47 protein-coding genes and 2 pseudogenes (2 of these 49 only partly in view) are annotated in these 57,106 nt (G+C 72.2%); 24 read left to right on the top strand and 25 right to left on the bottom strand.

Annotated features, from left to right (window positions below; translation table 11 throughout):
• Positions 1–1,657 carry the 5' portion of an endopeptidase La gene (lon, locus tag ACZ7LY_RS06580; RefSeq protein ID WP_471623401.1) on the bottom strand. It extends 758 nt beyond the left edge of the window, so only the first 1,657 of its 2,415 coding nucleotides appear in the window; its start codon is at positions 1,655–1,657; the stop codon falls past the left edge of the window.
• Between the two features lie 191 nt (positions 1,658–1,848).
• Here lon and ACZ7LY_RS06575 point away from each other — a divergent pair, with 191 nt between their 5' ends.
• Complete coding sequence (locus ACZ7LY_RS06575) at positions 1,849–2,535, top strand: GNAT family N-acetyltransferase (protein WP_471623400.1); 687 nt, start codon at positions 1,849–1,851, stop codon at positions 2,533–2,535.
• 500 nt (positions 2,536–3,035) lie between these two features.
• Here the strand turns inward: ACZ7LY_RS06575 and ACZ7LY_RS06570 are convergent, their stop codons facing one another.
• Positions 3,036–3,794 (bottom strand): rhomboid-like protein, encoded by a 759-nt coding sequence (locus ACZ7LY_RS06570; protein ID WP_471623399.1) that lies wholly within the window; start codon positions 3,792–3,794, stop codon positions 3,036–3,038.
• Positions 3,795–4,108: 314 nt separating this feature from the next.
• On the opposite strand from ACZ7LY_RS06570, the gene ACZ7LY_RS06565 reads away from it, so the two are divergent.
• The 4 genes from ACZ7LY_RS06565 (at position 4,109) to ACZ7LY_RS06550 (ending at position 10,819) form a co-directional block, all read left to right on the top strand.
• Positions 4,109–4,801, top strand: a complete 693-nt coding sequence (locus tag ACZ7LY_RS06565; protein WP_471623398.1) for a spermidine synthase family protein — start codon at positions 4,109–4,111, stop codon at positions 4,799–4,801.
• Positions 4,802–4,895: 94 nt separating this feature from the next.
• Positions 4,896–5,633: a response regulator transcription factor gene (locus tag ACZ7LY_RS06560; protein WP_471623397.1), complete on the top strand. Its 738-nt coding sequence runs from the start codon at positions 4,896–4,898 to the stop codon at positions 5,631–5,633.
• Complete coding sequence (locus ACZ7LY_RS06555; RefSeq protein ID WP_471623396.1) at positions 5,630–6,772, top strand: sensor histidine kinase; 1,143 nt, start codon at positions 5,630–5,632, stop codon at positions 6,770–6,772. The genes ACZ7LY_RS06560 and ACZ7LY_RS06555 overlap by 4 nt, the downstream gene beginning before the upstream one ends.
• A gap of 240 nt (positions 6,773–7,012) precedes the next feature.
• The gene (locus tag ACZ7LY_RS06550) at positions 7,013–10,819 is read left to right on the top strand and encodes a multifunctional oxoglutarate decarboxylase/oxoglutarate dehydrogenase thiamine pyrophosphate-binding subunit/dihydrolipoyllysine-residue succinyltransferase subunit (RefSeq protein ID WP_471623395.1); all 3,807 of its coding nucleotides are present in this window, start codon (positions 7,013–7,015) and stop codon (positions 10,817–10,819) included.
• A gap of 99 nt (positions 10,820–10,918) precedes the next feature.
• Here ACZ7LY_RS06550 and fxsT read toward each other — a convergent pair whose 3' ends face one another.
• From fxsT to ACZ7LY_RS06515, 7 genes are all read right to left on the bottom strand, one after another.
• On the bottom strand, positions 10,919–13,879 hold the full coding sequence (gene fxsT / locus ACZ7LY_RS06545) for an FxSxx-COOH system tetratricopeptide repeat protein (RefSeq protein ID WP_471623394.1): 2,961 nt from the start codon (positions 13,877–13,879) through the stop codon (positions 10,919–10,921).
• A gap of 276 nt (positions 13,880–14,155) precedes the next feature.
• A complete protein-coding gene (locus ACZ7LY_RS06540) occupies positions 14,156–15,409 on the bottom strand; it encodes an FxsB family cyclophane-forming radical SAM/SPASM peptide maturase (RefSeq protein ID WP_471623393.1) in 1,254 nt (417 codons plus the stop codon).
• Positions 15,406–15,597 (bottom strand): YxD-tail cyclophane-containing RiPP peptide, encoded by a 192-nt coding sequence (locus ACZ7LY_RS06535; RefSeq protein ID WP_471623392.1) that lies wholly within the window; start codon positions 15,595–15,597, stop codon positions 15,406–15,408. Before ACZ7LY_RS06535 ends, ACZ7LY_RS06540 begins: the two co-directional genes overlap by 4 nt.
• Before the next feature lie 67 nt (positions 15,598–15,664).
• Positions 15,665–19,048 (bottom strand): SAV_2336 N-terminal domain-related protein, encoded by a 3,384-nt coding sequence (locus ACZ7LY_RS06530; RefSeq protein ID WP_471623391.1) that lies wholly within the window; start codon positions 19,046–19,048, stop codon positions 15,665–15,667.
• 29 nt (positions 19,049–19,077) lie between these two features.
• A complete protein-coding gene (locus ACZ7LY_RS06525) occupies positions 19,078–20,094 on the bottom strand; it encodes an AAA family ATPase (protein WP_471623390.1) in 1,017 nt (338 codons plus the stop codon).
• A gap of 211 nt (positions 20,095–20,305) precedes the next feature.
• Complete coding sequence (locus tag ACZ7LY_RS06520; RefSeq protein WP_471623389.1) at positions 20,306–22,741, bottom strand: VMAP-C domain-containing protein; 2,436 nt, start codon at positions 22,739–22,741, stop codon at positions 20,306–20,308.
• A gap of 347 nt (positions 22,742–23,088) precedes the next feature.
• Positions 23,089–23,577 carry a CU044_2847 family protein gene (locus tag ACZ7LY_RS06515; protein ID WP_471623388.1) on the bottom strand — a complete coding sequence of 163 codons (489 nt, stop codon included), beginning with the start codon at positions 23,575–23,577 and terminating at the stop codon, positions 23,089–23,091.
• A 179-nt stretch (positions 23,578–23,756) separates the two neighbouring features.
• Between ACZ7LY_RS06515 and ACZ7LY_RS06510 the strand changes: the two genes are divergently transcribed.
• Positions 23,757–23,939 (top strand): DUF6104 family protein, encoded by a 183-nt coding sequence (locus ACZ7LY_RS06510; protein ID WP_005312030.1) that lies wholly within the window; start codon positions 23,757–23,759, stop codon positions 23,937–23,939.
• 102 nt (positions 23,940–24,041) lie between these two features.
• Here the strand turns inward: ACZ7LY_RS06510 and ACZ7LY_RS06505 are convergent, their stop codons facing one another.
• On the bottom strand, positions 24,042–24,947 hold the full coding sequence (locus ACZ7LY_RS06505) for a hypothetical protein (protein ID WP_471623387.1): 906 nt from the start codon (positions 24,945–24,947) through the stop codon (positions 24,042–24,044).
• A 222-nt stretch (positions 24,948–25,169) separates the two neighbouring features.
• Here ACZ7LY_RS06505 and ACZ7LY_RS06500 point away from each other — a divergent pair, with 222 nt between their 5' ends.
• Positions 25,170–26,042: a DUF4097 family beta strand repeat-containing protein gene (locus tag ACZ7LY_RS06500; RefSeq protein WP_471623386.1), complete on the top strand. Its 873-nt coding sequence runs from the start codon at positions 25,170–25,172 to the stop codon at positions 26,040–26,042.
• Between the two features lies 1 nt (position 26,043).
• Positions 26,044–27,054 (top strand): PadR family transcriptional regulator, encoded by a 1,011-nt coding sequence (locus ACZ7LY_RS06495; RefSeq protein WP_471623385.1) that lies wholly within the window; start codon positions 26,044–26,046, stop codon positions 27,052–27,054.
• Positions 27,055–27,625: 571 nt separating this feature from the next.
• Here ACZ7LY_RS06495 and ACZ7LY_RS06490 read toward each other — a convergent pair.
• Together ACZ7LY_RS06490 and ACZ7LY_RS06485 are read right to left on the bottom strand one after the other, a co-directional pair.
• Positions 27,626–28,588 carry a zinc-binding dehydrogenase gene (locus ACZ7LY_RS06490; RefSeq protein WP_471623384.1) on the bottom strand — a complete coding sequence of 321 codons (963 nt, stop codon included), beginning with the start codon at positions 28,586–28,588 and terminating at the stop codon, positions 27,626–27,628.
• Positions 28,589–28,807: 219 nt separating this feature from the next.
• Positions 28,808–30,022 (bottom strand): NAD(P)-dependent malic enzyme, encoded by a 1,215-nt coding sequence (locus tag ACZ7LY_RS06485; RefSeq protein ID WP_471623383.1) that lies wholly within the window; start codon positions 30,020–30,022, stop codon positions 28,808–28,810.
• Between the two features lie 565 nt (positions 30,023–30,587).
• On the opposite strand from ACZ7LY_RS06485, the gene ACZ7LY_RS06480 reads away from it, so the two are divergent.
• From ACZ7LY_RS06480 to ACZ7LY_RS06470, 3 genes are read left to right on the top strand one after another with little or no spacing between them, the layout of a single operon-like run.
• Positions 30,588–31,553: an ABC transporter substrate-binding protein gene (locus tag ACZ7LY_RS06480; RefSeq protein WP_471623382.1), complete on the top strand. Its 966-nt coding sequence runs from the start codon at positions 30,588–30,590 to the stop codon at positions 31,551–31,553.
• 42 nt (positions 31,554–31,595) lie between these two features.
• Complete coding sequence (locus ACZ7LY_RS06475; RefSeq protein WP_471623381.1) at positions 31,596–32,549, top strand: amino acid ABC transporter permease; 954 nt, start codon at positions 31,596–31,598, stop codon at positions 32,547–32,549.
• An 11-nt stretch (positions 32,550–32,560) separates the two neighbouring features.
• Positions 32,561–33,313, top strand: a complete 753-nt coding sequence (locus ACZ7LY_RS06470; protein WP_471623508.1) for an amino acid ABC transporter ATP-binding protein — start codon at positions 32,561–32,563, stop codon at positions 33,311–33,313.
• A gap of 59 nt (positions 33,314–33,372) precedes the next feature.
• On the opposite strand, the gene ACZ7LY_RS06465 is transcribed toward ACZ7LY_RS06470, so the two are convergent.
• Positions 33,373–34,143 carry a class I SAM-dependent methyltransferase gene (locus ACZ7LY_RS06465; protein ID WP_471623380.1) on the bottom strand — a complete coding sequence of 257 codons (771 nt, stop codon included), beginning with the start codon at positions 34,141–34,143 and terminating at the stop codon, positions 33,373–33,375.
• A 99-nt stretch (positions 34,144–34,242) separates the two neighbouring features.
• Between ACZ7LY_RS06465 and ACZ7LY_RS06460 the strand changes: the two genes are divergently transcribed.
• On the top strand, positions 34,243–34,872 hold the full coding sequence (locus ACZ7LY_RS06460; RefSeq protein WP_471623379.1) for a CGNR zinc finger domain-containing protein: 630 nt from the start codon (positions 34,243–34,245) through the stop codon (positions 34,870–34,872).
• Here ACZ7LY_RS06460 and sodX read toward each other — a convergent pair.
• Positions 34,776–35,219: a nickel-type superoxide dismutase maturation protease gene (gene sodX / locus ACZ7LY_RS06455; protein ID WP_471623378.1), complete on the bottom strand. Its 444-nt coding sequence runs from the start codon at positions 35,217–35,219 to the stop codon at positions 34,776–34,778. The genes ACZ7LY_RS06460 and sodX overlap by 97 nt on opposite strands.
• Positions 35,220–35,381: 162 nt before the next feature.
• Between sodX and sodN the strand changes: the two genes are divergently transcribed.
• Positions 35,382–35,777, top strand: a complete 396-nt coding sequence (gene sodN, locus ACZ7LY_RS06450) for a superoxide dismutase, Ni (RefSeq protein WP_365511445.1) — start codon at positions 35,382–35,384, stop codon at positions 35,775–35,777.
• A gap of 195 nt (positions 35,778–35,972) precedes the next feature.
• Positions 35,973–36,827 (top strand): ATP-grasp domain-containing protein, encoded by an 855-nt coding sequence (locus tag ACZ7LY_RS06445; protein ID WP_471623377.1) that lies wholly within the window; start codon positions 35,973–35,975, stop codon positions 36,825–36,827.
• Here the strand turns inward: ACZ7LY_RS06445 and ACZ7LY_RS06440 are convergent.
• The 6 genes and pseudogenes from ACZ7LY_RS06440 to ACZ7LY_RS06415 form a co-directional block, all read right to left on the bottom strand.
• A complete protein-coding gene (locus tag ACZ7LY_RS06440) occupies positions 36,824–37,393 on the bottom strand; it encodes a sugar O-acetyltransferase (protein WP_471623507.1) in 570 nt (189 codons plus the stop codon). The genes ACZ7LY_RS06445 and ACZ7LY_RS06440 overlap by 4 nt on opposite strands.
• Positions 37,394–37,447: 54 nt before the next feature.
• Positions 37,448–37,744 (bottom strand): annotated as a pseudogene (locus ACZ7LY_RS06435) (DUF952 domain-containing protein); the annotation flags it as partial.
• A 43-nt stretch (positions 37,745–37,787) separates the two neighbouring features.
• Positions 37,788–38,375 (bottom strand): dihydrofolate reductase family protein, encoded by a 588-nt coding sequence (locus ACZ7LY_RS06430; protein ID WP_471623376.1) that lies wholly within the window; start codon positions 38,373–38,375, stop codon positions 37,788–37,790.
• 507 nt (positions 38,376–38,882) lie between these two features.
• Positions 38,883–39,507: pseudogene (locus ACZ7LY_RS06425) on the bottom strand (GNAT family N-acetyltransferase).
• 308 nt (positions 39,508–39,815) lie between these two features.
• A complete protein-coding gene (locus ACZ7LY_RS06420; RefSeq protein WP_471623375.1) occupies positions 39,816–41,063 on the bottom strand; it encodes a family 2 encapsulin nanocompartment cargo protein polyprenyl transferase in 1,248 nt (415 codons plus the stop codon).
• Positions 41,064–41,175: 112 nt separating this feature from the next.
• Positions 41,176–42,582 carry a family 2B encapsulin nanocompartment shell protein gene (locus tag ACZ7LY_RS06415; RefSeq protein ID WP_471623374.1) on the bottom strand — a complete coding sequence of 469 codons (1,407 nt, stop codon included), beginning with the start codon at positions 42,580–42,582 and terminating at the stop codon, positions 41,176–41,178.
• A gap of 240 nt (positions 42,583–42,822) precedes the next feature.
• Between ACZ7LY_RS06415 and ACZ7LY_RS06410 the strand changes: the two genes are divergently transcribed.
• The 3 genes from ACZ7LY_RS06410 to ACZ7LY_RS06400 all read left to right on the top strand — a co-directional run bounded on the left by ACZ7LY_RS06410 (position 42,823) and on the right by ACZ7LY_RS06400 (position 44,854).
• Positions 42,823–43,056 carry a hypothetical protein gene (locus ACZ7LY_RS06410; protein ID WP_471623373.1) on the top strand — a complete coding sequence of 78 codons (234 nt, stop codon included), beginning with the start codon at positions 42,823–42,825 and terminating at the stop codon, positions 43,054–43,056.
• 236 nt (positions 43,057–43,292) lie between these two features.
• Complete coding sequence (locus tag ACZ7LY_RS06405; RefSeq protein WP_471623372.1) at positions 43,293–43,883, top strand: N-acetylmuramoyl-L-alanine amidase; 591 nt, start codon at positions 43,293–43,295, stop codon at positions 43,881–43,883.
• Between the two features lie 47 nt (positions 43,884–43,930).
• Positions 43,931–44,854, top strand: coding sequence for a 1-aminocyclopropane-1-carboxylate deaminase/D-cysteine desulfhydrase (locus ACZ7LY_RS06400; protein ID WP_471623371.1), 924 nt, complete (start codon positions 43,931–43,933; stop codon positions 44,852–44,854).
• On the opposite strand, the gene ACZ7LY_RS06395 is transcribed toward ACZ7LY_RS06400, so the two are convergent.
• Positions 44,833–46,431 (bottom strand): Na+/H+ antiporter, encoded by a 1,599-nt coding sequence (locus ACZ7LY_RS06395; RefSeq protein WP_471623370.1) that lies wholly within the window; start codon positions 46,429–46,431, stop codon positions 44,833–44,835. The two genes, ACZ7LY_RS06400 and ACZ7LY_RS06395, sit on opposite strands and share 22 nt — an antisense overlap.
• Before the next feature lie 52 nt (positions 46,432–46,483).
• On the opposite strand from ACZ7LY_RS06395, the gene ACZ7LY_RS06390 reads away from it, so the two are divergent.
• The 3 genes from ACZ7LY_RS06390 to ACZ7LY_RS06380 all read left to right on the top strand — a co-directional run bounded on the left by ACZ7LY_RS06390 (position 46,484) and on the right by ACZ7LY_RS06380 (position 48,440).
• Complete coding sequence (locus ACZ7LY_RS06390) at positions 46,484–46,744, top strand: UBP-type zinc finger domain-containing protein (RefSeq protein WP_471623369.1); 261 nt, start codon at positions 46,484–46,486, stop codon at positions 46,742–46,744.
• Positions 46,745–47,007: 263 nt separating this feature from the next.
• Positions 47,008–47,421, top strand: a complete 414-nt coding sequence (locus ACZ7LY_RS06385) for an ATP-binding protein (protein ID WP_471623368.1) — start codon at positions 47,008–47,010, stop codon at positions 47,419–47,421.
• Positions 47,418–48,440, top strand: coding sequence for an RNA polymerase sigma factor SigF (locus tag ACZ7LY_RS06380; protein ID WP_471623367.1), 1,023 nt, complete (start codon positions 47,418–47,420; stop codon positions 48,438–48,440). Before ACZ7LY_RS06385 ends, ACZ7LY_RS06380 begins: the two co-directional genes overlap by 4 nt.
• A gap of 144 nt (positions 48,441–48,584) precedes the next feature.
• Here the strand turns inward: ACZ7LY_RS06380 and ACZ7LY_RS06375 are convergent, their stop codons facing one another.
• On the bottom strand, positions 48,585–49,031 hold the full coding sequence (locus tag ACZ7LY_RS06375; protein WP_471623366.1) for a hypothetical protein: 447 nt from the start codon (positions 49,029–49,031) through the stop codon (positions 48,585–48,587).
• Positions 49,032–49,160: 129 nt separating this feature from the next.
• Between ACZ7LY_RS06375 and ACZ7LY_RS06370 the strand changes: the two genes are divergently transcribed.
• Both ACZ7LY_RS06370 and ACZ7LY_RS06365 read left to right on the top strand, forming a co-directional pair.
• Positions 49,161–50,129, top strand: a complete 969-nt coding sequence (locus ACZ7LY_RS06370) for a diacylglycerol/lipid kinase family protein (RefSeq protein ID WP_471623365.1) — start codon at positions 49,161–49,163, stop codon at positions 50,127–50,129.
• A 320-nt stretch (positions 50,130–50,449) separates the two neighbouring features.
• Entirely contained in the window at positions 50,450–50,707 is a 258-nt protein-coding gene (locus tag ACZ7LY_RS06365; RefSeq protein ID WP_016639615.1) for a WhiB family transcriptional regulator, read from the top strand.
• Positions 50,708–50,989: 282 nt separating this feature from the next.
• On the opposite strand, the gene ACZ7LY_RS06360 is transcribed toward ACZ7LY_RS06365, so the two are convergent.
• Together ACZ7LY_RS06360 and ACZ7LY_RS06355 are read right to left on the bottom strand one after the other, a co-directional pair.
• Positions 50,990–52,456, bottom strand: a complete 1,467-nt coding sequence (locus ACZ7LY_RS06360) for a histidine kinase N-terminal domain-containing protein (protein WP_471623506.1) — start codon at positions 52,454–52,456, stop codon at positions 50,990–50,992.
• A gap of 537 nt (positions 52,457–52,993) precedes the next feature.
• Entirely contained in the window at positions 52,994–53,602 is a 609-nt protein-coding gene (locus ACZ7LY_RS06355) for a TetR/AcrR family transcriptional regulator (RefSeq protein ID WP_471623364.1), read from the bottom strand.
• 94 nt (positions 53,603–53,696) lie between these two features.
• On the opposite strand from ACZ7LY_RS06355, the gene ACZ7LY_RS06350 reads away from it, so the two are divergent.
• Complete coding sequence (locus ACZ7LY_RS06350; protein ID WP_471623363.1) at positions 53,697–54,452, top strand: SDR family oxidoreductase; 756 nt, start codon at positions 53,697–53,699, stop codon at positions 54,450–54,452.
• A gap of 420 nt (positions 54,453–54,872) precedes the next feature.
• Positions 54,873–55,658, top strand: coding sequence for a glucosamine-6-phosphate deaminase (gene nagB / locus ACZ7LY_RS06345; RefSeq protein ID WP_471623362.1), 786 nt, complete (start codon positions 54,873–54,875; stop codon positions 55,656–55,658).
• Between the two features lie 304 nt (positions 55,659–55,962).
• Here nagB and ACZ7LY_RS06340 read toward each other — a convergent pair whose 3' ends face one another.
• Positions 55,963–57,106, bottom strand: the 3' portion of a protein-coding gene (locus tag ACZ7LY_RS06340; protein WP_471623361.1) for a glycoside hydrolase family 3 protein. 437 nt of this gene lie beyond the right edge of the window; only the last 1,144 of its 1,581 coding nucleotides appear in the window; its start codon lies beyond the right edge, outside the window — the gene reads right to left on this strand; its stop codon occupies positions 55,963–55,965.

Below are 57,106 nucleotides of genomic sequence, written 5' to 3'. Positions count from 1 at the left end.
TGCGCACGCCGGCCTCGCGGGTGTACTCGCCGGCCAGCTTGCGCAGGGCGTCGTCGCCGATGACGACCTCGTCCTTGTCGAGCCCCGCGCGGTCCAGCTGGCGTGGGACCAGGTGGTCGCGGGCGATGACGATCTTCTCGTCCTCGGTGTAGCCGTCGAGGCGGACCAGCTCCATGCGGTCGAGCAGCGCCTCGGGGATGGACTCCAGGACGTTGGCCGTGGCGAGGAAGACGACGTCGCTCAGGTCGAGTTCGACCTCCAGGTAGTGGTCGCGGAACGTGTGGTTCTGCGCGGGGTCGAGGACTTCGAGGAGGGCGGCGGCCGGGTCGCCCCGGAAGTCGGAGCCGACCTTGTCGATCTCGTCGAGCAGGACCACCGGGTTCATCGACCCGGCCTCCTTGATCGCCCGCACGATACGGCCGGGCAGGGCACCGACGTACGTACGGCGGTGGCCGCGGATCTCGGCCTCGTCGCGCACGCCGCCGAGGGCGACGCGGACGAACTTGCGGCCCATCGCGTGCGCCACACTCTCGCCGAGCGAGGTCTTGCCGACGCCAGGGGGGCCGACCAGGGCGAGCACGGCGCCGCCGCGGCGGCCGCCGACCACGCCGAGGCCGCGGTCCTCGCGGCGCTTGCGCACGGCCAGGTACTCGGTGATGCGCTCCTTCACGTCGTCCAGGCCGAAGTGCTCGGCGTCGAGGACCTCGCGGGCGCCGCGGATGTCGTACGCGTCCTCGGTCCGCTCGCTCCACGGCAGCTCCAGGACGGTGTCGAGCCAGGTGCGGATCCAGGAGCCCTCGGGGGACTGGTCGCTGGCCCGCTCCAGCTTGTCGACCTCCTTGAGGGCGGCCTCGCGGACCTTCTCGGGCAGGTCGGCGGCCTCGACGCGGGCGCGGTAGTCGTCGGACTCCTCGCCCTCCTGCTCGCCGTTCAGCTCGCGCAGCTCCTTGCGTACGGCTTCGAGCTGGCGGCGCAGGAGGAACTCGCGCTGCTGCTTGTCGACGCCTTCCTGCACGTCCTTGGCGATGCTCTCGGCGACGTCCTGCTCGGCGAGGTGCTCGCGGAGCTGGGCGGTGGCGAGCTTGAGGCGGGCGACCGGGTCGGCGGTCTCCAGGAGCTCGACCTTCTGGGCGGTGGTGAGGAACGGCGAGTAGCCGGAGTTGTCGGCGAGCGCGGAGACGGTGTCGATGGCCTGCACGCGGTCCACGACCTGCCAGGCGCCGCGCTTCTTCAGCCAGTTCGTGGCGAGGGCCTTGTACTCCTTGACCAGCTCGGTCACGGCCCCGGGCAGCGGCTCGGGCACGGTCTCCTCGACCGTGGTGCCCTCGACCCACAGGGCGGCGCCGGGGCCGGTGGTGCCCGCGCCGATACGGACCCGGCCCACGCCCCTGATGAGCGCGCCGGGGTCGCCGTCGGCGAGGCGGCCGACCTGCTCGACGGTGCCGAGCACGCCGGTGTTGGCGTAAGTGCCGTCGATGCGCGGAACAAGCAGCACCTTCGGCTTGCTGGTGGTGGTGCGGGCGGCGGCCTGCGCGGCCTCCACCGCGGCGCGGACGTCCGCGTCGTTCAGGTCCAGCGGGACCACCATGCCGGGCAGCACGACCTCGTCGTCGAGCGGCAGCACGGGCAGGGTGAGCGGTGTGGACGTCGAAGCCATGATCTCCCCTTCGGCAGTCAAGTTGAGCTATGTGGACTCAATGCTCGGGCGCCCCCGAATGTTCCTGAACCCCTGTTCGCTCTGAGCGATCACCCCTGTGGCGACGCCGACCCCGCCCACTACTGTCGACTCACGTAAGGGACGCGATGCAATTTCACCTATTACGGAGAGATGGCCGGGGAGGGGTACGGATGCTGAATGACCTGCGCTTTTCGGGCGCCACGCTCGTACGGGACTGGGTCGACGGGTGGGTCCTCTCCCGCGGGGCCGCTCCCCCGCGGGTCGAACCCTGGGGCTACACGATCCAGGTCGGCCTGGAGCAGCACGTCGGACGGCACGTCGTCGGGGCGGTCGGGGACGATGTACGCGAGGAGGACGTGCGGGCGGTGGCGGGGGCGACGCGGGCGCTGACGACGCAGCTCAAGGTGTTCGCCGAGCCGGAGCGGGTCGTGCCGTGGCTCGGGGCGGGGTGGGAGCCCTTCGGGAGCGGCGACTACCTGATGCGGACCCGGCTCGGGCCCGGGCCGGTGCCGGAGGTTCCCGCGGGGTACGGGCTGCGGGTCTGGACCCGGGGTGGCGTGACGCGGGTGCTCGTCACCGACGCGGAGGGGTCGTTCGCGGCGCGGGGGCAGGTGGCGGTGGTCGGGGCGAGTGCGGTGGTCGATCAGATCGAGACGGCGCGGGGGCATCGGCGGCGGGGGCTGGGGGCGGTGGTCATGCGGACGTTGCACGCGGGGGCGTGGGAGCGGGGGTGCGTGTCCGGGGTTCTTGCGTGTACGCCTGAGGGGCGGTTGCTTTATGAGGCGCTGGGGTGGGGGGTGGTGGCGCCGCTGACCAATGCGCGCTTCGTGGGCGGGTTCGGGGTCACCCGGGGTTGATCAGCTCCCCGCGCCCCTAGGTGAGTGGGCCTGCCCGTGGTCTTTCGTCCTCGACTCTCGTCGTGGCTGGCCGCGCAGTTCCCCGCGCCCCTGGGTGAGTGGGACCGCCCGTAGATTTTCGTCCTCGACTCTCGTCGTGGCTGGGCGCGCAGTTCCCCGCGCCCCTGGAGGGGCGACTGCGTCGCCACCTCCCCCTGGGGCAGCGGGAGGGGCGACTTCGTCGCCCGCCCCCACTGGGAAGCTGGGGCGAAGCCCTGCTCCCCCCAAGGGGAAGCTGCACGAAGTGCATGCTTCAGGGGCGCGGGGAACTGCGCGAGAAGCCCCACCCACCCGCAGAAAACAACGCACGGTCGTGCCCCGAAGGGGCGCGGGGAACTGCGCGACCAGCCCCCACCGGGCCGCAGGTGATCACGCACGAGGTGTGCCCCGACAGGGGCGCGGGGAACTGCGCAGAACGGTGACTTCAGCTGGCGCCCGCTGAAAGGTTCCCTCAGTCGTGGCTAGCCCCTCGGAGAGCGTCGGCGGATCAAGGGCCACGTCGCCACCCCGATGGCCAGCGCCAGCAGATGCCCCCAGTTCGTCATGGGGTCGGTGAAGGCCAGCAGGTCTTCGAAGAGCATCGCCCCGAACACCCCGAGCACGACCCACCGCAACCACGGCGTGAGCAACCCCGCCAGCGCCCCCACACTCGCCGCGACCCCGAAACTGATCCCGTAGTCGAGCCGGTGCAGGGAGCTGTCCGGCAACTGCCCCGCCATGACGGACAGCCCCACGGGCACCTCCGTGGCGAGGGTGGCGAGGACATGCCCGAGCAGGAAGACCGCCGCGGTCCGCAGCCCCCCGATACGCCGTTCGAGCCCCGTCAGCACGACGACGAAGGCGATGACGAACGGGGACGTGATCCCGCCCGCGATCCACAGCGCGCTCGCGCCGAGAACGATCAGCGGCGCCCGCACCAGATGGGCGACATCGGTGCTGGACGCGTGCAGCACGGCCGACACGGTGCGCGGATCGCCGAACTCCGTGAACAGGGACGTGCCGATGAGCACGAGCGCGTAGAGGAAGGTGAAGGGCGTGCCGAGCGGCGTCGGCAGCGGCAGCCACGCGCGCGGGCGCGACGACCGGTGCTCGGGGGGCGCGCAGTCCGGTGCTACGCCGGCGACGGCCTCCGCCGCGGCGACCGGCTCCCGTACGGGGAGCGAGGGCTGCGCGGGGATGCCATCGAGCAGGGCGGCGGCGGGAGCGGACGCGGAGGACACGGAAGGCACGACAGACGCGGCAGGCACAGCAGGCACGGCAGGCACGGAGGCGGCGTCGGTGTCGCCCGTCACACCTCGTTCCACGCGTGGCACCTCTTTCGTCCGCATCGCGCCCACCCTTCGCCCTCCTGCCCCGCGCTGTCTATGACCATCGCCACGTGAGACGCGATCCACAGCAACCTCTGAGCCCCCGGCGGCGTCCGCCACCGTCTCACACGCCTTCCGTATCGTGCCCGCCGAAGGCCCGCTCCCACCCCGTACGCGACCGGCGAAACCCCGGTTCCGGCGGGCGGCCCGCTGCCAAAATGGCCCGCATGACCACGCCGAACGCCACCGAAGAAGACCGCCCCGTCGTCCTCGACCGCCGCACCGGCCCGCACGGGGAAGTGGTCCTGCGCCGCCATGGCGCCCTCCTCCAGATCATCGCCAACGGCACGTTCCTGATGGACACCTCCGACGGCCGTTCCGAGCGGCTACTGATGGACGCGGCGCTCGACGCGCTCGGCCCGCGCGCGGAGCGGCCGGCCGTGCTGGTGGGCGGGCTCGGCGTCGGGTTCTCCCTCGCGCACGCCGCCGCGGACCCGCGCTGGGGGCCCATCACGGTCGTCGAGCGGGAGCGCGCGATCATCGACTGGCATCTGGCGGGCACGCTGCGGGAGCTGTCCGCCGAGGCGGTCGCCGACCCGCGTACGGAGATCGTCGAGGCGGACCTCGTGACGTACGTACAGGAGAGCGGACGCATGTTCGACGCGCTGTGTCTGGACATCGACAACGGACCGGAGTGGACGGTCACGGAGGGCAACGGCGGGCTGTACTCACCGGCCGGTCTCGCGGCCTGTGCGGCACGCCTGCGACCCGGCGGTGTGCTGGCGGTATGGTCCGCACAGCCGTCAGCAAATTTCGAAGGAACCTTGCGGAATGCCGGATTCCGGGCGGTCCGTACGCAAGAGATCCCGGTTGTCCGAGGCGTACCCGACGTGGTGCACCTCGCAGTACGGCCCGCGTAGCCGACCGGCGGTAACTCCCCGTACGCTGACGTCCGAAACCCAGATCATTCAAGCGTCAAGCGCGTCACGACGGCGCGCATTCAGGGGCGGGGCGATGGAGCAGACACACACCTCCCACAACGGCAGCACGGCGACCCCGGGCGCCCAGCGGCGGGTCCTGGTCGTCGAGGACGACCCCACGATCGTGGAGGCCATCGCCGCCCGGCTGCGGGCCGAGGGATTCCTGGTGCAAACCGCGACGGACGGCCCGGCGGCGGTCGACACGGCCGAGGCATGGCAGCCCGACCTGCTGATCCTCGACATCATGCTGCCCGGCTTCGACGGCCTGGAGGTCTGCCGCCGCGTGCAGGCCGCGCGCCCGGTGCCGGTCCTCATGCTCACCGCGCGCGACGACGAGACGGACATGCTCGTCGGGCTCGGGGTCGGCGCGGACGACTACATGACCAAGCCGTTCTCCATGCGGGAGCTGGCCGCGCGCGTGCACGTGCTGCTGCGCCGGGTCGAGCGGGCCGCGCTGGCCGCCGCCACGCCCCGCAGCGGCATTTTGCGCCTGGGCGAACTGGAGATCGACCACGCGCAGCGCCGCGTCCGGGTGCGCAGCGAGGACGTGCATCTGACGCCGACCGAGTTCGACCTGCTGGTCTGCCTGGCGAACACGCCGCGCGCCGTCCTCTCCCGTGAGCAGCTGCTCGCCGAGGTGTGGGACTGGGCCGACGCCTCGGGCACCAGGACCGTCGACAGCCACATCAAGGCGCTGCGCCGGAAGATCGGCGCGGAGCGCATCCGCACCGTGCACGGCGTGGGCTACGCGCTGGAGACGCCGACCCCGTGAGCGCCGGAGACCGGACACCGCAGTCGGCTCCCCGCGCGCCGGGAAGACCGCTGCACCCGTACTGGGCGACCGGCGGACTGCGTCCGTTCTCGATCAAGGCGAAGCTCGGCACGCTCGTCGTCGTCTCGGTGTTCATCACCACGGGTCTGCTCATGGTGGCGATGTACACGGCGACCGAGCTGCGCTTCATCACGGTCTTCTCGATCATCGCCACGCTGCTGATCACGCAGTTCGTGGCGCACTCCCTGACCGCGCCGCTGGACGAGATGAACACGGTCGCGCGCTCCATCTCCCACGGCGACTACACGCGGCGCGTCAGTGGCGCCGACCGCCGCGACGAGCTGGGCGACCTCGCCGTCACCATCAACCGCATGGCGGACGAGCTGGCCGCGCAGGACCAGCAGCGCAAGGAGCTCGTGGCGAATGTCTCGCACGAGCTGCGCACCCCCATCGCGGGCCTGCGGGCGGTCCTGGAGAACGTCGTGGACGGCGTGATGAGCGCCGATCCCGAGACCATGCGGACCGCGCTCAAGCAGACCGAGCGGCTCGGCCGGCTGGTGGAGACCCTGCTCGACCTGTCCCGTCTGGACAACGGCGTGGTGCCGCTCAAGGCCCGCCGCTTCGAGGTCTGGCCGTATCTCTCGGGCGTGCTCAAGGAGGCCAACATGGCCGTCTCGCAGCGCGCGGGGCTCGCCTCGGGCTCCGGCACCCACACCCGTACGGACGTTCATCTGCACCTCGACGTCTCGCCGCCGGAGCTGACCGCGCACGCCGACCCGGAGCGCATCCACCAGGTCGTGGCGAATCTCATCGACAACGCCGTCAAGCACTCGCCGCCGCACGGCCGCGTCACCGTACGGGCCCGGCGCGGCCCCTATCCGGAGTCGCTGGACCTCGAAGTGCTGGACGAGGGGCCGGGCATCCCGAAGTCGGAGTGGCACCGCGTCTTCGAGCGGTTCAACCGCGGGGACGCGGGGAACGCGGCACAGGGCTCCGGCGGCGACGGCGGCACCGGCCTCGGCCTCGCCATCGCGCGCTGGGCCGTGGAGCTGCACGGCGGCCGGATCGGCGTGGCCGAATCGACGCGCGGATGCAGGATCAAGGTCACTCTTCCGGGAGAGCCCCGAACGCAAAGTTGACGTAGGGTTTCGGTCAGGCAGAGGTCAAGCCGCGCCGAGGCGTACCCGGGCACGCCAGGCGCGTACCCGGTCGTACCGAAACCCCGGTTGTTTCCCGCCATTTCCCGGCCCGAAACACGACTTCCGATGTGACTTACGTGACGGAAGCCCTGCCCCGCCTGCACGCGACCGCCGGGGAGGCGTAGCCTTTATTCCCGCTGTCCATCACCTTGTGAGAAGCGGAAGAGGGCGGTTCACGCCGTGTCGCCACAGTCCCCCAGTAACTCGAGCATCTCCACCGAGACCGACCAAGCCGGGCAGGGCAAAAACCCTGCTGCCGCCTTCGGCCCCAACGAGTGGCTCGTCGACGAGATCTATCAGCAGTACCTCCAGGACCCGAATTCGGTCGACCGCGCCTGGTGGGACTTCTTCGCCGACTACAAGCCCGGTGCCGCGGCCGCGGGGGCCGCGCCGACCGCCTCGTCGGCGCCGAAGCCCGCGTCCCCCGCCCCGGAGCGGACGGAACAGACCACTCCCGCGCAGGCCGCCCCGGCCGCGAAGCCCGCTGCCGCAGCTCCCGCACAGGCTGCCGCCGCGCCCGCTTCCGCGTCCCCGGCCGCGCCCGCCGCGCCGAAGCCGGCCGCCGCACCTGCCACTCCCGCACCGAAGAAGGCTGAACCCGTGACGACCGAGGCCCCTGCCGGCCCCGAGTTCGTGACGCTGCGCGGTCCCGCCGCCGCCGTCGCGAAGAACATGAACGCCTCCATCGAGGTCCCCACCGCCACGTCGGTGCGCGCCGTCCCGGTGAAGCTGCTGTTCGACAACCGCATCGTCATCAACAACCACCTCAAGCGCGCCCGCGGCGGGAAGATCTCCTTCACGCACCTCATCGGGTACGCGATGGTGCAGGCCATCAAGGCCATGCCGTCGATGAACCACTCCTTCGCGGAGAAGGACGGCAAGCCGACCCTGGTCAAGCCGGACCACGTCAACTTCGGTCTGGCCATCGACCTCGTGAAGCCGAACGGCGACCGCCAGCTCGTCGTCGCCGGCATCAAGAAGGCCGAGACGCTCAACTTCTTCGAGTTCTGGCAGGCGTACGAGGACATCGTCCGCCGCGCCCGCGACGGCAAGCTGACGATGGACGACTTCTCCGGGGTCACGGTCTCCCTGACCAACCCCGGCGGCCTCGGCACCGTCCACTCCGTGCCGCGTCTGATGCCCGGCCAGTCGGTCATCATGGGCGTCGGCTCGATGGACTACCCGGCGGAGTTCCAGGGCACCTCCCAGGACACGCTGAACAAGCTGGGCATCTCGAAGGTCATGACGCTCACGTCGACCTACGACCACCGCGTCATCCAGGGCGCCGCCTCCGGCGAGTTCCTGCGCATCGTGGCGAACCTGCTGCTCGGCGAGAACGAGTTCTACGACGAGATCTTCAAGGCCCTGCGCATCCCCTACGAGCCGGTCCGCTGGCTCAAGGACATCGACGCGAGCCACGACGACGACGTCACGAAGGCCGCCCGCGTCTTCGAGCTGATCCACTCCTACCGGGTCCGCGGCCACGTCATGGCCGACACCGACCCGCTGGAGTACCGCCAGCGCAAGCACCCCGACCTCGACATCAACGAGCACGGGCTCACTCTGTGGGACCTGGAGCGCGAGTTCGCGGTCGGCGGCTTCGCCGGCAAGTCCATGATGAAGCTGCGCGACATCCTCGGGGTGCTGCGCGACTCGTACGTCCGCACCGTCGGCATCGAGTTCATGCACATCCAGGACCCCAAGCAGCGCAAGTGGATCCAGGACCGCGTCGAGCGCCCGCACTCCAAGCCGGAGCGTGAGGAGCAGCTGCGCATCCTGCGCCGGCTCAACGCGGCCGAGGCGTTCGAGACCTTCCTGCAGACCAAGTACGTCGGCCAGAAGCGGTTCTCCCTGGAGGGCGGCGAGTCCGTCATCCCGCTGCTCGACGCGGTCATCGACTCCGCCGCCGAGGCCCGCCTCGACGAGGTCGTCATCGGCATGGCCCACCGCGGCCGGCTCAACGTGCTGGCCAACATCGTCGGCAAGTCGTACGCGCAGATCTTCCGCGAGTTCGAGGGCAACCTCGACCCGAAGTCGATGCACGGCTCCGGCGACGTGAAGTACCACCTCGGCGCCGAGGGCACCTTCACCGGCCTGGACGGCGAGCAGATCAAGGTCTCGCTGGCCGCGAACCCCTCCCACCTGGAGACGGTCGACCCGGTCATCGAGGGCATCACCCGCGCCAAGCAGGACATCATCAACAAGGGCGGTACGGACTTCACGGTCCTGCCCGTCGCCCTGCACGGTGACGCGGCCTTCGCGGGCCAGGGCGTCGTCGCCGAGACGCTGAACATGTCGCAGCTGCGCGGCTACCGCACCGGCGGCACGGTCCACATCGTCATCAACAACCAGGTCGGCTTCACGGCGGCGCCCGAGTCCTCGCGCTCCTCCATGTACGCCACCGACGTGGCCCGCATGATCGAGGCCCCGATCTTCCACGTGAACGGCGACGACCCGGAGGCCGTGGTGCGTGTCGCGCGCCTCGCCTTCGAGTTCCGCCAGGCGTTCAACAAGGACGTGGTGATCGACCTCATCTGCTACCGCCGCCGCGGTCACAACGAGTCGGACAACCCGGCGTTCACGCAGCCGCTGATGTACGACCTGATCGACAAGAAGCGCTCGGTGCGCAAGCTGTACACCGAGTCCCTCATCGGTCGCGGCGACATCACGCTCGAAGAGGCCGAGCAGGCGCTCCAGGACTTCCAGGGGCAGCTGGAGAAGGTCTTCACCGAGGTCCGCGAGGCCGTCTCGCACCCCGGCGAGGCGCAGGTCCCCGACCCGCAGGCCGAGTTCCCCGTGCCGGTGCAGACGGCGATCTCCCAGGAGGTCGTCAAGCGCATCGCGGAGTCCCAGGTCAACATCCCGGACCACTTCCACGTCCACCCGCGTCTGCTGCCGCAGCTCCAGCGCCGCGCCTCGATGATCGAGGACGGCACGATCGACTGGGGCATGGGCGAGACCCTCGCCATCGGCTCGCTGCTCCTCGAGGGCACCCCGGTCCGGCTGTCGGGCCAGGACTCGCGGCGCGGCACGTTCGGCCAGCGCCACGCGGTGCTGATCGACCGGGAGACCGGCGAGGACTACACGCCGCTGCTGTACCTCTCCCCCGAGCAGGCCCGCTACAACGTCTACGACTCGCTGCTGTCCGAGTACGCGGTCATGGGCTTCGAGTACGGCTACTCGCTGGCGCGTCCCGAGTCCCTCGTGATGTGGGAGGCCCAGTTCGGCGACTTCGTCAACGGCGCGCAGTCCGTCGTCGACGAGTACATCTCGGCCGCCGAGCAGAAGTGGGGCCAGACCTCCGGCGTCACGCTGCTGCTGCCGCACGGCTACGAGGGCCAGGGCCCGGACCACTCCTCGGCCCGCGTCGAGCGCTTCCTCCAGCTCTGCGCGCAGAACAACATGACGGTCGCCATGCCGACGCTCCCGTCGAACTACTTCCACCTCCTGCGCTGGCAGGTGCACAACCCGCACCACAAGCCGCTGGTGGTCTTCACCCCGAAGTCGATGCTGCGCCTGAAGGCCGCCGCGTCGAAGGTGGAGGAGTTCACGACGGGCGGCTTCCGCCCGGTCATCGGCGACGAGTCCGTCGACCCGAACGCGGTCCGCAAGGTCGTCTTCGTCGCGGGCAAGCTGTACTACGACCTGGAGGCGGCCCGCCAGAAGAACGGCGTGACCGACACGGCGATCATCCGCGTCGAGCGGCTGTACCCGCTGCCGGGCGCCGAACTGCAGGCGGAGATCGCCAAGTTCCCGAACGCCGAGAAGTACCTCTGGGCGCAGGAGGAGCCGGCGAACCAGGGTGCGTGGCCGTTCATCGCGCTGAACCTGATCGACCACCTGGACCTGGCGGTCGGCGCCGACGTCCCGCACGGCGAGCGGCTGCGGCGCATCTCGCGTCCGCACTCCTCGTCCCCCGCGGTCGGCTCGGCCAAGCGCCACCAGGCGGAGCAGGAGCAGTTGGTGCGCGAGGTCTTCGAGGCATAAGCCTCACGGCCCCGGCATGACGAAGGGCCCGGCACTCCTCGGGGGTGCCGGGCCCTTCGGCGTACCCGCCCGCGCACGGCGGTGGGGCGGGCGCGCGGGTCAGACGGGCTGCGGCTCGAAGTCCCAGTACGGGCGGAACCGGCGCCGCACGCTCACCGTGTGCGGGTGCTGGTCGCCCAGGGTCTCGGCGAGGCCCCGGATGACCTCCTGCTCCTTCTCGCCGGCCTCCTTGCCGCGCCGCAGCAGCCGCAGGTCGGTGGCGTGGGCGGCGCCGGCGGACAGGGCGAGGGGGTGCCGGACGCCCAGTACGTCGGCGGCGGTCTCGGCGGTGGCGAGGCTGAGTTCGGCGGCGCCTTCGACGTCCCCGGCGAGCGCGCGGGCGCCCGAGGTGTTCAGGGCGACGCCGAGCGTCCAGGGGTGGCGGTCGCCGACGGCGGCCCGCATCCTCGACAGGGCCCGCTCGGAGGTGTGCAGGGACTGGTCGCGGTCGTCGGACTCGGCCTGGACGAGCGCCAGGTTGCCGAGGACACCGGCGGAGAACGGGTGCCCGTCGCCGAGCAGCGCGGAGTGCCCGGCCGACGCCCGCTCGGCCAGCTCCTTGGCGCGTACGGGGTCGCCGTGGGAGCGCTGGAGGGTGGCGTAGTCGGCGAGCACGGCGAGGGTGTCGGGGTGGCTGGGCCCGTGCACCTGCTCGGAGCGGGTGAGCACGCTCTGCATCAGCGACTCGGCGCCCTGGTAGTCGCCGGAGCGGCGCAGGCACAGGGCGAGGTTGTGCTCGGCGCGCAGGGTCTGGGGGTGGTGGGCGTCCATGATCTGGCGGTGGACGCGGACGTTCTTCTCCTGCCGGGAGAGGGCTTCGGCGTAGCGGCCGAGCCAGCGCAGGAGGCTCGCGCAGACCGTGCCGCTCTCCAGGGTCGCCGGGTGGCGGGACTTGAGCACGCGCTCACGGCTCTGGAGGACGGCGAGGTCGATGGCGAGCGCCTCCTCGTAGTGGCCGAGCTGGGAGAGCACGGCCGCGTAGTTGTGCTGCTGGTCGAGGGTGCGCGGGTGCTGGTCGCCGAGCAGGCCGCGGTAGGCCTCCCAGACCTCCTGGAAGAGGTCGCGGGCCTCCTCGTACTGGGCGAGGGCCCACAGGGAGCCGCCGAGGCCCTGCTTGGCGAGGAGCAGGTCGTTGCTCGCGGGGGCGTGTTCCTCCAGGACGGCGACCGCGTTGCGTCCGGCGGCCTCGGCCTCGCGGTAGCGGCCGACGCGGCGGAGCATGATCTGGTGGTAGTAGTCGAGCCGCAGGAGGTTGCGGTCGGTGGCGGTCAGGCGCTGCTGCCAGCGGGGCAGGGCGCGCTGGATCAGTTCGAGGCCGGCCGCGTACTCGCCCCGTACGCGCAGGTAGTCGATGCAGTCCAGGAGCAGGCCCTGCACGTCGGGGTCCGCGCTGTCGAAGACGCCCGCGTGGTCGAGGTGCGGGATGATCTGCGCGTACCGCTCCCACAGGCGGGTGTCGTCGGGGTTGCGCGGGGAGGCGCTGACGAGGACGCGGCAGGCGGCCGCGGAGGCCTGTTCGCGCTCGGCCTCGGGCATGCCGGTGCGCAGATAGCTGTGGTACAGGTGGTGCATCTGGACGCTCTCGACGCCCTGGTCGGGGCGGGTGTCGGCGAGCGGGTAGTCCATGCGCATGACGGCGGTCGCCTCGTTGAGGCGGCGCAGGTTGCTGTGCCAGCCGATGGGGTCGGTGGCGAGCGATTCGAGGTAGGCGGGCAGGTCGCCGGGGCGGGCAGCCTGGATGAGCCCGACGGGGATCGCGTCGGGTGAGAAGAAGCCGAACAGCTTGAGGAGTTCAGCGGCGTCGGGGTGCTTCTCGCGGAGCATGTTCTGGGTGAGCGACCAGCTCGTCCACACGCTCTTCTTGTAGTCGTCGTCGGCGAAGCTGAGCCCGAACTCGTTGGGCCGGCCGCTGCGGATGCTCTCGATGTACGTCTCGACGGGCATCGTCTCGTTGATGGCGAGCCAGGCGGCTGTCTGGTTGACGAGGAGCGGGAGGTCCTGGACGGCTTCGGCGAGCGCGTCGGCCTGCCCGGGCGTGAGCCGGGGCGCGCGCCGGAGGGCGAAGGCGACGCTCTCGCGCCGGGTGAAGGAGTGGACCTCGATCTCGCGGGTGCGGCTGAACGCGGCCCAGTCCCGGGTGAGCGTGGTGATCAGGACGTGCCCTGGGCCGTCGGGCAGCAGGTTCTCGATGCCTTCGACGTTGTCGGCGCCGTCGAAGATCAGCAGCCAGTTGCGGTGCGGGCGGCCGTTGCGCAGGGTGCCCTGGACGGCGCGGATGCGGTCACCGGTCTCGCGTCCTGCGGGCAGTTCGAGGCGGGTGGCGAGTTCGGCGAGCTGCTCGCGGGCGGTGCCGGGGTAGCCGGAGTTGATCTGCCAGACGATGTCGTACTCGTTGCGGAAGCGGTACGCGTACTCGCGGGCGATCTGGGTCTTGCCGACGCCGGAGATGCCGCGCAGGACGCAGCGTTCGCCCTCGGCGCTGTCGGCGAAGACGGAGTGGATCTTCTCCAGGATCTCGTCGCGGCCGGTGAACCGCTCGTTGCGCGGCGGTACGTTCCACTGCGCCTGGTCGTCGTTGGGGAACCGGGGGCCTTCCTCGCCGTCGTCGGCGGGGCGGGGCCGCTCGACGCCGATACGGCGCAGCAGGCGGCGGCCGGCCTCGCGGGCGTCGAGGCCGAGGAGGCTGACGGGGGCGAGGGCGGCGGAGGCGGCGGGCAGGGCGCCGGTGGCGACGTTGACGGCGACGAAGCGGTCGGCGTGGTCGGCCATGACGGCGCGCAGGGCCTCGGCCCATTCGGTCATCGGGCGCGGGCCGAGGCCGAAGTACCAGTCGTCGAGGACGAGCAGGATGCGGCCGGGCGCTTCGAGCAGCCCGGTGAGGGCGTCGACCAGCGAGGTCTCCATCGCGGGGTCCCAGCGCAGCATGGCGGTGGAGATGCCCTGCTGTTCGAGCTGGTGCGCGATCCACGCGGCCCAGGGGCGGCTGGAACCCGCGTGACTGATGGTGATGAACTCGGCCATGCGACCGTCTCCCTGTCCTGACGCTCTGTTCTGTGAGCGAGCTGTCCTGCGAGCTGTTGCTCCGAGCTTGTGCTGCGAGCCGTGCTGCGAGCGGGTGCTGCGAGCTGTGCTGCTGCGGTGCCGGCCGCCGGGCCCGGGGCGCGGTGTGCGGCGGGCGGGGCGGGCGGCGGGTGTGCGGTGGATCGGGGGTGGACGGCACGGTAGTTGATGCGGGGGCCGTACCACCGGGGGCGCGTCGGTCACCGGCCGGTTTCGGCCGCGGCGCGACGGGGGCGGTCAGGGCGAGGCGCCTATCTCGGCGCGCAGCCGGCCGGCGATGTGGCGTATGAGGCGGGCCATGTCGGCGCAGTAGACGGTGGGGTGGCGGAAGCCGCTGTGGGCGAGGTAGCGGTGGGCGTAGTTGCCGCCGCCGCACACGTCCACGAGGGGGCAGTCGTGGCACTCGGTGCCGAGCGCGTCGCGGCCGAGGTGGCGGGCGGCTATGCCCGGGTGGTCGAGGGCCTCGTCGAGGCTGTTGCGGTGGACGTCGAGTCCGGTGCGCGGGGCGCCCTCGTAGGCCGTCTTGAGCGAGTCGACCTGTTCGATGGCGCCGTCGGTGTCGATGACGACGGCGGCGACCGGGGAGAGGCCGACGCCCTCGACGGCGCTGGGCCGGCCGAGGAGCAGGGCGATGATCTCCGCGAACATCCGGATGCTGACGGCCTCTTCGCGCTGCTCCCACCAGGCGTCGAAGGCGGCGGCGAGCCAGTCCCCGTACGGGGTGGGGCGGCTGTGCGGGAAGGGCAGGGCGCGGGGGTCGGCGGGGGCGACGCCGGGCGGCGGGTTGGTCCAGTTGTGGTGCGGGAGGAGCAGGTCGAGGCCGGGCGGGCGCAGCGCGAGGAGGCTGGTGACCACGGAGCGGGGGTCGTGTGCGAGGTCGATGGTGCACAGGATGCCCGCCCAGGTGCCGGGCCGGGCGGCGAGGAGGCCGACGGCGCGGGCGGCGGCGGGCCAGGAGGAGCGTCCGGCGTGGTCGGTGCGGCCGTCGTTGAGCTGCGCGGTGCCGCCGTCGAGGCTGAGGCCGACGCGGATGCCGGCGGCGGTGAGCGCGTCGAGGGCGTCGTCGGTGAGGAGCGTGCCGTTGGTCTGGACGCCGGCTTCGACCGCGCAGCCGGGCGGCAGTGCGGCGCGGACGGCTTCGACGTAGCGCAGGAGCGGTCCTTCGCCGGAGAGCAGGGGTTCGCCGCCGTGCAGGTCGACGCGGACCGAGCGCAGCCGGTGGGCGCGGACGTGCTCGGCGATGCGGTGGGCGGCGCGGCGCACGACGGTGTCGGGGACGCGGACGGGACGCTCGCGCCAACTGCCGTCGGCGCCCTCGTAGATGTAGCAGTAGGAGCAGGCGAGGTTGCAGCGGCTGTGCACCTTCAGGACGAACTGGCTGAACGGCACCGCCGCGACGCCGGAGCGGCGCAGCCCGGCGACGTCCAGGTCGCGCAGCGGCCACGCGGCGAGGGCGTCGGTGGGCAGGGCGCCGGGTCCGGCGGAACTCACCTGGGGTCCTGGGGGATCCCGTCCCCGTACATCGCCGTGGTCTCCTCCGCCCTGCGCGGGCGCGCGATGAGGGAGTCGAGGACCGCCCCGAGCACGGGGTGGTCGCTCCGGCCCCTCAGCTCCGCCAGATCGAGCCCCGCGAAGTCGGGCAGGGCGTCGCTGGGCGCGCTCACGGCCGGGGTCTGCACATCGCCTCCTCGGGACAATCGGCTAACCGGGCATGCCCCTTCGGCGCGGCCGGGAAACCCCGGCGCGTCACCGCGTGCCGCCCAGCCGCCGGATTCGGTCATCCGTGCGACGGACCTCGTCGGGGTCGGCGGCGGGGGTGCGGCCCCAGCGCTCGCGGGCGGCCCGGTACAGGGCGAGGGCGCGGGCGGGGCCCGCCAGATACTCCAGGACCTCGCCGCGGCCGTGCAGGGCGCGGGCGGCGGTGCGCGGGTCGCGGGCCTCGTCGGCCTCGCGGGCGGCGCGGGCGTAGGCGTCGTCGGAGCGGACCCACTCCTCGCGCTCCTGGGTGCGCTGGGCCAGCAGGTGGTGCAGCGCCCCGAGTTCGAGCAGGGCGGCGCTGCGCGGCGCGGGGTCGTCGCTGTCGCGCAGCCCCTGTTCCAGGGTCCAGCACGCTTCGTAGAGGTCGGCGATCATCGCCTCCGCTCCGTAGCGCCTGCGCAGCGCGCCCGCGAGGAGCAGCCTGCGCTCGATCGCGCCGGGGTGGCTCGGCGCGGTCTCGCCGACCGCTTCGCGCAGGCTGTGGACGGCTTCGGACACCGTGTTGGTGTCCTCGGCGCCTGCCGGCTCGCGCTGCGACTGGAGCAGCATCTGACCGTAGGACACCAGGAGTTCGGCCCGCTGTGGATCGCCTGGTCGCAACAGACTCAATGCCCGCTTCATCTCCGCCTCGGCCGTCTCGAATGCCGCTGGGTCTCGTTTCCAAAGCCACACGGACAGCCGTCCGCGCGCCGCGGCCTCCAGCTCCGGTGCGCCCTCGGCCCGCGCCGCGTCGGCGGCCCGCTTCAAGACTGCCCCCTCAGCGGCGGAACCGAACGGCTCCGCGCCCAGCGCATGTGCTTCGGCAAGATCAAAGAGCGCACGCGCGGGGGGTACGCCCGTGCCGCTCGCGCCCCCTTCGCCCGGTATCCCCGCGCCGAGCGCCGATGCCGCTTCCCGTGCCGTCTCGCGTTGTACGCGGGAGCCGGGGGGCGCGTGCCGGGCGGCGCGCAGCAGGGCGCCGCCGAGGGCGGACCAGAGTTCGGCGGGCGGGGCGCCGGGGCCCGGCCAGTGGGCGGTGAGCCTGCGCAGCACGTCGAGGGAGCGCTGGAGCGGGGCGAGGTCGCCGGCCGGTGAGCGGTCGAGGCGGCGGTCGACGACGGCGGTGTGCAGGGCGGCGCAGTCCAGGCGCAGGGGGGCGCTCAGCCGCGCCTGGTCGAGCGCGAGTTCGAGGGTGGCGAGGGCTTCGTCGACGAGGAGTTCGCCGTGGGCGCGGCGGGCGGCGTCCTCGGGCGGCCGTTGCCGTACGGCGTCCTCGACGAGGTGTTCGCCGCGGGTGCGCAGGACGTGGGCGAGGGTGAGGCGGGCGGCGCCGAGCGCGTCGGGGTCGGCGGCGGGGCGGGCGGCGAGCCGGTCGGCCTCGTGGCGGGCGACGTCCTCGGCCTCGGCGAGCCTGCGCGGGTCGCGCCATTCGTGCCAGGCGTGCAGCAGGGCGCGGGCGTACAGGCGTCCGCTGTCGGCGCGGCCCGCGGCCTCGGGGGTGCGCAGCAGGCGCAGGGCTTCGAGGAGGTCGTCGGCGCCGCCCTCCGTCTCGTACCGGCGCAGCCGCTGCTGGGCGGCGCGCAGGGGCGGGCCGGGGCGGCTGGGGGTGCCGGGCAGGGCGGCGAGGCCGCGCTCGAAGTGGCGCAGGACGAGATCGGAGACGGTGGCGAAGGGTTCGGGGACGCTGCCGGTGCCGCCGGTGGGGCGGCGGCCGGTGCCTTCGAGGTAGGCGACGACGGCGGCCGGGTAGTTGCGGGCGCCCCGGCCGAAGGTGCGTTCGATGTACAGGGCGCAGTGCTTGAGGACGAGGGCGGCTTCGCCCGCGCTGAGCCGTTCGAGGAGGAGGGAGCGCACGCGGGGCTTGAAGTCGAACCAGGGGCCGGTGCGGCTCTCCTGCTCGCGGGCAGGACCGCTGCCGGCGGGGCGCTGGGTGACGAGCCCGCCGAGCAGCACCTCGGCGAGTTCGGCGGGGCCGCTGCCGGGCTGCATGGTGCGCTGGACCAGCCGCATGACGGGCAGTCCGAGGGGGGCGGCGGCGAGGTGGACGGCGAGTTCGCGGGCGGCGGGAGAGGCCGTCTCGTCGAAGGCGACGAGCAACCGCTCGGCGTGGGCGCCCAGTTCGTCCCCGGTGTCGGAGTCGGCGAGGGGGGCGCCGGTGTCGGTGTCCGGGGGCGCCTGCGGTGGCCGGGGGGCGCGCAGCGGGGCGGCGGCGCCGCGCAACCGCAGCCCGCCGTCGGCGGCGACGAGGCGCGACCAGGTGCTCAGGGCCGCGGTGGTGGGCGCGAGGACGGGCACGTAGGAGCCTGCGGGGGGCGTCTCGCCGCGATGCCCGTGCGGCCGGAAGTCGAGCGCTTGGTACGGGCCTTGACGTCGCGTCAGTTCACCGGTGGCGAGGGGCAGGGCGGTGCGCGGCCAGAACCGGCGCGGCAGCGGCTGCACGACGGCGAGCGGCGCGTCGGCGACGAACCCGCGCAGCAGCCGCTGGAACGCGCCCTCGCGCCACAGCGGCCCGGTGCAGTCGCTGAGCAGCAGGTGGACGCGCATCCCGGACGGGTCGGCGATCTCCTGGGCGGGCCGCAGGACATGGCCGAGCCCGGGCTGCGCGGTGACGCCGAGACCCCGGCCGAGCGGATGCACGTACTGCACGACGACATCGCGGAACGCGCCGACCTGCACACAGGCGCGACGCAGTTCCTCCAGCAGGCCGTCCCACACGGCCATCGAGGGGGCGCCGTCCATCAGCAGGACGAGGTCGGCCGTGCGCCGCCGTACGGGACGCAGCACGGGCGTCAACATCCGTGTGGTGGCGAAGAGTTCAGCGGTCTGCGTCTCGTCCACCTCGCCGGGCCCGAACGCGCCGGGCGGCCGGTACCCGCGCAGGGCCCGCAGGGACCGCCGCAGCGCGGGCAGCGCGGGGATCCCGGTGAGCGTCGCCGGCTGTACGGGTCCGGTGGCGGCCGGGGCGGGGGCGGCGGCCGGGGCGGGCGCGGGCGCGGGGGCGCCGTCGAGGACGCCGAGCCCGCCGAGGGAGACGGGGGCGGCGCGCGGGCCGGGGAGCGGGCGGGCCGCCGGATTGACCGGATCCGATCGGTGCGCACCCGCCTCGCCGGGCGGCCCGGAGCCCGGGCCCGCGCCTTCCCCGGTCCCGTCCGGGGCGCCGGGTACGCCGCCGCCGTCCGGGCCCGCCGGCGATCCGTCCGGCGCGTCCGCCCGAGGGCCGGAGGGTCCGGAGGAGGCGCCGGCTGCGGGGTCGCGGGTCCACTGGGTGAGCCACAGCGCGTCGGCCAGCTCCCGCCCGTCGAGCAGGGTGCCGGCCGCGTCGAGGGCACCGACGAGCCGGGCGAGCGGGTCGGGAGAGGCGGGGGCGCCGGGTACATCAGGGCTGTCGGGCACGCCAGGCACGTCCGCAGGGGGCACCTCGGTCACCGGGTCCGGTCGAGCGGGCGCATCAGCTCGACGGAGAGCCGGGCGCGGGCCGCGCTGTCCTCGTCCCAGCCGGTCTGCCGTACGAGGTGGATCGCGTTGAGGAGCTGGTCGACGGCGAGCACGTCACCGGGGTCGCGGTCGAGGAACTGGTCGATGAGCGAGGCGTGTTGGACGTCGGCGCCCTCGCCGAAGTGGGCGCGGACCATCCCGGCGAGACGTTCGGCGTCGGGCGGCACCATCTCCAACTGCACACAGCGGCGGCGCAGCGGCGAGGGGAAGTCGCGTTCGCCGTTGCTGGTGAGCACGATGAACGGGAACGCCCGGCAACGCACCCGCCCTTGACGGACCGTCACCCGGTTTCCGTCGTCGGTGAGGACGTCGACCAAGGGCGCCACGTCCGCGATCCGCTCCAGCTCGGGGATGGTGAACTCACCCTCCTCCAGCACGTTCAGCAGGTCGTTGGGCAGGTCGATGTCGCTCTTGTCCAGCTCGTCGACGAGCAGTACGCGGGGCCGCTCGTAGGCGAGCAGCGCGGTGCCGAGCGGGCCGAGCCTGATGTACCGCCCGATGTCCGCGATCCCGGCCGCGTCCGCCTCGGCGAGGGTGTCCCGGATCTGGAGGTCCTGGAGCCGGCCGATGGCGTCGTACTGGTACAGCCCGTCGCGCAGTGTGCTGCGGCTGACCACCGGCCAGGACAGGACGCGGCCGAGCTTCAGCTCGTACGCCACCGAGTGCGCGATCGTGGACTTGCCGCTGCCCGGCTGGCCCGTCACGAGCAGCGGTCTGCGCAAGTACAGGGCCGCGTTGACCAGTTCGCGCTCCTCGGCGCCGGGCCGGTGCATCTGCGCCTGCCTGCTGCGCACCCCGAGCCGGCGCACCGAGGCGCTGTCCAGGTCGTCCGGGGGCGGCACCAGGGGACCGCCGTCGAAATCGCGCCACGGCGGGGGCGGGGGAAGCCGCAGGATGTCGTCGTGCGGGGCTCCGGCACCCCGGTAGATCAGCCACTCGCTCATGTGGGCCCCCTCCGCGACAGGCTGCCACGAAAATACTCGTCCGGCAGCCCCCACCCGATGCTTTCCGGTCTACCCGCCGAGCATGATCCGTCCACCCCTCGGACACCGTGGGGGCGTGCGGGTGGCGCGGACCGCGCGCCGGCCGCGCCGACCGCGCCGCGCGCCCGCGCCCCGAGCGCCCCCACCTCGCAGGCCCGCGCCCCCCGCGCCGTCACCCCGCCCCCCGCACCACTCCGGGCCCCGGCGGGTCGAGGGGGCCCGCGCCCGCCTCGGGGAGCGGATGATCGGGCGAGTCGTAGAAGAGGACGACGCCCCGGGTCCACCCGGCGCCCCCGCCCTCGCTCCGGGCCCGCCACAGCCGCCCCGGCAGCGCCCGTACCGACCCGTCGCCGTGCCCGAGCAGCCCGGCGACGCCGGCGCGGAAGTCGTCGCAGCCCCCGGCGCAGGCGTCGCCGACCCGATGGCCCTCGGCCCGCCACAGCGCCACCGGGTAGCCGAGCCCGACGGCCCGCTGGACCATGTCGCGCCCCACACCGGAGCCGACCTCCTGGCACAGCACCGGAACGGACCCGTGCGGGGCGCTCTGGAGCGCCCGCCGGTGCAGCGGCGCGGGCGGCCCGGCCGGCAGCAGCGGCAGCAGCCGCTGCGCGCCGAGGAGCCCGTGCCAGCGCTCCCGCCACTGCGCCCGCAGCGCTCCCGCGCTCTCCGGGTCGAGGAGCTGCCCGCGCCGTTCGATGTCCCGCAGCACGACGGGCCGGTCGACGCCCATGGGGCTGCGCGGCGAACTCGGGCGGGGGTCCTCCCGTATCTCCCAGTCGGCCACGGTCGCCGCGAACTGCGCGCCGGGCAGCGCCACTTCGAGCGGTACGGGGTCCTCGGGCGGGCGGGCCGCGTCGGCGACGGCGAGCACCTCGGCCAGCGCGTCCAGCGCCTCGGCGCGGGCCCGTTCGAACGGGCGGCCCTCGGCGGGCGGCGACACCGCCAGCTCCCAGCGCCCGTCCTCGTACCCCTTGTACAGCGACCACATGTACGTACTGACGTCCTCCTCGCCCTCGTCGAGGTAGGCGGGCGGCGGGGCGTGGTCGAACTCCAGGAGCACGGCGCGCGGGCGGGGGCGCAGACTGCCGAGCCGGGTGCGGGCCGCGGCGTCGAGCGCCTGGCCGCGCTTCATCGCGGACTCGTACAGCTCGCGCGCCCGCTCGGCCGCCGCGGGCTCCGGCGCGTGCGCGGTGACCCAGCCGGCCACCAGCGAGAGGTAGCGCAGGTGCACGGCGAGGTCGTCGTGGCCGCCGAAGCCGTGCAGCATGCCGTGGCCGTCGCGCCAGCCGACCGGGGCGACGCTCGCGCCGATGGACCGCCCGAGCGCGTCCCGGGCGAGCTGGCGCACGACGGCGGGCGTGGAGGGGCCGGGCACGGCGGCGAGCCGGTACAGCGCGTCGAGCCGGTCGAGCACGCCCCAGGTGCCGCGCCGCCGGGGCAGTTCGCGCTGGACGTCGGCCCAGGTGGGTTCGCCGTCGCCGTGCTCGGGGTGCTGCCGCCGCCAGTGCCAGGCGTCATGCAGCCGCATCAGCTCCTGATACGGCTCGTCGCCCAGATCGGGGGCGCCCGCCAGATGCGCGTCCCGGGTCAGTTCGCGCAGGGCGCTGACCGCGACGGCGAGCCCGGAGCCGCCGTCGCGGAAACGGGCCTTGACGACGCCCACGACCTCCCCGCGCTCCAGATCGACGAGCGGCCCGCCGGACGTCCCCGGACGCATGTCGACGTTCAGCCCGAACTTGATCCGGTTCCCCTTCGTGCTCCCGTGCCCGCAGGTCAGCCGCTCGGCGACGCAGGTGTCGTCGCCGTCCGGCGCGGCGAACCGGCCGAGCACCCCGCCGCCGTCCTCCCGCGCGAACTCCCCCGGCGGCCGGTCCGTCAGCCACACGCACCGCTCACGCGCGGGCTCCAGCGGCTCAAGGAGGGCGATCAGGGCGAGGTCGGGCACGATGCCCTCGACGGCCGCCGCGTACGTCTCCCGCTCCCCGCCCCCGCCGCCGCGCGGCACGGAGTTGCGGGGCATCGGCATGCAGTACGCGAGCCGCCCCGGCAGCACCTGCCCGTCCACGTACACCCCGACGTCCGGCTCCCCCTCCCCGCGCCCCGGCCGCCGCCGCCCGCTCCCGTCCACCAGCACATGAGCGCAGGTCAGCACCCACCCCGGAGCCACAAAGAACCCACTTCCCCAGAGGGGCGGCTTCCGGGTGTCCCGGGAAGGCGACGACCCCGAGGCGCCGGGGGCGGGTACGAGCAGGCCGGGTTCCGGGGTGCCGGGTTCCGGTGTGCCGGGCGCGGGGGTGCCGGGTTCCGGGGCGTCAGGGGCGGAGGGGCCGAGTCCCGGGGTGCCGGGTACGGGAGCGCCGGGTCCCGAGGTGCCGGGTACGGGAGCGCCGGGTACGGGAGTGCCGGGTTCCGGGATGCCGGGGGCGGAGGCAGGGGCGGCGAGTGCCGGGACTTCGGGTACGAGAGTGCCGAGCGCGGGAGTCGTGAACTCCGGGCCGACGGATATGAGGGCGCCGGGCGTCGCGGCGCCGGGTACAGCGGTGCCGGGTACAGCGGTGCCGGGTACAGCGGTGCCGAGGTCGGGGGTGTCGCGTTCGGGGTCGGGCACGATGTGGAGGTTGCGGCGAGCCGCGGGGACCGTTGCCGCGAGGGTGCCGGCGGCATCAGGGGTCCCCGGCGCGTGAGGAGCCCCGGGCGTCCCAAGAACCCCGGGCACCCCAGGAGCCCCGGACACCTCAGGAACCCCGCGCGCCCCAGGCGCCGCCTGACCCTCCGGAGCCCCGCGCGTCCCAAGAGCCGCCTGACCCTCCGGAGCCCCGGAACTCGCACGAACCCCGGACGCCCCAGGCGCCGCCTGATCCTCCGGCACCGGCGCCGCCACTCGCGGGGGCGGACCGATACCGACCGTCGCTTCCTCAGCGAGCTGCCACAATTGCTCCCGGTCCGGCGGAGCCATCACGCCTCGCCCAGACCGCCGCCGCTCCCCTGCCCGTCACCGCCCCCCGGATCCGTACCGCCCCCGCTCGCCCCACCCGCACCGGAGGCACCACTCGTACCGGAGTCATCACCCGTACCGGACGCACCGCCCGCCCCTGACCTGGCGGCGCGACGCGCGTCGTGCCGCCAGGTCAGGGTGATCGACAGATTGGCCTTGGCCTCGCCGTCCGCCAGCACGGCGACGGCCTTCCCGGGCTTGGCGCTCACCTCGATACCGAAGGTGACCGCCGTCTCGTCGGGCAGCGCGGCCGCGGTCGCCTCCCGCACGGAACGCGCCACGCCCTCCACGGTCTCCCGCAGCCCCTCGACGCGGGTCGTCACCGTCTCCCAGACGCCGACGTCCTCCCACAGGTCGTCGTCCGCCCCGCTGTCGAGGTCCAGCCGAGAGGCCCGTACCCACACCTCGGTGCCGTCCGGCAGCAGTATCGGCCGTATCGCGTCCCCCATGGCGCACTCCCCCGTCGCCGCGGCGCACCACGTCCCGTACGCCTCACAGGCTTTGATGAACCCTCAGGCTAACCCCGCCGGGCGGCCGGGGCGAGGGGCTCCGCGACACCGCCGTCCTGCCTATCCTGGCTAGGAACAGGGCCCTTCGGTACGGGCCCCCCGACAGCACGGAGCACCCCTTGTACTTCACCGACCGCGGCATCGAGGAACTGGAGAAGAGGCGCGGCGAGGAGGAGGTCACGTTCGAGTGGCTCGCCGAGCAGCTCCGGACGTTCGTCGACCTGAACCCCGACTTCGAGGTCCCGGTGGAACGCCTGGCGACCTGGCTGGCCCGCCTGGACGACGAGGACGACGAGGAGTGACCTAGGGCCTTCCCTTCGGGCCCGGCACCACGGCCCGCCGGCCCGCCGGCCCCACGGAACGTCGCCCACGCGCGCGGGCGGCGCGAAACGGGCGGGCGCTACTCACCCCACCAGCGCGGCACCCCGCCCGTCCGCCCGCGTCCCGCCGGCCTCCGCCGTCACCCCGCCGGGGGCGCCGTGCCCGGCCCGCATCCGGTCGTACGCGAGCCCCAGCGCCCCGTGCGCGAGCAGCACCGCCCCGGCGGTCAGCCAGCCCCCACTGCGCCGCCGCAGCCCACGCACGGCGAGCGGCACACCGGCCGCGAGCTGGGCGTACGCGAGCCCGCGCGCCTTCGGTCCGCGCAGCCAGGGCCCCAGACTGGTGTTCTCGACGACGTCGAGTTCCGCGCGCACGGCGTCACGCCAGCCGGACCAGGACACGGTCTCGACATGAGGCTGCACGCGCGCGACCTCGCGCAGACGGTCGGCGGGTTCGCCGGGCGTGAGGCCGGTGGGCAGGGTGAGCCCGGCGCGGGTCAGCACGGCGAGCAGGCCGAGCATCCGCGACCGCGCGTCCGCCTCACTGTCCGGTGCGGCGAGCGCCTCCAGGGACTGCATGTCGAGTACGGGATCGAGCCCGAGCCGCGCGGCGAACGTCCGCAGCGCCTCGCCCTCCCCCACCGGCGTCCCGTTCGCCAGCCATACGTATCCGACGGGCCGCCGGAAGCCCGACGCGAGCGTGAACCCGGCGCGGTCCGCGTCCCACCACAGCGCCAGCACCGGCCAGGGCGCGCCGACCGCGAGCGCCCCGGCCCAGCCGCCGAGCACGCGGTCGACGGGTTCGGCGGGCTCGCCGGTGCCTGGTCCGGCGGCGGCGAGCCAGGGTTTGCCCTCGGGCACGAGCACGCTCCACTCGCGTCCGGCGGGGGCGAGCAGCATCCGCTCACGCAGCAGTTGCGCGGCGGGTCCTACGACGTCGGGGGTGGCGCGGCACAGAAGGAGCGCGCCGGCGGGTTCAGGGGACGGCATGATCCCCACGCTAGGGCAAATCCCCCGAACCAGCCCACATGGCCCGCACGGATCCGGCCGAGCCGACACGGAAAGACACGACTGTCTCGCCTCCACTCCGCCCCCGCCCCCCCGCCCTCGATCCCTCCCCACCCGGATTCACCCTTGACTTCCGCGACCCACGATATATCGTGTTTGACAGTCAACGCGATATGGCGTGTTGGCCGCCGAGGAGGTCGTCCCATGCCCGAGTGGTCCGTCGCGGAGCCGCAGAAGCTCACGTTCGACGATCCGGTGACAGCCCTGCACGTCCGCATCGTCAACGGCACGGTGAACGTGGTGGGCACCGACGAAGGCGCCGCCCGCCTCCAGGTCTCGGAGCTGGAGGGCCCGCCGCTGCGGGTCACCCAGGACGGCGGCGTCCTCACGGTCGCGTACGAGGACCTGCCCTGGAAGGGGTTCCTCAAGTGGCTGGAGCGCAAGACCCCCCGCCGCAGCGCGGTCGTCTCCCTCGCGGTCCCGGCCGACACCCGCGTCGAGGTCGGTGTCGTCGGCGCGGGGGCCGTCGTCTCCGGCATGGCCGGGCGTACGGACGTCAAGGGCGTCACCGGCGACACGACCCTCGTCGGGGTGACGGGTCCGGTGCGGTCGAGCACGGTCTCGGGGAGCGTGGAGGCGCAGGCGGTCACCGGCGACCTGCGGTTCAGCTCGGTCTCGGGTGATCTGACGGTGGTGGAGGGCTCGGGCCGGCTGGTGCGGGCGGACACCGTCAGCGGCTCGATGATCGTGGACCTGGACCCGGCAGGACCGACCGACGTGAGCCTGACCAGCGTGTCCGGCGAGATCGCCATCCGCATCCCGCACCCGGCGGACACCGAGGTCGAGGCGAACACGGCGAGCGGCGCCGTGTCCAACGCCTTCGACGGGCTGCGCGTCTCCGGCCAGTGGGGCGCTCATAAGATCGCGGGGAGGCTGGGCGCGGGGACCGGCTCCCTGAAGGCGACGACCGTCTCGGGGTCGATCGCCCTGCTGCGCCGGCCGCCCGGCGAGGAGGACCCGTTCGACGCGGCGGGCCCGCGCGACACCGCCGCCGACCACGACAAGAAGGTGCTCTGAGATGCCCCCCGTCTTCGCCCACGGCCGCCTGCGCCTGTACCTGCTGAAGCTGCTCGACGAGGCGCCCCGCCACGGCTACGAGGTGATCCGGCTCCTGGAGGAGCGCTTCCAGGGGCTGTACGCGCCCTCCGCCGGCACGGTCTACCCGCGCCTGGCCAAGCTGGAGTCCGAGGGCCTCGTCACGCACACCACCGAGGGCGGCCGGAAGGTGTACGCGATCACGGACGCGGGCCGCGCCGAGCTGGCCGACCGCAGCGGTGAGCTGGCCGATCTGGAGCTGGAGATCCGCGAGTCCGTCGCCGAACTGGCCGCCGAGATGCGCGAGGACGTCCGCGGGGCCGCCGGCGACCTGCGCCGCGAGGTGCGGGCGGCGGCCTCCCAGGCGCGCGGCGCCGCGAGCGGCGGACCCGAGCCGAGCGTCCTGAAGGACTTCACGGACAGCGAGTCCTGGCAGGCGGCGAAGGAGGAGCTGCGCCGCGCCAAGCAGGAGTGGAAGGAGCAGGCGCGGCGAGCGAAGGACGAGAGCCGCCGGGCCCGCGAGGAGGCCCAGCGGGCGCGCCGCCAGGCCAAGGAGACGCAGGACAAGGTGTGGGCGCAGGCCCAGGAAGAGGTCCAGCGCATGGCCAGGCGCGTCCAGGACCAGGTCGTCGACCGGTTCGGGCGGGGCGACTGGCCGTCGGGGGTTCGGGAGGGGCTGTCGGACCTGGCGAAGGAGTTCGGCGAGTTCGGCCGCGGCTTCGGCAAGGACACGGCGCCGACGCCCCCTTCTTACCGGCCGCCCTCCGACGCCACCGCCCCGGTGGAGTACCGCCCCGCATGGGCGGAGGAGGACCTCACGGGTGATCCGGCCCGGGACCTGGACCGCCTGCTCGACCGGTTCCGCGACGACATCCGGGACGCGGCCCGCGACCACGGCGTCACCCCCGAGCAACTCCGCGAGGCCCGCGACCACCTCACCAAGACGGCCGCCCACATCAAATCCACGCTCAATCCTTCAACGCCGGGGGTGTGACCGGCGGGGCTACTCGCGCAGTTCCCCGCGCCCCTCAGGCGGCTGGACACACCAACTTCCAGCCCCTCCGGCGATTGAGGAGCGGGGTCCGGGGCAGACCCCCAGGCGCCCAGCCCAGCGCCGGGAGCTGATCGCCGTACACCGGGTGCAGCCCGGCGGGGCTGCTCGCGCAGTTCCCCGCACCCCTCAGGCGGCTGGACACACCAACTTCCAGCCCCTCCGGCGATTGAGAAGCGGGGTCTGGGGCAGAGCCCCAGGCGCCCAGCCCAGCGCCGGGAGCGTGACCGTCGTACACCGGGTGCAGCCCGGCGCGGCTACTCGCGCAGTTCCCCGCACCCCTCAGGCGGCTGGACACACCAACTTCCAGCCCCTCCGGCGATTGAGGAGCGGGGTCTGGGGCAGAGCCCCAGGCGCCCAGCCCAGCGCCGGGAGCTGATCGTCGTACACCGGGTCCAGCCCGGCGGGGCTACTCGCGCAGTTCCCCGCGCCCCTGCCGGGGCTGACCTCAGCCCAGATCTCCCGCGCCCCCGAGGGGGCTGACCTCAACCCAGATCTCCCGCACCCCGGAGGGTCAGACCGTGAGGACGATTTTGCCGAAGAGGTCACCGGAGGCCATCTTCTCGAACCCCTCCCGGGCACGGCCAAGCGGCAACACCTCATCGATCACCGGCCGAACCCCAGTCACCGCACAGAAGGCCAGCAGATCCTCCAGCTCATCCTTCGTCCCCATGGTCGACCCGACGACCTTCAGCTCAAGGAAGAAGATCCGGTTCAACTCGGCGGCGGGCGGATTCGGCCCACTGGTCGCCCCGGAGATCACCAGCGTGCCGCCGGGCTTGAGGGACTTCACGGAGTGCGACCAGGTGGCCGCGCCGACGGTCTCGATGACGGCATCGACCCGCTGCGGGAGCCGGGCCCCGGGCTCGACGGCCTCGACGGCCCCCAGTTCGAGCGCCCGAGCCCGTTTGGCCGCGTCCCGGCTGGTGGCGAAGACCCGCAGCCCGGCGGCTTTGCCGAGCACGATCGCGGCCGTGGCGACGCCACCCCCCGCGCCCTGCACGAGGACGGAGTCACCGGGGCGCACACCGGCGTTGGTGAACAGCATGCGGTAGGCGGTCAGCCACGCGGTGGGCAGGCAGGCGGCCTGCTCGAAGGAGAGTTCGCGGGGTTTGGGCAGCACGTTCCACTCGGGCACGGTGACCTGCTCGGCGAAGGTGCCCTGGTACTTCTCGGTGAGGATGGAGCGCGGCTCGCGCGGGCCGACCCCGTGCCCGCTCTGGCCGATGACGGAGTGCAGGACGACCTCGTTGCCGTCCTGGTCGATCCCGGCGGCGTCACAGCCCAGGATCATGGGCAGCGCCTCTTCGCCGAGTCCGACGCCGCGCAGGGACCACAGGTCGTGATGGTTGAGGGAGGCGGCTTTGACGTTCACGGTGGTCCAGCCGGGCCGGTTCACGGGGGCGGGCCGCTCCCCCAACTCCAGGCCGGTCAGCGGCTGATCACGGTCGATGCGGGCTGCGTAGGCGGCGAACATGACCTTGACGATAGGTGTCACCCACGGCCCACGGAACCACCACCGCCTGTGACACACGTCCCCTGGACGAAAGCTTTGGACACCCCCTGGACGGAGTCCACGGACGCCCCCTGGACGAAAGCCCAGACACCCCCCGGACGGAGTCCACGAACACCCCCCGGGCGGAGACCGCGAAAAGGCCCCGCCGAAGCGGGGCCCTTCACCGGTTCACCTCTGGCGTCAGCGCCGGGCGACGCCCTCGGCCCGCGCGGCGGCGGCGACCGCGGCCGTGACCGCCGGCGCGACCCGCTCGTCGAACGGTGAGGGGATGACGTACCCGGCGGACAGCTCGTCACCGACCACTGCGGCGAGCGCGTCGGCCGCGGCGATCTTCATGCCCTCGGTGATCCGGGAGGCCCGGACCTGGAGCGCGCCGGCGAAGATGCCGGGGAACGCGAGGACGTTGTTGATCTGGTTCGGGTAGTCCGAACGGCCCGTGGCGACGACGGCCGCGTACTTGTGCGCGATGTCGGGGTGCACCTCGGGGTTCGGGTTGGCCATGGCGAACACGAAGGAACCCTGCGCCATCGAGGCGACCGCCGGCTCGGGGACCGTACCGCCGGAGACGCCGATGTAGACGTCGGCGCCCGCGAGGGCGTCCTCCAGGGAGCCGGACAGGCCCGCCTTGTTGGTGATCTCGGCCAGCTCGCGCTTGACCGGGGTGAGGTCCTCGCGGTCGCGGCTGACGATGCCCTTGCGGTCGGTGACGGCGACGTCACCGAGGCCGGCCGCCAGCAGGAACTTGGCGATCGCCACGCCCGCCGCGCCCGCGCCCGAGATCACGCCGCGCAGTTCGCCGAGCTCGCGCCCGCTGAGCTTCGCCGCGTTCTTCAGGGCGGCCAGCGTCACGACGGCGGTGCCGTGCTGGTCGTCGTGGAAGACCGGGATGTCGAGCTTCTCCTGGAGCTTGCGCTCGATCTCGAAGCACCGGGGCGCCGAGATGTCCTCCAGGTTCACGCCGCCGAAGGACGGGGCGAGGCGCACGACGGTGTCGACGATCTCGTCGACGTCGGTCGTGGCGAGGGCGATCGGGACCGCGTCCACGCCGCCGAACTGCTTGAAGAGAATGGCCTTGCCCTCCATCACCGGGAGGGACGCCTCGGGACCGATGTCACCGAGGCCGAGCACGGCCGTACCGTCCGTCACGACAGCCACGACGCTCGACTTCCACGTGTAGTCGTGGACGAGCTCCGGCTGCTCGGCGATCGCGCTGCACACCTTCGCGACGCCGGGCGTGTACGCCAGGGACAGGTCGTCCTTGTCGCGGATCGGCACGGTGGCCTGCACGGCCATCTTGCCGCCGCGGTGCAGCGCGAACGCCGGATCGAAGGGCTCGTCGGTGCCCTCGTGCCCGGTATTGGCGTCGCTGCGAGGATTGACGATCTCCGCTGCCACTTGTCAGACCCCTTAAGTCTTGTTGCATCAGTTGAGGGTGGGTCCGCTCCGGGTGAGGAGCGGGCGGGACCGCGTACGACCCAGCCGGACCCGTTTGTGGCCGGCTGTGCGGGTGCGTACACGACGGGCGTGCCGCACGCACGCCCTGAGCCCCGGATGAGGGGTGTAAAGAACCTTCTTACCTGACGGACGGCGTCACAGACGAGCCCCACCGTGATCGATCACAGGGGCGGTGACATGACTCATAGCCGAATATCTGGACAAGTCAGCAGGACGCCACGGGCACAGCGGCGCATTACCGCCCGAATAGTGAGACAGCGGTCGGTGTACGGGAGACCTTTCGGCGGCCGGGCGAATGTGCCGCAGATGGTCCAGACCCCATGCGCCGTGATGCGCGGGCCTGTTGGCGTCTTGGGTCACCCGTTATGCGATTTTGACATCTCCGAGCCCCTGAACTCTCCGGTCCGAATGGCAAGATGCCGTCATCACGCGAGGTCGCGCACCCGAAGGTGTGTGCCACGACGACCCGCACGGCAACTCCCTCACCCTGCCGGAGGAACCAACCATGACCGCAAGCACCACCCGTCGTACGACCGCGAAGTCCGCGAAGTCCCGGATAGCCGCGGTCGGCGCGATCGCGGTCGCCGGCGCCCTGCTGCTGACCGGCTGCGGTGACCAGACCAAGGACAAGAGCGCGGGCAGCGGCTCCGCGTCGAGCAAGGACGCGCCGCTCGCCGACAAGCTCCCGAAGGAGATCCGCGACAAGGGCGTCATCCGGGTCGGCTCGGACATCGCGTACGCCCCCGTCGAGTTCAAGGACAAGGCGGGCAACGCGGTCGGTATCGACCCCGATCTCGGCGCGGCGCTCGGCAAGCAGCTCGGGGTGAAGTTCGAGTTCCAGAACGGCACGTTCGACACGCTGATCACGGGTCTGCGCTCGAACCGTTACGACCTCGCCATGTCGGCCATGACCGACACCAAGGACCGGCAGAACGGTGTCGACTCCGACACCGGCAAGAAGGTCGGCGAGGGCGTCGACTTCGTCGACTACTTCAACGCCGGCGTCTCGATCTACACGCCGAAGGGCAAGACCCAGGGCATCAAGACCTGGGACGACCTGTGCGGCAAGAAGATCGTCGTGCAGCGCGGCACGGTCTCCCACGACCTCGCCAAGGCGCAGGCCAAGAAGTGCAAGGGCGGCAAGAAGCTCGGCATCCAGGCGTTCGACGACGACCAGCAGGCCCAGACGCGCCTGCGCTCGGGCGGCGCGGACGCCGGTTCCTCCGACTTCCCGGTCGCCGCGTACGCGGTGAAGACGGCGGGCGGCGGCAAGGACTTCGAGATCGTCGGCGACCAGGTCGAGGCGGCCCCGTACGGCATCGCGGTGGCCAAGAACCAGACGCAGCTGCGCGACGCGATCAAGGCCGCGCTGGACGCCGTGATCAAGAGCGGCGAGTACGAGAAGATCATCGCGAAGTGGGGCGTCGAGGCGGGCGCCGTCAAGGAAGCCACCGTCAACGGCGGCAAGTGACCGCGTAGCGCGTTCATCTGAAGTCGTTGAAAGGCAAGTTCCATGTCTGTTGACATAGAGAAGACGGGCGGCGGCCCCGAGGACTCCCCGCCACCCGCGCCGACGGCCGAGCCCATCAGGGCGATCCCGGTCCGGCACTACGGCCGCTACGTCGCGGCCGTGATCGCCCTGGGTGTGCTGGGCTCGATCATCTACGCCTTCGCCCAGGGCAAGATCCAGTGGGGCACGGTCCCGGAGTACTTCTTCGACGACCGCATCCTGACCGGTGTCTACAAGACCCTGCTCCTGACGGTCCTGTCGATGCTGATCGGTGTGGTCGGCGGTATCACGCTCGCCGTGATGCGCCTGTCGAAGAACCCGGTGACCAGCTCCATCGCGTGGTTCTACATCTGGTTCTTCCGGGGTACGCCGGTCCTGGTCCAGTTGTTCATCTGGTTCAACCTGGGTCTGGTCTTCGAGTACATCAACCTCGGGCCGATCTACAAGGACTACTGGTCGTCCTTCATGACGCCGCTGCTCACGGCCCTGCTGGGGCTCGGGCTCAACGAGGCGGCGTACATGGCGGAGATCTGCCGCGCGGGCCTGATGTCCGTCGACGAGGGCCAGACCGAGGCGTCGCACGCGCTCGGCATGAGCCACTCCAAGACGCTGCGCCGCATCGTGATCCCGCAGGCGATGCGGGTCATCGTGCCGCCGACCGGCAACGAGTTCATCAACATGCTGAAGACCACCTCGCTCGTCGCGGCGGTCCAGTTCAACGAACTCTTCCGGTACGCGCAGGACATCGGCCAGCAGTCCGGCGCCCCGGTGGAGATGTACTTCACCGCGGCCGCCTGGTACCTGGTCATGACGTCGATCCTGAGCGTCGGCCAGTTCTACATCGAGCGCTACTACGCGCGGGGCACGGCGCGGCAGCTTCCGAGCACGCCGTGGCAGAAGGTGAAGGCCAGCATGCTCTCCTTCTCGAACCGTTCGGGTGCGGGGGTGTCCGCATGACCGAGCACGCCATGGTCAAAGCCGAGGGCGTCCACAAGTCCTTCGGCAACGTCGAGGTCCTCAAGGGCATCGACCTGGAGGTCAAGCAGGGCGAGGTGTTCTGCCTGATCGGTCCGTCCGGCTCCGGCAAGTCCACGTTCCTGCGCTGCATCAACCACCTGGAGAAGATCAACGCGGGCCGCCTCTACGTGGACGGCGAACTGGTCGGCTACCGCCAGCAGGGCGACAAGCTGTACGAACTGCGGGACCGGGAAGTCGCGTTGAAGCGGCGCGACATCGGCATGGTGTTCCAGCGCTTCAACCTGTTCCCGCACATGACGGCCCTGGAGAACGTCATGGAGGCGCCCGTCCAGGTCAAGCGGCAGTCGCGGGCGCAGGCCCGTGAGCGCGCGCAGCAGTTGCTGGACCGGGTGGGGCTCGCGGACAAGGCCGGCAACTATCCCTCGCAGTTGTCCGGCGGCCAGCAGCAGCGCGTGGCGATCGCCCGCGCGCTGGCGATGGACCCGAAGCTGATGCTGTTCGACGAGCCGACCTCGGCGCTCGACCCGGAGCTGGTGGGTGACGTCCTCGACGTCATGCGCGACCTCGCGGAGTCGGGCATGACGATGGTCGTCGTCACGCACGAGATGGGCTTCGCGCGGGAGGTCGGCGACAGCCTCGTCTTCATGGACGGCGGTGTGGTCGTCGAGTCCGGCAACCCGCGGGACGTGCTGACCGACCCGCAGCAGGAGCGCACCAAGTCGTTCCTGTCGAAGGTCCTCTGACGCCGGTGGACCGGGCGCGCCGCCCGCGGACCCCTGCCGGGGCCGCGGGCGGCGCGTGGTCATTTCAGGGCGAGGACGAGCGCGTCGGACGGCGAGCGCCACACCGTACGGGCCTCGGCGAACCCGGCCGCGCGCAGCGTCTCGGCGTGCCAGGCCGCCGGGGGCGTGTCCCCGTCGGCGTGCTCCCCGTAGATCTCGAAGCGCCGGGCGGTGGGCTCGGCGAGCAGCGGGTCGGCCGCCGCCAGCTTCCACCAGTCGGCCCAGTCGACGGCGCCGGCGGCCTTGGCCGCGTCCATGCGGGCGTGCCGCTGCGCGCGGTCCGCCGCGTTGATCCTGGGCGTCGCCGGGTCGGGCATGTGGTCGGCGTTCATGAACACGCCGCCGTCGCGGACCAGCGGGGCGAGCTGCCCGTAGAGCGCGGCGAGCGGTTCGCTGTGCAGCCAGTGCAGGGCGGTGGCGGTGAGCACGGCGTCGTACGGGCCCTGCGGCAGCGCCCGCGTCCACTGCGGGTCCTTGAGGTCGGCGGTGACGAAGGCGACCCGGTCGTCGCCCTCGAACGTGCCGCGCGCGATGGCGAGCAGCGCCGGGTCGAGGTCCACGCCGACGCTGGTCGCGCGGGGGAAGCGGCGCAGCAGGCGGTCGGTGATGCTGCCCGTGCCGCACGCGAGGTCGAGGACGCGGGGCGCGGTGCCCACGCACGCCTCGACCATGTCGAGCATGACGCGGAACCGCTCCTCGCGGTCGGGCATGTACCACTCCTGCTGGCGGTCCCAGCTCTCCTGCCACGCACGCCAGTCGGCGGAGCGGGGGCTGATGGCGGTCTCGGTCATGTCCGGCCCTCCCGTACGACGCTTCGTAATACCCTTAATCGCAGAGCGGGCATTACTCCCACTCGCCATGACGATAGACGGCCCCGGTAAGGACTACAAGTGGAACTGGCCTATTACTCGGACTACGCGGTGCGCCTCGTCAACAGCGAGGAGCCGGGCCGCGGCACCGACGAACTGACCACCGTGGAGGCCGTGCGCGACCTGTTCGGCGCCAACGGCTCGGCGGCGCGCCGGGCCACCGAGGCGGACGTGACGCGCTTTCGCGGGGTGCGGGCGCGGCTGCGGTCGGTCTTCGAGGCGGCCGACGACGGCGACGAGACCCTCGCGGTCGACCTGCTCAACTCGCTGCTCCTGGAGTTCCCGGTGAGCCCGCAGATCTCCGGCCACGACCACCGCGACGACGACGGCCGCCCGCTGTGGCACATGCACCTCGCGGACCACCCGTCGAACGCGACAGCGGGCTACGCCGCCATCGCCGCGATGGGCCTCGCCTTCCATCTGACGGAGCACGGGGTCGACCGCCTCGGCATCTGCGAGGCCGCGCCCTGCCGCAACGCCTACCTCGACACGTCCACCAACCGCTCGCGCCGCTACTGCTCCGACCGCTGCGCGACCCGCGCCAACGTCGCCGCCTACCGCGCCCGCAAGCGCCTGGAGGCCGACCGGTCGCAGAGCACGGGCCGTACCGCACCCAGCGCCCAGGAGAGCACCGCCCCGACCGAGCGCTGAGTCTCGCCCTCCGCCCACGGCTTGCGGTGCCGCAGCCGGGCGCGGACCTTGGCGAGCACCAACTCGTCGGGGACCACCCCGTACACCTCGCTGTCGCCGCCGGCGCCGGGGTTGTCGCCGAGGACCCACCAGCCGCCCTCGCGCCGCTCCGCGATCCGCTTCACGACGAGCAGGTCCTGCTGGAACGGGTGGCGCAGCACCACGACATCACCCGGACGCACCCGCGCCCCGTGCTGCACCAGCATCCAGTCGCCCGGATAGAGCGTCGGGACCATCGACGGGCCCTCGACCTCGATCATCTGAAACGGCACCTTCGACTCGCGCCCTTCCTCGACCGCCTCGGGCATCAGCCCACCTCCCCGGTTCCCGCCATGCTCCGGTTCCATCCTCCACCCAGTCCCAGTCTGACCCTGGACTTTTGTCCTAAGCCCCCGGGGGCACCCGAGAAAACCCGCTCTCCACGGAGTAATGTCGCACCCGAGAAGACGATCACGAGGAAGGACAGCTCTATGCTTTCCCGCCTGTTCGCCCCCAAGGTGAAGGCCAGCGCGCACTGCGACCTGCCGTGCGGCGTGTACGACCCGGCCCAGGCCCGCATCGAGGCCGAGTCGGTCAAGGCCGTCCAGGAGAAGATGGCCGGCAACGACGACCCGCACTTCCAGGCGCGTGCCACGGTCATCAAGGAGCAGCGTGCCGAGCTCGCCAAGCACCACGTCTCGGTGCTGTGGAGCGACTACTTCAAGCCGCCGCACTTCGAGAAGTACCCGGAGCTGCACCAGCTGGTCAACGACACCCTGAAGGCCCTCTCGGCCGCCAAGGGTTCGACTGACCCGGCCACGGGTCAGAAGGCGCTCGACTACATCGCCCAGATCGACAAGATCTTCTGGGAGACCAAGAAGGCTTGATCCTCGATCATGCCGTTTGACCTGCGCTTTCCTTGATCGCACGGTCTTCCGGTCCGCACCCGGTCCGTCCCAGGCCCGCCCACCGGCGCGCCCCGACGGACCGGGTGCGGTCTTCTTTTTGCCCGGCCCTGTTCGCAGTGACTGCCGTATCCGCCGTACCCGCCCTTTTTCGCCGTGTCCGCCCAGGAGTTCCGCATGCCCAGGCGCCGCCCCCGCGTCCTGTACGTCACCGATCTGGCCTACCCGGCACGCGGTCGCCGCTACGGCGACGAGGACGTCTTCCTCAGCTCCCGCCTGCGGGCCTCCTTCGACATCGCCCTGTGCCATCCGCTGGACGCGGTCGCCCTGATGGACGCCTTCGACGTGGTCGTCGTCCGCAACAGCGGCCCCGTCATCGGCTATTCGGAGGCGTACGAGCATTTCCGTACGGAGGTGTCGGCCCGGGGAACGCTCGTGTACAACCCGCTGACCGGCCGCGCCGACATGGCCGGAAAGCACTACCTGCTGGAGCTGACGCGGGCCGGCTTCCCCGTCATCGAGACCGTGGACCGCGCCGAGGACCTGGACCGCCTGCCGGCCGCCGCCGAGTACGCGGTGAAACCGAAGCTCGGCGCGGACTCGATAGGGCTGCGGTTCGTGCCCCCGGCCGAACTGCCCGAACTCCCCTTCGCCGAGGGCCTCCTGGTCCAGCCCCGCATCCCGTTCCGCTACGAGGTCTCCTTCTACTTCGTGGACGACACGCTCCAGTACGCCCTGTACGCGCCCGACCCCGCCCGGCGCTGGGAGCTGGAGCCGTACGAACCGACCGACGCGGACCGCGAGTTCGCGCACCGCTTCGTCGCCTGGAACACGCTCGCCCACGGCATCCAGCGCGTCGACGCCTGCCGCACCCCCGAGGGCGGCCTGCTCCTCGTCGAACTGGAGGACCTCAACCCGTACCTCTCGCTCGACCTCCTCGACGACAAGACCCGCGACCGCTTCGTGACGGCGATGCGCGACTCGATCCTCGCCGCGCTACGCGACACCCCGCCCCCGGCGCCACTCGGTTAGGGCACGTCTGCCGGGGCCGGGTCCCGCGTGCCGTCGAGGGGGCGCAGGACGCGCGCCGGGTTGCCGACGGCGATCACGTCGGGCGGCAGGTCGCGGGTGACGACGGAACCGGCGCCGACCACGGTGTTCGCCCCGATGGTCACTCCGGGGCAGACGATGACCCCGCCGCCCAGCCACACGTTGTCCTCGATGGTGATCGGCTCGCCCGACTCCCATGTGGCGCGCCGCAGCTCCGGGTCGAGCGGGTGCGTCGGTGTGAGCAGTTGGACGTTCGGCCCGATCTGCACGTCCTCCCCGATCCGGATGGGCGCGACGTCCAGCATGACGGCCCCGCAGTTCACGAACGTCCGCGCGCCGATGCTGATGTACGTCCCGTAGTCCACCGACAGCGGCGGCCGCACCACGACGCCCTCACCGACCTCCCCGATCAGCTCCCGCAGCAGCGCGTGCCGGGCGGGCAGATCAGTGACGCTGCCCGCGTTGTACCGCTCCCCCAGGTCAGCGGCCCGCAGCGCGTCGGCCTCCAGCTCCGGATCGTCGGCGATGTACAGCTCACCGGCGAGCATCCGCTCCTTGTGGCTCCGGGTCTCGGGGCGCGGCCACTCCCGCACCTCCCGTACGGCGTCCACGGGCAGCGCCCCGTACAGGTGCGGGAACCGCTCGCCGCCGGGCCGCACCGGCTCCACCCGCACGGGCGCGGTGAGCCGGTCGCGGTCCAGGACGAGGACGACCAGCTCACCGGGCGCGGGCCGCTCCCCGTAGAGCAGTTCGGCGACCTTGCGCAGTTGGTGCGGGAAGGACAGATGGACGAACCCGACCTCGTGCAGCCTCTTCCCCCGGGTCGACCATTCGTACCTACCGCTGACCTGCGCGCTCTCCCACAGGGCCCGCTCGGTGATATGCAACAGCTCGATCATGCGCCCAACCTACGGGCCCCACCCGCACCCGGCGCGCGGCCGGCTACCGCACCCTGAGGTAACGCCGCACGACCGTCCCGTTGCCGAAGGTCCGCTGCTCCTGCGGCACGAACTCCCGGGGCAGATGCGGCGCCCCGCCGAACAGCGGCAGCCCGCCGCCGAACACCACGGGGTACGTCTTGAGCACCAGCTCGTCGATCTCGTCGGCGAGCACCCCGGCGAGTTCGCCGCCGCCGCAGAGCCAGATGTCGGCCGCCCCCTCCTCCGCCTTCAGCGCCCGGACCTTCCCTACGACGTCCTCACGGATCAGCTCGACGTTCGGGTCGGGCGACGCGGCCAGACTGCGGCTCGCCACGAACTCCCGCAGATGCCCGTACGGGCTCGTGATCCCGGCGTCCAGCGCCAACTGGTAGCTACGGCGCCCCTGGATCACGGTGTCGAACCGCTTCCCCGGCCGGTCCGCCACCCCGAGCGCCTCCCGCCCCGCCGCGTTGATCGTCTCGGGGTACTCGGTGGTGAGGAACTCCAGGAACTCCTCGTCCAGGTACGCCATGAACCGCGACCCGTCCCCGGACTCATCCCCGATGAACCCATCGACCGACACGGCGACAAAGTAACTGAGCTTACGCAAACCCCACCCTTTCCCTGCCTCTACTTATTACTACTACGTTTATAGTGCTCTGCATGTAGTGCCACAACGGGTACGCCCCCTTCCGCTTGTGCAGATCCCCTGGGGGCCGGGGGCGGTTGGCGCGGGACCGATTGGCGTGGGGGCGCCGAGAGGCTTGGGGAGGCGGAGGCAGCCCTCGGCGCTGAGAGCGGCCCAGGTGGAGGTAGACCGGTCGGCGCGGGGGCCAAGGGAGGGGAGGCAAGTCGGCGCCTCGGGAGGGGCCGGGAGGGCAGCCCCGACCGGCGCCGGGGTGAGGACAGGGCAAGGCAGCCCGGCAGCGCTTCGCAGGAGCCCGGGAGGGCAGCCCGGTCGGCGCCTGGGCGCACCGGAACAGCTCGGCGCTGGGGCACATCGGGGGTTGCTCAGCGCCGGGGCGCATCCACGGGGTTACTCGGCGCCTAAACGCACCGGAGGTTACTCAGCGCCGGGGCGTGTCGGCCCGCCCGGCGCCTGCGGCACCCCGACCGTTCAACCTCCCTGCGGCTCCCGCCACATGGGCCACAGCGACGGCCCGTCCGGCAGGTCGAGCGCCGTGCCGGTGAACACGAACCCGAGCCGCTCATACAACGCCCTGCTCCGCGCGTTGCTCGCCTCCAGGTACGCCGGGACGCCCTCCCGGTCGCACCGCTCCAGCACGGGCGCCATCAACGACGTCCCGAGTCCTTCCCCCTGCCTCCCCGGCGCGACCCCGATCATCCAGAGGTACAGGTGGGCCCGGCCGACGGGATGGATCTCGCCGGTCCACCGCGCGATCTGCTCGACCCGCTCGTTCTCCGGGTCCACCGCCGCCCGCACCAGCGCGGGCACATCCACCTCGTCCCCCCGCTTCCCCCGCGTCCGCGCCGTGCCCCTCGGGGTGAGCCGGCGTGTCCACCCAGAGCGCGACGGCCGAACCGTCCTCCGCCAGATCGATGAACCCCTCTTCGTACGTGGCATCGGTGAACGCCGCCATCAACCCCGCGTGCCGCGCCTCGCGCTGCTCCGCTCCCGGGAACACCCACCCGCTGACCGGGTCGTCCCGGAACGCCTCATCGAGCAGCCCGACCACCGTCTCCCGGTCGCTCTCCTGCGCCCGCCGTATTCGCACGCCCACCTCGGGCACCCCCACCTCGTCCGGCTCAACCCGCCCGCGCTGTCTGGTCGTTGGCAGCCTAGGCGATCATCACCGACCTTGCGGGGCGGCCCCGCGCACCGCCCGTTACGCGACGGAATGCGGCCCCCTCAGTACGTCATCACCCCGTCCCCCTCTACGGCTTCGGGCGGACCGCGCCGCGCCGAGCGGACGGCTTCGGGCGGACCGCGCCGAGCGAACGGCTTCGGGTGGGCGGGGAGGTCCGGAGCCCCGTACGTCCCTCACCGCCCGCCGTCCGACCCGGCGCGGCCTGCCCCGCCCCGGCGCCCTCAGTAGCCGCGCCGCGTGACGAACTCCGCCAGCGCCAGGAGACCATCGGCCGCCTCCGGTGCCGGCACCGCGCGGGAGAGGTGGTGCAGGGCGCGGGACATCTGGTCGGCGGCCTCGCTCTGCGCCCAGTCCCGCCCGCCGGCACGCTCCACCGCCGCCGCGATCGCCTCCAGCTCCGCCGCTCCCTCCTTCCCCGGGCCGGGTGGCCCGTACAGTGCCGCCAACTCCGCCGCCTCCGGGCCCTTGGAGGCCAGCGCCGCGACGACCGGCAACGATTTCTTGCGGACGGCGAGGTCGGCGCCCGCGGGCTTACCGGTGCGGGCCGGATCACCCCAGATACCGATCACGTCGTCGATCAGCTGGAACGCCAGCCCGGCCGCCCGCCCGAACGCGTCGAGCGCCTCCACCTTCTCCGGTGACGCCCCCGCGTACAGCCCGCCGACCGCACAGGCACACCCGAGCAACGCCCCCGTCTTGGCCTCTGCCATCGTCAGCGTCTCCGCGAGCGTCACCTCGGCGGGGTCACGCCCCTCCAGCGCCACGTCCGTCAACTGGCCCTCGCACAGCTCCACGACGCACTCCGCGAGCCGCGCCGCCGCCTCGTACGCCGCCGGATGCGGGTCCCGCGCGAGCAGCAACTGCGCCTGCGACTGCACCGCGTCCCCGGCAAGGATCGCGCCGGCCTCCCCGAACACCGTCCACGCGGTCGCCCGGTGTCTTCGCGTCGTGTCCCGGTCCATCACGTCGTCGTGCAACAGCGTGAAGTTATGCGTCAGTTCGACGGCTGCCGCCGCCCGTACCGCTTCTTCCGGACGCCCGCCGAGAGCGCGCGCCGCGGCCAGCACCAGGGCGGGCCGAACGGCCTTGCCCGCGTTACCGGTCGCGGGCGTGCCGTCCGCGTCCTGCCAGCCGAAGTGGTAGAGGGCGACCTGACGCAGCGACCCCGGGAGGGCCTCGACTGCGGCGCGCAGTTCCGGATCGACCGCGGCTCTGGCCTGCGCCAGAATCGCCATCGCTTCCTGGGCCTCACGCCCTCCACCGTGCCGCCGGTGCGCCTCCGCTCCCTCCGCCCCACCGTGCGCCCCGGGGAAGCCCGGAGCGGCAGGGGCAGCAGGAGCAGCAGGAGCAGCAGGAGCATCTGGCGCGCCCGGGAGGCCCGGGGTGCCTTGCGAGGCCGCGGGAATCGTGTGGGCCCCCGCGACCGCCGCCGCCCCACCCGCCGCCGCCATCCCCGGCGCCTCCGCCATCCCTGGCACCCCCGTCGTCCCCGCCGTCCCTGTCATGGGCTGCCCTCGCAGTACCGGCCGATGGTGGCGCCCGCCCTGGCCGGCCGGCGCACGGTCCCGCGCGGGCGGCGCGTCACCATCGGCCGACCTCCACGTTCTCCAGGACCCCGAGGGCGTCCGGCACCAGCACCGCCGCCGAGTAGTACGTGGACACGAGGTAGGAGATGATCGCCTGCTCGTTGATCCCCATGAACCGCACCGACAGACTCGGCTCGATCTCGTCCGGGATGCCGGTCTGCCGCAGCCCGATGACGCCCTGCTCGTCCTCCCCGGTACGCATACAGATGATGGACGTGGTCCGCGCGTCCGAGACCGGGATCTTGTCGCACGGGAAGATCGGGACACCGCGCCACGTCGAGATGCGGGTGCCGGCGACGTCGATGGTGTCGGGCACGAGCCCCCGGTTGTTGCACTCGCGGCTGAACGCGGCGATGGCCTGCGGGTGCGCCAGGAACATCTTGGAGCCACGGCGCCTGCTGAGCAGCTCGTCCATGTCGTCGGGGCTGGGGACTCCGGCGTGCGGCTGGAGGCGCTGGTCGAACTCGCAGTTGTTGAGGAGGCCGAACTCCCTGTTGTTGACCAGCTCGTGCTCCTGGCGCTCCTTCAACGCCTCGACGGTGAGCCGCAACTGGTGTTCCGTCTGGTTCATCGGCTGGTTGTAGAGGTCGGCGACGCGCGTGTGGATGCGCAGTACCGTCTGGGCGACGCTCAGTTCGTACTCGCGGGGCGCCGACTCGTAGTCGACGAACGTGCCCGGCAGTACCGCTTCGCCGACGTGCCCGGCGGAGAGGTCGATCGCCTTCTCGCCGTACTGGTTCGTTTGCTGCTCGGGAAGGGCGCGGAGCAGTTCGAGGTGGTCGCGCAGGGCCTCGGACCGCTCGGCCGCCTGCTCCAGATCCCGGCGCGGCAGCTTGAGCACGGTGCACGCGGTGGCGGCGCGTGCGGTGTACTCCCAGATGGGCTCGTGGTCGAGGAGTGCCTGGTCGCCGAAGTAGGCGCCGTCGGCGAGGACGCCGAGGACCGCGTCGTCCCCGTACGGACCGGTGCCGATCTGTTCCACGCGGCCGTGCGCGAGGAGGAAGACCTCGTCGGCGGGGCTGCCGAACGAGGCGATGACGTCGCCGGCCGCGTACTCGGCCTGCGTGCAGCGCTGGGCCAGCTCGTCGAGCACCTGCTGGTCCTCGAAGCCGCGCAGGGCGGGCAGTTCACCCAGCTCTGCCGGGATCACCCGGACCTGGTCCGCCGTCTTGACGAACGTGATCCGGCCGTCGCCGACCGTATAGCTGAGCCGCCGGTTCACCCGGTACGTACCGCCCTTGACGTCCACCCAGGGCAACGACCGCAGCAGCCAGCGCGAGCTGATCTCCTGCATCTGGGGTACGGACTTGGTGGTGGTGGCCAGATTCCGCGCGGCGGCTGTGCCGAGGCTCTTCTGCTCCTGCCCCGACTCTTCCGCGCGGACCTCTTCGCCTACCGACATGGCATTGCCTCCCGATCATGAACCGACCTGCGAGGGCAAGCCTCCCAGCACGGAGCGTCACCATGCCATTACACAAATGAGCGGGAATGGATCTCGGCCGTCCGGGGCATGGGTCGCATATTTCGACGCGTGCTGGGCACAGACCGTCCGGATCGGTCGAAGCCGGAAGCATCCGGCGGAACTCGGCGATCTCCGCGCTCGTTCATGGAGCGACGGCACTCGGCAGAAGAGGAGACGACCATGGCGGGGTTCCTGGACCGGGCCAAGGAGCAGGCGCAGCGCGGGCTCGAGCAGGGCAAGCAGAAGATCGACGAGGTGCAGGCGCAGCGGGCCGGCGGTGATCTGCTGAAGAAGCTGGGCGCCGCGTACTACGCGGAGACGCGGGGCACAGGCAGTCCGGAGGCGACGCGGCAGGCCCTTCAGGCGCTGGAGGCCCATATCGCCACGAACGGCGACGCCTTCCTGCGCTCCTGACCGGGCGAGCCGCCCCCGCGCCCCGGCCTCCCCGTTTCGGCACGGCTCTGCGACCCGGCACGGCTCCGTGCGTCGGCACGGCCGAGTAGGCGCGACCGCGCGCCCCGGTGCCGCCGCTGTCCTGAACGACTCGCACGCAATCCGAACGAGTAGTTCAGCTACGGCGATTCCGGTACAAGCAGCCGTACGAGACGGCGCGCGCAGGGCGGCCGTCGCTCTCCTCGAAGGAGACGGCCATGGCCCCACCCATGTCCGCCGGCAGTTTTCTCGACGCGCTCCGCGGCGAAGGTCTCACCGTGGTCGAGGTCGGTGACTGGGCGCATCACTCCCGTGACCACAAGGGGCCCTGGGGCCCGGTGCACGGCGTGATGCTCCATCACACGGCGACCTCCGGCAGCGAGCGCACGGTGAGCCTGTGCCGCGACGGCCGTCCGGATCTGCCGGGCCCGCTGTGCCACGGCGTCATCACCAAGGACGGCCGGGTGCATCTGGTCGGCTACGGGCGGGCGAACCACGCGGGCCTCGGCGACGACGACGTGCTGCGCGCGGTGATCGCGGAGAAGCGGCTGCCGCACGACAACGAGGCGAACACCGACGGCAACCGCTGCTTCTACGGGTTCGAGTGCGAGAACCTCGGCGACGGCTCCGACCCGTGGCCGGACGTCCAGTTGGAGGCGATCGAGCGGGCGGCCGCCGCGGTCTGCCGCTATCACCACTGGTCGGAGCGGTCCGTCATCGGCCATCTGGAGTGGCAGCCGGGCAAGGTCGATCCCAAGGGGTTCACGATGGCGTGGATGCGGCAGCGCGTCCACGACCGGTTGAAGTAGCGCGGGTCACCCTGCGGGCGCCCGGACACGTGTCCGACAATGGCCGGGTGCCCCGCCCGCCCTCCGCGCCCTCACGCCCCCGCCTGCCGTCCCCGCTGGACGAGATCGACGACGACCGGTTGGCGCGGCGCGGCGTCCGCCTGCTGCTCAAGCGGGACGACCTGATCCATCCGGACCTGATCGGCAACAAGTGGCGCAAGCTCGCCCCGAACCTGGCAGCCGCGCGGGGTCGGCCGCTCGTCACGTTCGGCGGCGCCTACTCCAACCATCTGCGGGCCACGGCGGCGGCCGGACGGCTGCTCGGCGTGCCCACGGTCGGGATCGTGCGCGGCGACGAACTCGCCGGGCGTCCGCTCAACCCGTCCCTGGAGCGGTGCGCGGCCGACGGCATGCGCCTGCACTTCATCGACAGATCGACGTATCGCCGTAAGAGCGATCCAGCCGTGTTGCCCGCACTGCTCGACGCGGCCGGCGCGGCGGACGCGTACGTCGTCCCGGAGGGCGGGAGCAACGTGCCGGCGGTGCGCGGCTGCACGGAGCTGGGCGAGGAACTGCACGGCAAGGCGGACGTCGTCGCGGTCGCCTGCGGCACGGGCGGCACCCTGGCCGGCCTCGCCGCGGGGCTCGGCCCCGGCCAGCGGGCCCTCGGCGTCGCGGTCCTCAAAGGCGGCTTCCTCACCGGCGAGGTGGGCGCGCTGCAAGAGGCCGCGTTCGGCGGGCGGCGCGGCGCGTGGGAGGTGACGGACCGGTTCCACGGCGGCGGCTACGCGCGCGTGCCCGCGGAACTCGACGTGTTCGCCGCCGATTTCGAGCAGCGGCACGGGCTGCCCGTGGAACGTCTCTATGTCGCCAAGATGCTGTACGCCCTTGTCGTCCTCGCCGACGAGGGCGCCTTCGCGCGCGGGACGCGGCTGGCGGCCGTGGTCACGGGCACGCCGTTCCCCTCGGGTCAGTCGTCGACCTCGCGGTAGGCGGCGGCCTCCTCCAGATCGAGCTTGCGCAGCAGGGACCGCATCATCTCGTCGTCGATGCGCCGCTCGTCGCGCATTTTCACCAGCACCTCTCGTTCGGCGGCGATGGCCTCGCGCGCGAGGCGCCGGTAGGTGTCGTCGGCGGACTCCCCCGTGACGGGGTTCGGCTGTCCGAGGCGCTCCCACACGGCGTTGCGGCGGCGCTCCAGAACAGTGCGCAGACGGTCCTGGAGGGGCTGTGGCAGGCAGTTTCGCTCGTCCCGCATCAACTCCTCCACGCGGGCCTCCGCGGCCGTGGAGGCGGCGTTCTGGGCCTGCGCCTCGGCGAGCGTCTCGGCGCGGACGTCCCGGGCGGGCAGTTTCAGCGCCTTGATGAGCGGCGGCAGCGTCAGCCCCTGCACGACGAGCGTGCCGATGACGGTCGTGAACGTCAGGAACAGCACCAGGTCGCGCGCGGGGAAGGGCGCCCCGCTGTCGGTGAGGACCGGGATGGAGAACGCGATGGCCAGCGACACCACTCCGCGCATGCCCGCCCAGCTGACGATGAGGGGCCGTCTCCAGTCCGTGTCGCTTTCTCGTTCGCGGATGCGCGGCGACAGGCACCACGGCAGATAGGTCGCCGGGTAGGACCACACGAAGCGGATGACGACGACCAGTACGAACACCGCGACGGCGTACCAGACGGCCTGCCCGACGCTGTACTCGCCGAGCCGTTCCACGACGTACCGCAATTGCAGCCCGATGAGCGCGAAGACCGACGACTCCAGGATGAACGCGACGACCTTCCAGACGGCGGCCTCCTGCAACCGTGTCTCGAAGTCGACCTGCCAGGAGCGGTGCCCCAGATAGAGGGCGACGGTCACGACGGCGAGCACACCGGAGGCGCCCACCTGCTCGGCGGCGGCGTAGGCGACGAAGGGGATCAGCAAGGAGAGCGTGTTCTGCAGGATCGCCTCCTTGAGATGGGTGCGCAGCCAGTGCAGCGGCACCATCAGCAGCAGGCCGACCCCGACGCCGCCGACCGCAGCCACCAGGAACTCGCGGACGCCGCCCGCCCAGCTCGCGCCCTCCCCGACGGCCGCGGCGAGCGCCACCTTGTAGGCCGTGATGGCGGTCGCGTCGTTCACCAGGGACTCGCCCTGGAGGATCGTGGTGATCCGCGCGGGCAGCCCCACGCGGCGGGCCACGGCGGTCGCCGCCACCGCGTCCGGCGGGGCGATCACGGCGCCGAGGACCAGCGCGGCGGTCAGCGGCAGGTCGGGGATGAGTTCGTACGCCAGCCAGCCCACCGCCACCGTGGCGAACAGGACGTAGCCCACCGACAGCAGCGCGACGGGTCTGAGGTTCGCCTTGAGGTCCAGATACGAGCTCTCCAGAGCCGCCGTGTGCAACAAGGGCGGCAGAATGAGCGGCAGGACGACATGCGGGTCGAGGGTGTACTGCGGCACGCCGGGCACGTACGACGCGACGAGGCCCACGGCGACGAGCAGGAGCGGCGCGGGCACCGGCGTCCGGCGGGCGAGGCCGGCCACCGCGGCGCTCGCCGCGACCAGTCCCACCAGTGGCAATACGTCCATGGCCCCGCCTTCCGCCCTACCTGATCACGCCACCCGTCGTAACCTGGCCATCATGAACGAGTGCCCGCACGTCGACGCGTTGCCGCACCCCGAGCCGCCCCCGCTGAGCGAGACCTGCCTGGAGTGTCTGGCCGTGGGCAGTCACCCTGTGCAACTACGGCTCTGCCTGGTCTGCGGCCATGTCGGCTGTTGCGATTCGTCGCCCTATAGGCACGCGACGGAGCACTTCAAGGAGACCGGACACCCGGTGATGCGGACCTTCGAGCCTGGTGAGAGCTGGCGCTGGTGCTTCGTGGACGCGGCTGTGGTCTGATCCGGACACCGCGCGCGCGGGCCGGGGTTGGACCGGCGGAGCCCGGGGTACGTCAATGCGGCGCTCCCTCTTTCCAATTGGGCCCGTCCACCCTCTAGCCACTGTGCGTACTCATATGCTTACTATGAGTGACAGCAATGGGCCGGGGGTCCCCGGGACAGGAAAGTCGGGCGCGCGGTAGCGTCACCGCAGATATATGTGGCGCATCACCCGGGGGAGCACCTCCGGAGCCCGAAAGTGCTTGTACCACCTTGGAGGTGAGGGTGTCCCAGATCGCAGGCGACCCCGGGAATCAGGACTTCGTGGAAGTCCGGCTGCCGGCTGAGGGTGCCTACCTGTCGGTGCTGCGGACGGCCACGGCCGGTCTCGCGGCGCGTTTGGACTTCACCCTCGACGAGATCGAGGACCTGCGCATCGCGGTCGACGAGGCCTGCGCGATCCTGCTTCAGCAGGCCGTCGCCGGCTCCGTCCTCAGTTGCGTGTTCCGTCTCGTCGACGACTCCCTGGAGGTGACGGTCTCGGCGCCGACCACCGACGGCCGCGCGCCGGAGCGTGACACCTTCGCCTGGACCGTGCTGTCGGCCCTGGCGGGCCAGGTGGACTCGTCCGTGGCCGAGGACAACACCGTCTCGATCAGCCTCTACAAGAAGCGCGGTGCGGGCCCCGGCCCGTCGTGATGAACGGGGACGGTCCGGTGCGGGACGACGAGCGCGGCACACGGGATCTCCCGGCCGACGACGCGGACGGGGTGCGGCGGCTGACGCCAGGCATCCCCGAGCAGCAGGCGCGGTCGCATCCGGAGGACCCGGCTAGTGAGGCACAGCAGGCAGCACCGGCCCCCGAGGCGCAGACGCGCGCAGGTACAGGGGGATCGGACGCGCGACGGGCGGGATGGATGAGCGACCACGAGCGACACGGTGAGCAGCACAGCGGGCGGGATCCGCAGGACCGCAGCGGTGCACGGGCGATGTTCATCGAACTGCGCAGCCTGAACGACGGCAGTCCCGAATACGCCGAGCTGCGCAATCGGCTCGTGCGCATGCACCTGCCCCTCGTCGAGCATCTGGCCCGCCGCTTCCGCAACCGCGGCGAGCCCCTGGACGATCTGACGCAGGTCGCCACGATCGGGCTGATCAAGTCCGTCGACCGGTTCGACCCGGATCGCGGCGTGGAGTTCTCCACGTACGCGACCCCGACGGTCGTCGGCGAGATCAAGCGGCATTTCCGGGACAAGGGCTGGGCGGTGCGCGTCCCGCGCCGCCTCCAGGAGCTGCGGCTGGCCCTGACCACGGCGACGGCCGAGCTGTCCCAGTTGAACGGCCGCTCCCCCACGGTCCATGAGCTGGCCGAGAAGCTGGGCATCTCCGAGGAAGAGGTCCTGGAGGGCCTGGAGTCGGCGAACGCGTACTCCACGCTCTCCCTGGACGTCCCCGACACGGACGACGAGTCACCGGCCGTCGCGGACACGCTGGGCGCCGAGGACGAGGCTCTGGAGGGCGTCGAGTACCGGGAGTCGCTCAAGCCGCTCCTGGAGGACCTGCCGCCGCGCGAGAAGCGCATCCTGCTGCTGCGCTTCTTCGGCAACATGACGCAGTCGCAGATCGCGCAGGAAGTCGGCATCTCCCAGATGCACGTCTCCCGGCTGCTGGCCCGCACGCTCGCCCAGTTGCGCGAGAAGCTCCTCGTGGAGGAGTAGCCGAGGCGCAGCGGACGCCTCGGCGGGACGAGCCGCATTAAGTGCCACGCTCTTTCGGGGGCGGCCCATGAGGACGACGAAAGGCGCCCGTCGCGTACAGCGCGGCGGGCGCCTTCGTGTGCCGTGAGCGGGCCCGGCGGGCGCCTAACGCGAGGACGAGCCCGGGGTCCGGATGCCGAGCGCGCGCGTGGTCGCCGGGTTCACCAGCAGGACGAGCCCGGTGATCGCCACGGCGGCGAGCACGATCCCGGCGGGCAGCAGCGGCGAGTCCGTGGTGACCAGCGTGTAGGCGACCGGCAGGGCCATGATCTGCGTGATGATCGCGGGCCCCCGGCTCCAGCTCTTGCGGGCGAGCAGTCCGCGCGCGGCGAGCAGCGGCAGCAGCGCGAGGACGATCAGGGTGATACCGCCGGTGACGGCCTGCTGACGGCTGTCGGGGTGCCCGGTCACGCCGGCGATGAGCATGTAGGCGCCGCCGACGACGAGGGCGACGCCTTCGAGCGCGGACAGGGCCGCGGCGGCGGTGAGGCGGCCGGGGCGGGGGCCCTCTTCGGCGGCGTTCTCGGGGGCGGGGTTCTGCTCTGAGGTCACCTCTGCAGCGTAGCCCCCGGCCCGGCCGGTCCCGGAGAGTGCGTCGGAGCACCGCCGCTCACCTGCGGCTCTTACCTGACTCCTACCTCGGTCCGAGTCGGCTCCCGGCCGCTGGGTACCCTGCAACCCATGCGTGCACTTCTCGTGGTCAATCCGGCGGCAACCACCACCAGCGAGCGCACGCGTGATGTCCTCATCCACGCGCTGGCGAGCGAGATGAAGCTGGAGGCCGTCACCACCGAGTACCGGGGCCACGCCCGTGACCTGGGGCGGCAGGCCGCTGAGAGCGAGGACATCGAGCTGGTCGTCGCCCTGGGCGGCGACGGCACGGTCAACGAGGTGGTGAACGGGCTGCTGCACGGCGGTCCCGACCTGGACCGGCTGCCGGGCCTCGCGGTCGTCCCCGGCGGCTCCACGAACGTCTTCGCGCGCGCTCTCGGCCTGCCGAACGAGCCCGTGGAGGCCACCGGCCAGCTCCTGGACGCCCTGCGCGAGGGCCGGGAGCGCACGGTGGGCCTGGGGCTCGCCGCGGGCACTCCGGGCACGGAGGACGAGGCGGTGCCCTCGCGGTGGTTCACGTTCAGCGCGGGGCTCGGGTTCGACGCCGGCGTGGTGGGTCGTGTGGAGCAGCAGCGGGAACGCGGCAAGCGTTCGACCCACGCCCTGTACGTGCGACAAGTAGTGCGTCAGTTCCTCGGTGAGCAGGACCGCCGGCACGGCACCATCACGCTCGAACAGCCGGGCGAGGACCCGGTCACGGATCTCGTGGTCTCCATAGTGAGCAACACCTCTCCGTGGACGTTCCTGGGCAACCGTCCGCTGTATCCCTCGCCGCTCGCGTCCTTCGACACCGGCCTTGACGTGCTCGGATTGAAGAAGCTGTCGACCTCGGCGGTGACCCGCTACGGCACCCAACTACTCATGTCGACGCCCGACCGCGGACCCCGTGGCAAGAACGCGGTCACGCTCCATGACCTGACCGACTTCACCTTGCATTCGAAGGTGCCCCTGCCCCTCCAGATGGACGGTGACCACCTGGGGCTGCGAACGAGCGTGACGTTCACAGGCGTACGCCGTGCACTGCGTGTGATTGTGTGAGTGGAAGGGCCCTTAGTCCTTTATCTCGAACGTTTGGGCTGGCATCCACCCCATGGAAGTACGGCTGTGACCTAGCCGACACCGAGGATTCCAAAAAAACTTTCCTGAAGGGGTTGTATCCGCCGCCGAGGTTTGCGAATCTCTACATGGCGCTCGGGACGGCCCGCAACATCGGCCCCCACAGAGAGCCCGAATCCCCTCCTCAAAGCAACGGACAGCCGTCGCACACGTGACGTCCGGCCCTTCACTTGTTGAGGGATTCGTGAAAGCGTTCACATTCACAAGCAACTTGCACGTAATACCAAGGAGAGGTAGCAGCCATGGACTGGCGTCACAACGCCGTTTGCCGCGAGGAAGACCCCGAGCTCTTCTTCCCCATCGGCAACACCGGTCCTGCGCTGCTGCAGATCGAGGAAGCCAAGGCCGTCTGCCGCCGCTGCCCCGTCATGGAGCAGTGCCTGCAGTGGGCGCTCGAGTCCGGCCAGGACTCCGGCGTCTGGGGTGGCCTCAGCGAGGACGAGCGCCGCGCGATGAAGCGCCGTGCCGCTCGCAACCGGGCCCGTCAGGCCTCCGCCTGATCCCCCACCCCCTACGAGCCTGAGCCCGGCGGCGCGTACAGCGAGTACGCATCTCCCGCCCCCGAGCCGCAGCGCGCAGTACCCCCGATGCTCCCCCAGGCTCAGCCCGGGACATGACCCGAGCAACGCGAGCAGTGAGCCCCGGAACCGTTTCACGGTCCGGGGCTCACTGCTGTGCGCGTACGGCAATGCCCGTATCTCGTCGTATGCCGCATTAAGTCGCACGTCTGCGCGCGAGAATGCACGTCTGCGCGTGTGAAGAAAGCGTGCAGCTTAATGCGGCTACTTCTGCGAGTTCACCGGAATGTCGAGCAGGACCTTTGTGCCGCGTTCGGGTGCGGGCACCATGTCGAAGGATCCGCCCAACTCGCCTTCCACCAGAGTTCGTACGATCTGGAGTCCGAGATTGCCGGCGCGCTTGGGATCGAAACCCTCGGGCAGACCGACGCCGTCGTCCTGAACAGTGATCAGCAGACGGGCGTCCTTGGTGGTGCCGCCGCGCACGGCCCCGACTTCCACCAAGCCGGTGTCGCCCTGCCGGAAACCGTGCTCCAGGGCGTTCTGCAGGATCTCGGTGAGAACCATCGACAAGGGCGTGGCGACCTCGGCGTCGAGGATGCCGAAGCGGCCGGTGCGCCGGCCGGTGACCTGGCCCGGGGAGATCTCCGCGACCATGGCGAGCACTCGGTCGGCGATCTCGTCGAACTCCACGCGCTCATCGAGGTTCTGGGACAGCGTCTCGTGCACGATGGCGATCGAGCCGACGCGCCGGACCGCTTCCTCCAGGGCCTCACGTCCCCGCTCCGACCCGATACGCCGGGCCTGGAGCCGCAGCAGCGCGGCGACGGTCTGGAGGTTGTTCTTCACCCGGTGGTGGATCTCCCGGATGGTGGCGTCCTTGGTGATCAACTCCCGCTCGCGCCGCCGCAGTTCGGTGACGTCGCGCAACAGTACGAGGGAGCCGATGCGGGTGCCCTTGGGCTTGAGGGGGATGGCCCTGACCTGGATCGATCCCTCCTCGCCCTCGATCTCGAACTCGCGCGGCGCCCATCCGCTGGCGAGCTTGGCGAGCGCCTCGTCCACCGGGCCCCTGGAGGGGGCGAGTTCGGCGGTGGTGCGGCCGAGGTGGTGGCCGACGAGGTCGGCGGAGAAGCCCAACCGGTGGTAGGCGGACAGGGCGTTGGGCGAGGCGTACTGGACGACGCCGTCCGCGTCGAGGCGGATCAGGCCGTCGCCCACGCGCGGGGAGGCGTCCATGTCGACCTGCTGCCCGGGGTACGGGAAGGTGCCCGCGGCGATCATCTGCGCCAGGTCGGACGCGGACTGGAGGTAGGTCAGCTCCAGGCGCGAGGGGGTGCGCACGGTGAGCAGGTTGGTGTTGCGCGCGATCACACCGAGGACGCGGCCCTCGCGGCGGACGGGGATGGACTCGACGCGCACCGGCACCTCCTCGCGCCACTCAGGGTCGCCCTCGCGCACGATGCGGCCCTCGTCGAGGGCGACGTCGAGCATGGGTCGCCGGCCGCGCGGCACGAGATGGCCGACCATGTCGTCCTGGTAGGAGGTGGGGCCGGTGTTCGGCCGCATCTGCGCCACGGAGACATACCGCGTGCCGTCACGGGTGGGCACCCACAGCACGAGGTCGGCGAAGGAGAGGTCGGAGAGCAACTGCCACTCCGAGACCAGCAGGTGAAGCCACTCGAGGTCGGTGTCGCCGAGGGCCGTGTGCTGGCGTACGAGATCGTTCATGGAGGGCACGAGCCGAGGGTACCCGGCGGCTCGGAGGGCCCTGAACCGTCCGGCGGCGGCCCACGCGCGCGGGGCCGGAAAGACCGACGGGCCGCGGCGCCGGGGGCGGGACCCTCAACCCGATCCCTGGCACCGCAGCCCTTCAGGTGCACCGACTGCCAGGTGTGCGGTTCCCGGCTGTCGATCGAGGAGCGACGCAGTCAGGGCAGAGAGCGCCGATTCCTCTGTCCGTCCTCCTGTGCGGGGAGGGCGGAGGCTTCTTCACGCATTGTGGACTAGACCATTCTCCGATGTCCATGCGTCGACACAGGATTGTTGTCGTCTCTTTCTCCGACGAACACCCCGCACGCACACTCCCCCGGCGGCTGTCCACCCGCAACGGCTTCAACCTATGTCATGCCTCACGGCCGGCGGACCCTCCAGGTTCAGGAAATCTTGTCCCGGCCCCCGCTTCCGGGAAATCTCCTCGAACGGAGGGGGTCCGGCCGGGGCGTGTACGGGGGTCGGGCGCACGGAGCCCCGGGCTGCCAGGGGACTTCAGCCGGCGGTCGCCGGCTGCGGCCAGGCCGTCATGGCGAGCGCGGCGACGGCCTCCAGGTCGGCCCGGCTCGCCCCGTCGCGGGACTGCTGGGACATGCCCTGGAAGACGGCCCCGACGAAGCGGGCGAGCGCGGCGGTGTCGGTACGGGGAGGCAGCTCGCCGGCGTCGACTCCCTGGCGCAGCCGGTCCTCGATGGCGGCGAGGCTCGCCCCGCGCTGGTCGCGCAGGGCCTGCTCGACCTCGGGGGTGGCGCAGTTGGTGGCGGCGTGGATCACGAGGCAGCCGTGCGGATGGCCGGGCGCGGTGAACTCGTCGGCGGCCTCGCGCAGCATCCGCTCGATGGCGCCCCGGGCGGTGGGCTCCTCGGTGAGGGCGCGGGCGGGGCCGGCGCCGTGGGTAGTGCCGTAGACCCGCACGACCTCCTCGAACAGAGTGCGCTTGTCGCCGAAGGCGGCGTACAGGCTCGGGGCGCCGATGCCCATCTCGCGGGTGAGGTCGGAGACGGAGGTCGCTTCGTAGCCGTTCTCCCAGAAGGCGCGCATGGCCTTCTCCAGGGCGGTCTCCCGGTCGAAGGAGCGGGGCCGTCCGCGCTGCTTGGTCGCCATGGGGTGAATTCTATAGCGTGCACTAGAAAACTGACCCGGGGGTGCGCTACGGTCATTTCCATAACGACCGATACAGATTCGGGGAGGAGTCGTCATGGGCGCACTCACGGGCAGGACGGCGCTGGTCACGGGCGCGAGTCGGGGCATCGGACGCGGGATCGCGCTGCGGCTGGCGCGGGACGGGGCGCGGGTCGCGGTGCACTACGGGAGCAACGAGGAGGCGGCGAAGGAGACGGTCGCGGCGATCGAGGAGGCGGGCGGGGCGGCGTTCGCGCTCGGGGCGGAGCTGGGGGCACCGCAGGCGGCCCGGGAGCTGTGGGAGCGGTTCGACGAGCACGCGGAGGGGGTGGACATCCTGGTGAACAACGCGGGGATCGGGACGTCGAGCCCCTTCGAGGAGATCGAGGAGCCGGAGTTCGACCGCCTCTTCGCGGTGAACGCGCGAGCACCCCTCTTTCTCGTCCAGCACGCACTCCCCCGGCTGCGGGACGGGGGCCGGGTCATCAACATCTCCTCGGGCGCCGCCCGCACGGCCCTCCTCCCGGACCTCATGCCGTACGCGATGACGAAGGGGGCGCTGGACGTCCTGACGCGTTACCTGGCGAAGGTGCTGGGCCCGCGCGGGATCACGGCGAACACGGTGGCGCCGGGCATCGTCGACACCGATGTGAACGCGGAGTGGCTGCGGGCGAGCGACGAGGCCCGCGCGCAGGCGGCGGCACTCTCGGTGTTCGGCGAGGTGGGGACGCCGGCGGAGATAGCGGACGTGGTGGCGTTCCTGGCCTCGCCGGACGGGCGCTGGGTCACGGGCCAGTGGGTGGACGCGACAGGGGGTTCGCTCCTGAACTGACTGAACCGACTGAACTGACTGAACCGAAGGGCGGCGCTCCAGTACAGGGAGGAGCGAGGACGCTCCAGTACAGGGAGAGGGGAGGACGCTCCGGCGCCGAGAGCACCGCGGCCGGCGTCGGCCACGACTGGGCGAGGGCACGGCGGGACTGGGGGTGCCGGGACTGGGGGCTGGGACCGGGGGTGCCGGAGCCGGGGGCGTCGAGACCGGGGACACCGGGATCGGGGGCGCCGGATCGGGGCGCCGAGGCCGGCCTCGGTCACCCCCTGCGGGCGGCTCGACATGCCGAGGGGGCGGGAAGCGTCGAGCATGGGCACAGGAGGGCGTGCGCGGGGCCTGACCGGCAGGGGCCACCTCTGCTAGATTGGTCTATACCACACGTCCTTCCAGTCCCCCTCTGACCAGAACGGCAGGCCCAGCGTGGAAGTTGTGATCGTTCCGGACGCCAAGGCAGGTGGCGAGCTGATCGCCGAGGCCATGGCCCAGTTGCTGCGGCGCAAGCCCGACGCGCTGCTCGGTGTGGCCACCGGCTCGACCCCGCTGCCCATCTACGAGGCGCTGACCGCCAAGGTGCGCGCGGGTGAGGTCGACGCCTCCCGGGCCCGTATCGCCCAGCTCGACGAGTACGTGGGGCTGCCCGCCGGGCACCCCGAGTCCTACCGGGCGACGGTGCTGCGCGAGGTCGTGGAGCCGCTCGGGCTGAGCGAGGCGTCGTTCATGGGCCCGGACGGCAGCGCGGACGACGTCCAGGCGGCCTGCGAGGCGTACGACAAGGCGCTGGTCGAGGCCGGCGGGGTCGACCTCCAGTTGCTCGGCATCGGCACCGACGGGCACATCGGGTTCAACGAGCCGTGCTCCTCGCTGGCCTCGCGGACCCGGATCAAGACGCTGACCGAGCAGACGATCCAGGACAACGCGCGGTTCTTCGACGGGGACCTGAGCCAGGTTCCGCGGCATGTCATCACCCAGGGCATCGGCACGATCCTGGAGGCGCGGCACCTGGTGCTGCTCGCCACGGGTGAGGGCAAGGCGGACGCCGTGGCGGCGACGGTCGAGGGGCCGGTGGCGTCCGTCGTGCCGGCGTCGGCATTGCAGATGCACCCGCACGCGACGGTCGTCGTGGACGAGGCCGCGGCCTCCAAGCTGAAGCTGGCGCACTACTTCCGGCACACCTACGTCAACAAGCCGGAGTGGCAGGGGCTGTAAGCGGCCCGCTCCGCTCCGCATGATGGTGCCGGCCACCCCCGCCCGGGGTGCCCGGCACCGCGCCGTTCCGGCAGACGCCTGGCCCTTACTGGCGCCTGCCCCCGACACCCTGCGCATCGGACACCCTGCACAACGGGCAAGGGCGGCGCGCGAACGCACCGCCCCTCCCCAGCGTCCCTTGGCCACCGGCGCTACCCGCACTACCGGCGCCACCTGCCCTACCGGCGCCCCCGCGCCCCGGCGCTACCGGCGCCCCGGCCCTACCGGCGCCCCCCGCGCCCCGGCGCTACCGGTGCCACCGGCGCTACTCCCGCCCGTCGCCCCCGACGTCCCCGCGGCCCCCCGGCAAGGGCCCCGCCACGACTTCTGCCGCTGCCTGGCCGCAGACTCTGGCTGCTCCGTGGGTGGCGATGTGGAGGGCGCCTCGGGGGGCGGCCGTGGGGACGCCCATCTCGACGACAACGGTGTCGGGGCGCGCCGCGAGGATCGTGTCGAGCGCGGCCCGCATCCACGGGTGCCGGTGTTCGTCGCGGACGACGGCGACGACGCGGCGGCCGTCTGCGGCGGCGAGGGCGGCGGCGCCCGCGTCCTCGCCCCGGTAGGAGCCGGACGTGGTGCCGGGCAGGAGCCGCTGGAGTTCGGCGGCGACGCCCCAGGGGGTCTCGTCGCCGACGGCGATGTTGGCGCCGGGGGCGAAGGACGCGACGTGGACCGGGCCGGTGATCGCGCCCCCGGCCGAAGCCGTGTCGGTGCCGGTGTCGGTGCCGGTGTCGGCGGCGCGGGTCACCGTGAGGGCGCGGCGGGCCGCGACCAGGCCGATGTCGCTGAGCGGGGCGGTGCTCGCGGCGGCCCCCGGGGCCTCGGCGGGGCGCGCGAGGGCGGTCCAGCGGGCGAGGGCGCGGACGCGTTCGGCGGCGTCGGCGAGGCGTTCCTCGGGCAGTTCGCCGGAGCGGACGGCGTCGACGAGGGCGTCGCGCAGCCGCGTGACGGTGTCCTCGTCGCACAGTCCGCCGCCCACGCAGATGGCGTCGGCGCCGGCGGCGATGGCGAGCACGCTGCCGCGTTCGATGCCGTAGGTGGCGGCGATGGCCTGCATCTCGATGCCGTCGGTGACGATGAGGCCGTCGTAGCCCATCTCCTCGCGGAGCAGCCCCGTGAGGATGCGGCGGGAGAGGGTCGCGGGCCGCTCCGGGTCGAGGGCCGGGACGAGGATGTGGGCGCTCATGACGGCGCGGCTGCCGGCGGCGATGGCCGCGCGGAAGGGCGCGAGGTCGCGGGCGTGCAGGACGTCGAGGCCGACGTCGATGCGGGGCATGTCGTGGTGCGAGTCGACGCCCGTGTCGCCGTGCCCGGGGAAGTGCTTGGTGCAGGCGGCGACCCCGGCGGCCTGCATGCCCTCGACGTAGGCGGCGGTGTGCCGGGCGACGAGGCCGGTGTCGGCGCCGAAG

The organism is Streptomyces sp. NPDC107550, assembly GCF_055639095.1.
Note: the sequence above shows the minus strand (reverse complement) of the source record. Positions and strands in the feature narration are given on the sequence as shown.

Excerpts from the sequence above, each read along its gene's own strand:
- ACZ7LY_RS06445 (WP_471623377.1), top strand. The coding sequence starts at position 35,973 with ATGCCCAGGCGCCGCCCCCGCGTCCTGTACGTCACCGATCTGGCCTAC.
- ACZ7LY_RS06355 (WP_471623364.1), bottom strand. The coding sequence starts at position 53,602 with ATGGCGACCAAGCAGCGCGGACGGCCCCGCTCCTTCGACCGGGAGACC.
- ACZ7LY_RS06410 (WP_471623373.1), top strand. The coding sequence starts at position 42,823 with ATGGCGGGGTTCCTGGACCGGGCCAAGGAGCAGGCGCAGCGCGGGCTC.
- ACZ7LY_RS06475 (WP_471623381.1), top strand. The coding sequence starts at position 31,596 with ATGTCTGTTGACATAGAGAAGACGGGCGGCGGCCCCGAGGACTCCCCG.
- ACZ7LY_RS06490 (WP_471623384.1), bottom strand. The coding sequence starts at position 28,588 with ATGTTCGCCGCCTACGCAGCCCGCATCGACCGTGATCAGCCGCTGACC.
- ACZ7LY_RS06395 (WP_471623370.1), bottom strand. The coding sequence starts at position 46,431 with ATGGACGTATTGCCACTGGTGGGACTGGTCGCGGCGAGCGCCGCGGTG.
- ACZ7LY_RS06515 (WP_471623388.1), bottom strand. The coding sequence starts at position 23,577 with ATGGGGGACGCGATACGGCCGATACTGCTGCCGGACGGCACCGAGGTG.
- ACZ7LY_RS06575 (WP_471623400.1), top strand. The coding sequence starts at position 1,849 with ATGCTGAATGACCTGCGCTTTTCGGGCGCCACGCTCGTACGGGACTGG.
- ACZ7LY_RS06440 (WP_471623507.1), bottom strand. The coding sequence starts at position 37,393 with ATGCTCGCCGGTGAGCTGTACATCGCCGACGATCCGGAGCTGGAGGCC.
- ACZ7LY_RS06415 (WP_471623374.1), bottom strand. The coding sequence starts at position 42,582 with ATGTCGGTAGGCGAAGAGGTCCGCGCGGAAGAGTCGGGGCAGGAGCAG.
- ACZ7LY_RS06480 (WP_471623382.1), top strand. The coding sequence starts at position 30,588 with ATGACCGCAAGCACCACCCGTCGTACGACCGCGAAGTCCGCGAAGTCC.
- fxsT (WP_471623394.1), bottom strand. The coding sequence starts at position 13,879 with ATGGCCGAGTTCATCACCATCAGTCACGCGGGTTCCAGCCGCCCCTGG.
- ACZ7LY_RS06495 (WP_471623385.1), top strand. The coding sequence starts at position 26,044 with ATGCCCCCCGTCTTCGCCCACGGCCGCCTGCGCCTGTACCTGCTGAAG.
- ACZ7LY_RS06350 (WP_471623363.1), top strand. The coding sequence starts at position 53,697 with ATGGGCGCACTCACGGGCAGGACGGCGCTGGTCACGGGCGCGAGTCGG.
- ACZ7LY_RS06560 (WP_471623397.1), top strand. The coding sequence starts at position 4,896 with ATGGAGCAGACACACACCTCCCACAACGGCAGCACGGCGACCCCGGGC.
- ACZ7LY_RS06565 (WP_471623398.1), top strand. The coding sequence starts at position 4,109 with ATGACCACGCCGAACGCCACCGAAGAAGACCGCCCCGTCGTCCTCGAC.
- ACZ7LY_RS06390 (WP_471623369.1), top strand. The coding sequence starts at position 46,484 with ATGAACGAGTGCCCGCACGTCGACGCGTTGCCGCACCCCGAGCCGCCC.
- ACZ7LY_RS06525 (WP_471623390.1), bottom strand. The coding sequence starts at position 20,094 with ATGAGCGAGTGGCTGATCTACCGGGGTGCCGGAGCCCCGCACGACGAC.
- ACZ7LY_RS06405 (WP_471623372.1), top strand. The coding sequence starts at position 43,293 with ATGGCCCCACCCATGTCCGCCGGCAGTTTTCTCGACGCGCTCCGCGGC.
- ACZ7LY_RS06500 (WP_471623386.1), top strand. The coding sequence starts at position 25,170 with ATGCCCGAGTGGTCCGTCGCGGAGCCGCAGAAGCTCACGTTCGACGAT.
- sodX (WP_471623378.1), bottom strand. The coding sequence starts at position 35,219 with ATGCCCGAGGCGGTCGAGGAAGGGCGCGAGTCGAAGGTGCCGTTTCAG.
- ACZ7LY_RS06470 (WP_471623508.1), top strand. The coding sequence starts at position 32,561 with ATGGTCAAAGCCGAGGGCGTCCACAAGTCCTTCGGCAACGTCGAGGTC.
- ACZ7LY_RS06465 (WP_471623380.1), bottom strand. The coding sequence starts at position 34,143 with ATGACCGAGACCGCCATCAGCCCCCGCTCCGCCGACTGGCGTGCGTGG.
- ACZ7LY_RS06360 (WP_471623506.1), bottom strand. The coding sequence starts at position 52,456 with ATGAACGATCTCGTACGCCAGCACACGGCCCTCGGCGACACCGACCTC.
- ACZ7LY_RS06365 (WP_016639615.1), top strand. The coding sequence starts at position 50,450 with ATGGACTGGCGTCACAACGCCGTTTGCCGCGAGGAAGACCCCGAGCTC.
- ACZ7LY_RS06370 (WP_471623365.1), top strand. The coding sequence starts at position 49,161 with ATGCGTGCACTTCTCGTGGTCAATCCGGCGGCAACCACCACCAGCGAG.
- ACZ7LY_RS06420 (WP_471623375.1), bottom strand. The coding sequence starts at position 41,063 with ATGGCGGAGGCGCCGGGGATGGCGGCGGCGGGTGGGGCGGCGGCGGTC.
- ACZ7LY_RS06505 (WP_471623387.1), bottom strand. The coding sequence starts at position 24,947 with ATGCCGTCCCCTGAACCCGCCGGCGCGCTCCTTCTGTGCCGCGCCACC.
- sodN (WP_365511445.1), top strand. The coding sequence starts at position 35,382 with ATGCTTTCCCGCCTGTTCGCCCCCAAGGTGAAGGCCAGCGCGCACTGC.